This window comes from Caldivirga sp. (assembly GCF_023256255.1).
Lineage (GTDB): Archaea > Thermoproteota > Thermoprotei > Thermoproteales > Thermocladiaceae > Caldivirga.
Window position 1 is genome coordinate 1 of sequence record NZ_JAGDXD010000027.1, and the last position, 57,671, is coordinate 57,671.

55 protein-coding genes (1 of these 55 running past the window's edge) are annotated in these 57,671 nt (G+C 41.6%); 32 read left to right on the forward strand and 23 right to left on the reverse strand.

Annotated elements, in window-relative coordinates:
* Positions 1-7: 7 nt before the first annotated feature.
* Together Q0C29_RS10840 and Q0C29_RS03810 are read left to right on the forward strand one after the other, a co-directional pair.
* Entirely contained in the window at positions 8-172 is a 165-nt protein-coding gene (locus Q0C29_RS10840) for a zinc ribbon domain-containing protein (protein WP_367173623.1), read from the forward strand.
* 87 nt (positions 173-259) lie between these two features.
* Positions 260-1,225 carry a glycosyltransferase family 2 protein gene (locus tag Q0C29_RS03810; RefSeq protein WP_291999331.1) on the forward strand — a complete coding sequence of 322 codons (966 nt, stop codon included), beginning with the start codon at positions 260-262 and terminating at the stop codon, positions 1,223-1,225.
* On the opposite strand, the gene Q0C29_RS03815 is transcribed toward Q0C29_RS03810, so the two are convergent.
* From Q0C29_RS03815 to Q0C29_RS03825, 3 genes are all read right to left on the reverse strand, one after another.
* Positions 1,222-1,785, reverse strand: coding sequence for a DUF996 domain-containing protein (locus tag Q0C29_RS03815; RefSeq protein ID WP_291999332.1), 564 nt, complete (start codon positions 1,783-1,785; stop codon positions 1,222-1,224). The genes Q0C29_RS03810 and Q0C29_RS03815 overlap by 4 nt on opposite strands.
* A gap of 70 nt (positions 1,786-1,855) precedes the next feature.
* Positions 1,856-3,241, reverse strand: a complete 1,386-nt coding sequence (glmM, locus tag Q0C29_RS03820; RefSeq protein ID WP_291999333.1) for a phosphoglucosamine mutase — start codon at positions 3,239-3,241, stop codon at positions 1,856-1,858.
* Between the two features lie 210 nt (positions 3,242-3,451).
* Positions 3,452-4,219 carry a helix-turn-helix domain-containing protein gene (locus Q0C29_RS03825; RefSeq protein ID WP_291999334.1) on the reverse strand — a complete coding sequence of 256 codons (768 nt, stop codon included), beginning with the start codon at positions 4,217-4,219 and terminating at the stop codon, positions 3,452-3,454.
* 321 nt (positions 4,220-4,540) lie between these two features.
* On the opposite strand from Q0C29_RS03825, the gene Q0C29_RS03830 reads away from it, so the two are divergent.
* Together Q0C29_RS03830 and Q0C29_RS03835 are read left to right on the forward strand one after the other, a co-directional pair.
* Positions 4,541-5,929, forward strand: a complete 1,389-nt coding sequence (locus Q0C29_RS03830) for a cytochrome ubiquinol oxidase subunit I (protein WP_291999335.1) — start codon at positions 4,541-4,543, stop codon at positions 5,927-5,929.
* A 9-nt stretch (positions 5,930-5,938) separates the two neighbouring features.
* Positions 5,939-7,192, forward strand: a complete 1,254-nt coding sequence (locus tag Q0C29_RS03835; protein WP_291999336.1) for a cytochrome ubiquinol oxidase subunit I — start codon at positions 5,939-5,941, stop codon at positions 7,190-7,192.
* A 14-nt stretch (positions 7,193-7,206) separates the two neighbouring features.
* Here the strand turns inward: Q0C29_RS03835 and Q0C29_RS03840 are convergent, their stop codons facing one another.
* Both Q0C29_RS03840 and Q0C29_RS03845 read right to left on the reverse strand, forming a co-directional pair.
* Positions 7,207-8,205 (reverse strand): alcohol dehydrogenase catalytic domain-containing protein, encoded by a 999-nt coding sequence (locus tag Q0C29_RS03840; RefSeq protein ID WP_291999337.1) that lies wholly within the window; start codon positions 8,203-8,205, stop codon positions 7,207-7,209.
* Between the two features lie 99 nt (positions 8,206-8,304).
* Positions 8,305-9,477, reverse strand: a complete 1,173-nt coding sequence (locus Q0C29_RS03845; protein WP_291999338.1) for an FAD/NAD(P)-binding oxidoreductase — start codon at positions 9,475-9,477, stop codon at positions 8,305-8,307.
* Positions 9,478-9,664: 187 nt separating this feature from the next.
* Between Q0C29_RS03845 and Q0C29_RS03850 the strand changes: the two genes are divergently transcribed.
* The 5 genes from Q0C29_RS03850 (at position 9,665) to Q0C29_RS03870 (ending at position 14,410) form a co-directional block, all read left to right on the forward strand.
* The gene (locus Q0C29_RS03850; RefSeq protein WP_291999339.1) at positions 9,665-10,732 is read left to right on the forward strand and encodes a MupG family TIM beta-alpha barrel fold protein; all 1,068 of its coding nucleotides are present in this window, start codon (positions 9,665-9,667) and stop codon (positions 10,730-10,732) included.
* A 36-nt stretch (positions 10,733-10,768) separates the two neighbouring features.
* Entirely contained in the window at positions 10,769-11,689 is a 921-nt protein-coding gene (gene pyrB, locus Q0C29_RS03855) for an aspartate carbamoyltransferase (protein ID WP_291999340.1), read from the forward strand.
* A gap of 292 nt (positions 11,690-11,981) precedes the next feature.
* A complete protein-coding gene (locus tag Q0C29_RS03860; protein WP_291999341.1) occupies positions 11,982-12,686 on the forward strand; it encodes a phosphoribosyltransferase in 705 nt (234 codons plus the stop codon).
* A gap of 157 nt (positions 12,687-12,843) precedes the next feature.
* Complete coding sequence (locus tag Q0C29_RS03865) at positions 12,844-13,422, forward strand: hypothetical protein (protein ID WP_291999342.1); 579 nt, start codon at positions 12,844-12,846, stop codon at positions 13,420-13,422.
* A gap of 82 nt (positions 13,423-13,504) precedes the next feature.
* Positions 13,505-14,410 (forward strand): ribonuclease Z, encoded by a 906-nt coding sequence (locus Q0C29_RS03870; protein ID WP_291999343.1) that lies wholly within the window; start codon positions 13,505-13,507, stop codon positions 14,408-14,410.
* A gap of 75 nt (positions 14,411-14,485) precedes the next feature.
* Here the strand turns inward: Q0C29_RS03870 and Q0C29_RS03875 are convergent, their stop codons facing one another.
* The 3 genes from Q0C29_RS03875 to Q0C29_RS03885 all read right to left on the reverse strand — a co-directional run bounded on the left by Q0C29_RS03875 (position 14,486) and on the right by Q0C29_RS03885 (position 17,224).
* Positions 14,486-15,547, reverse strand: a complete 1,062-nt coding sequence (locus Q0C29_RS03875; protein WP_291999344.1) for a M20/M25/M40 family metallo-hydrolase — start codon at positions 15,545-15,547, stop codon at positions 14,486-14,488.
* Between the two features lie 42 nt (positions 15,548-15,589).
* The gene (locus Q0C29_RS03880; RefSeq protein WP_291999345.1) at positions 15,590-16,519 is read right to left on the reverse strand and encodes a malate dehydrogenase; all 930 of its coding nucleotides are present in this window, start codon (positions 16,517-16,519) and stop codon (positions 15,590-15,592) included.
* A gap of 123 nt (positions 16,520-16,642) precedes the next feature.
* Entirely contained in the window at positions 16,643-17,224 is a 582-nt protein-coding gene (locus Q0C29_RS03885) for a hypothetical protein (RefSeq protein ID WP_291999346.1), read from the reverse strand.
* A gap of 162 nt (positions 17,225-17,386) precedes the next feature.
* On the opposite strand from Q0C29_RS03885, the gene Q0C29_RS03890 reads away from it, so the two are divergent.
* Complete coding sequence (locus Q0C29_RS03890; RefSeq protein ID WP_291999347.1) at positions 17,387-18,229, forward strand: cation diffusion facilitator family transporter; 843 nt, start codon at positions 17,387-17,389, stop codon at positions 18,227-18,229.
* Between the two features lie 2 nt (positions 18,230-18,231).
* On the opposite strand, the gene Q0C29_RS03895 is transcribed toward Q0C29_RS03890, so the two are convergent.
* Positions 18,232-19,329: an insulinase family protein gene (locus tag Q0C29_RS03895; protein WP_291999348.1), complete on the reverse strand. Its 1,098-nt coding sequence runs from the start codon at positions 19,327-19,329 to the stop codon at positions 18,232-18,234.
* On the reverse strand, positions 19,322-20,569 hold the full coding sequence (locus tag Q0C29_RS03900) for a pitrilysin family protein (protein ID WP_291999349.1): 1,248 nt from the start codon (positions 20,567-20,569) through the stop codon (positions 19,322-19,324). The genes Q0C29_RS03895 and Q0C29_RS03900 overlap by 8 nt, the downstream gene beginning before the upstream one ends.
* Before the next feature lie 107 nt (positions 20,570-20,676).
* Between Q0C29_RS03900 and Q0C29_RS03905 the strand changes: the two genes are divergently transcribed.
* Positions 20,677-21,372 (forward strand): hypothetical protein, encoded by a 696-nt coding sequence (locus tag Q0C29_RS03905; protein ID WP_291999350.1) that lies wholly within the window; start codon positions 20,677-20,679, stop codon positions 21,370-21,372.
* Here the strand turns inward: Q0C29_RS03905 and moaA are convergent.
* On the reverse strand, positions 21,369-22,334 hold the full coding sequence (gene moaA / locus Q0C29_RS03910) for a GTP 3',8-cyclase MoaA (protein ID WP_291999351.1): 966 nt from the start codon (positions 22,332-22,334) through the stop codon (positions 21,369-21,371). The genes Q0C29_RS03905 and moaA overlap by 4 nt on opposite strands.
* Before the next feature lie 92 nt (positions 22,335-22,426).
* Between moaA and Q0C29_RS03915 the strand changes: the two genes are divergently transcribed.
* The 4 genes from Q0C29_RS03915 (at position 22,427) to Q0C29_RS03930 (ending at position 26,564) form a co-directional block, all read left to right on the forward strand.
* Complete coding sequence (locus tag Q0C29_RS03915) at positions 22,427-23,413, forward strand: LD-carboxypeptidase (RefSeq protein ID WP_291999352.1); 987 nt, start codon at positions 22,427-22,429, stop codon at positions 23,411-23,413.
* 40 nt (positions 23,414-23,453) lie between these two features.
* Positions 23,454-24,443: a BadF/BadG/BcrA/BcrD ATPase family protein gene (locus tag Q0C29_RS03920; protein ID WP_291999353.1), complete on the forward strand. Its 990-nt coding sequence runs from the start codon at positions 23,454-23,456 to the stop codon at positions 24,441-24,443.
* Positions 24,444-24,761: 318 nt separating this feature from the next.
* Positions 24,762-26,081, forward strand: coding sequence for an adenosylhomocysteinase (gene ahcY / locus Q0C29_RS03925; protein WP_291999354.1), 1,320 nt, complete (start codon positions 24,762-24,764; stop codon positions 26,079-26,081).
* Between the two features lie 63 nt (positions 26,082-26,144).
* On the forward strand, positions 26,145-26,564 hold the full coding sequence (locus Q0C29_RS03930; protein ID WP_291999355.1) for a hypothetical protein: 420 nt from the start codon (positions 26,145-26,147) through the stop codon (positions 26,562-26,564).
* A 92-nt stretch (positions 26,565-26,656) separates the two neighbouring features.
* Here the strand turns inward: Q0C29_RS03930 and Q0C29_RS03935 are convergent, their stop codons facing one another.
* Positions 26,657-27,598, reverse strand: coding sequence for a membrane dipeptidase (locus Q0C29_RS03935; protein WP_291999356.1), 942 nt, complete (start codon positions 27,596-27,598; stop codon positions 26,657-26,659).
* Positions 27,599-27,686: 88 nt separating this feature from the next.
* Here Q0C29_RS03935 and Q0C29_RS03940 point away from each other — a divergent pair, with 88 nt between their 5' ends.
* Complete coding sequence (locus tag Q0C29_RS03940) at positions 27,687-28,844, forward strand: MFS transporter (RefSeq protein WP_291999357.1); 1,158 nt, start codon at positions 27,687-27,689, stop codon at positions 28,842-28,844.
* A gap of 12 nt (positions 28,845-28,856) precedes the next feature.
* Here Q0C29_RS03940 and Q0C29_RS03945 read toward each other — a convergent pair whose 3' ends face one another.
* Positions 28,857-29,681 carry a sugar phosphate isomerase/epimerase gene (locus Q0C29_RS03945; protein WP_291999358.1) on the reverse strand — a complete coding sequence of 275 codons (825 nt, stop codon included), beginning with the start codon at positions 29,679-29,681 and terminating at the stop codon, positions 28,857-28,859.
* A gap of 44 nt (positions 29,682-29,725) precedes the next feature.
* Positions 29,726-31,378, reverse strand: coding sequence for a beta-N-acetylhexosaminidase (locus tag Q0C29_RS03950; protein WP_291999359.1), 1,653 nt, complete (start codon positions 31,376-31,378; stop codon positions 29,726-29,728).
* A gap of 186 nt (positions 31,379-31,564) precedes the next feature.
* Between Q0C29_RS03950 and Q0C29_RS03955 the strand changes: the two genes are divergently transcribed.
* From Q0C29_RS03955 to Q0C29_RS03975, 5 genes are all read left to right on the forward strand, one after another.
* Positions 31,565-33,874, forward strand: coding sequence for a TIM-barrel domain-containing protein (locus Q0C29_RS03955; RefSeq protein ID WP_291999360.1), 2,310 nt, complete (start codon positions 31,565-31,567; stop codon positions 33,872-33,874).
* A gap of 132 nt (positions 33,875-34,006) precedes the next feature.
* Complete coding sequence (locus Q0C29_RS03960; protein ID WP_291999361.1) at positions 34,007-34,381, forward strand: Sjogren's syndrome/scleroderma autoantigen 1 family protein; 375 nt, start codon at positions 34,007-34,009, stop codon at positions 34,379-34,381.
* A 51-nt stretch (positions 34,382-34,432) separates the two neighbouring features.
* Complete coding sequence (locus Q0C29_RS03965; RefSeq protein WP_291999362.1) at positions 34,433-35,344, forward strand: ABC transporter ATP-binding protein; 912 nt, start codon at positions 34,433-34,435, stop codon at positions 35,342-35,344.
* On the forward strand, positions 35,341-36,117 hold the full coding sequence (locus Q0C29_RS03970; protein WP_291999363.1) for an ABC transporter permease: 777 nt from the start codon (positions 35,341-35,343) through the stop codon (positions 36,115-36,117). The genes Q0C29_RS03965 and Q0C29_RS03970 overlap by 4 nt, the downstream gene beginning before the upstream one ends.
* Positions 36,074-36,892, forward strand: a complete 819-nt coding sequence (locus Q0C29_RS03975) for a hypothetical protein (protein ID WP_291999364.1) — start codon at positions 36,074-36,076, stop codon at positions 36,890-36,892. Before Q0C29_RS03970 ends, Q0C29_RS03975 begins: the two co-directional genes overlap by 44 nt.
* A 155-nt stretch (positions 36,893-37,047) precedes the next feature.
* Here Q0C29_RS03975 and Q0C29_RS03980 read toward each other — a convergent pair whose 3' ends face one another.
* The 6 genes from Q0C29_RS03980 to Q0C29_RS04005 all read right to left on the reverse strand — a co-directional run bounded on the left by Q0C29_RS03980 (position 37,048) and on the right by Q0C29_RS04005 (position 43,023).
* Entirely contained in the window at positions 37,048-38,709 is a 1,662-nt protein-coding gene (locus Q0C29_RS03980) for a glycosyltransferase family 2 protein (protein ID WP_291999365.1), read from the reverse strand.
* Positions 38,710-38,757: 48 nt separating this feature from the next.
* Positions 38,758-39,282 (reverse strand): class I SAM-dependent methyltransferase, encoded by a 525-nt coding sequence (locus Q0C29_RS03985; protein WP_291999366.1) that lies wholly within the window; start codon positions 39,280-39,282, stop codon positions 38,758-38,760.
* 187 nt (positions 39,283-39,469) lie between these two features.
* Positions 39,470-40,534 carry an inositol-3-phosphate synthase gene (locus tag Q0C29_RS03990; RefSeq protein WP_291999367.1) on the reverse strand — a complete coding sequence of 355 codons (1,065 nt, stop codon included), beginning with the start codon at positions 40,532-40,534 and terminating at the stop codon, positions 39,470-39,472.
* Between the two features lie 44 nt (positions 40,535-40,578).
* Positions 40,579-41,670, reverse strand: coding sequence for a Xaa-Pro peptidase family protein (locus Q0C29_RS03995; protein ID WP_291999368.1), 1,092 nt, complete (start codon positions 41,668-41,670; stop codon positions 40,579-40,581).
* Between the two features lie 49 nt (positions 41,671-41,719).
* Positions 41,720-42,271, reverse strand: a complete 552-nt coding sequence (locus tag Q0C29_RS04000) for a hypothetical protein (protein ID WP_291999369.1) — start codon at positions 42,269-42,271, stop codon at positions 41,720-41,722.
* The gene (locus Q0C29_RS04005) at positions 42,271-43,023 is read right to left on the reverse strand and encodes a hypothetical protein (RefSeq protein WP_291999370.1); all 753 of its coding nucleotides are present in this window, start codon (positions 43,021-43,023) and stop codon (positions 42,271-42,273) included. The genes Q0C29_RS04000 and Q0C29_RS04005 overlap by 1 nt, the downstream gene beginning before the upstream one ends.
* A gap of 251 nt (positions 43,024-43,274) precedes the next feature.
* On the opposite strand from Q0C29_RS04005, the gene udg reads away from it, so the two are divergent.
* Together udg and Q0C29_RS04015 are read left to right on the forward strand one after the other, a co-directional pair.
* A complete protein-coding gene (udg, locus tag Q0C29_RS04010; RefSeq protein WP_291999371.1) occupies positions 43,275-43,913 on the forward strand; it encodes a type-4 uracil-DNA glycosylase in 639 nt (212 codons plus the stop codon).
* A gap of 49 nt (positions 43,914-43,962) precedes the next feature.
* A complete protein-coding gene (locus Q0C29_RS04015; protein WP_291999372.1) occupies positions 43,963-45,735 on the forward strand; it encodes a type II secretion system F family protein in 1,773 nt (590 codons plus the stop codon).
* Here Q0C29_RS04015 and Q0C29_RS04020 read toward each other — a convergent pair whose 3' ends face one another.
* Entirely contained in the window at positions 45,736-46,272 is a 537-nt protein-coding gene (locus tag Q0C29_RS04020) for a nicotinamide-nucleotide adenylyltransferase (RefSeq protein ID WP_291999373.1), read from the reverse strand.
* Positions 46,273-46,329: 57 nt separating this feature from the next.
* The gene (locus Q0C29_RS04025; protein ID WP_291999374.1) at positions 46,330-47,280 is read right to left on the reverse strand and encodes a thiamine-phosphate kinase; all 951 of its coding nucleotides are present in this window, start codon (positions 47,278-47,280) and stop codon (positions 46,330-46,332) included.
* 160 nt (positions 47,281-47,440) lie between these two features.
* On the opposite strand from Q0C29_RS04025, the gene Q0C29_RS04030 reads away from it, so the two are divergent.
* The 8 genes from Q0C29_RS04030 to Q0C29_RS04065 all read left to right on the forward strand — a co-directional run bounded on the left by Q0C29_RS04030 (position 47,441) and on the right by Q0C29_RS04065 (position 55,602).
* A complete protein-coding gene (locus tag Q0C29_RS04030) occupies positions 47,441-47,830 on the forward strand; it encodes a 30S ribosomal protein S11 (RefSeq protein ID WP_291999451.1) in 390 nt (129 codons plus the stop codon).
* Between the two features lie 55 nt (positions 47,831-47,885).
* The gene (locus Q0C29_RS04035; RefSeq protein WP_291999375.1) at positions 47,886-48,176 is read left to right on the forward strand and encodes a hypothetical protein; all 291 of its coding nucleotides are present in this window, start codon (positions 47,886-47,888) and stop codon (positions 48,174-48,176) included.
* A 125-nt stretch (positions 48,177-48,301) separates the two neighbouring features.
* Complete coding sequence (gene nadA, locus Q0C29_RS04040) at positions 48,302-49,234, forward strand: quinolinate synthase NadA (RefSeq protein WP_291999376.1); 933 nt, start codon at positions 48,302-48,304, stop codon at positions 49,232-49,234.
* Positions 49,231-50,679, forward strand: a complete 1,449-nt coding sequence (gene nadB, locus Q0C29_RS04045; protein ID WP_291999377.1) for an L-aspartate oxidase — start codon at positions 49,231-49,233, stop codon at positions 50,677-50,679. Before nadA ends, nadB begins: the two co-directional genes overlap by 4 nt.
* 411 nt (positions 50,680-51,090) lie before the next feature.
* On the forward strand, positions 51,091-51,654 hold the full coding sequence (locus Q0C29_RS04050; protein WP_291999378.1) for a stage II sporulation protein M: 564 nt from the start codon (positions 51,091-51,093) through the stop codon (positions 51,652-51,654).
* Complete coding sequence (locus tag Q0C29_RS04055) at positions 51,647-52,471, forward strand: hypothetical protein (protein WP_291999379.1); 825 nt, start codon at positions 51,647-51,649, stop codon at positions 52,469-52,471. Before Q0C29_RS04050 ends, Q0C29_RS04055 begins: the two co-directional genes overlap by 8 nt.
* Positions 52,447-53,889, forward strand: coding sequence for a hypothetical protein (locus Q0C29_RS04060; RefSeq protein WP_291999380.1), 1,443 nt, complete (start codon positions 52,447-52,449; stop codon positions 53,887-53,889). The genes Q0C29_RS04055 and Q0C29_RS04060 overlap by 25 nt, the downstream gene beginning before the upstream one ends.
* Before the next feature lie 99 nt (positions 53,890-53,988).
* Positions 53,989-55,602 (forward strand): NAD(P)H-hydrate dehydratase, encoded by a 1,614-nt coding sequence (locus Q0C29_RS04065; protein ID WP_291999381.1) that lies wholly within the window; start codon positions 53,989-53,991, stop codon positions 55,600-55,602.
* A gap of 15 nt (positions 55,603-55,617) precedes the next feature.
* On the opposite strand, the gene Q0C29_RS04070 is transcribed toward Q0C29_RS04065, so the two are convergent.
* Positions 55,618-56,130, reverse strand: a complete 513-nt coding sequence (locus Q0C29_RS04070) for a hypothetical protein (protein WP_291999382.1) — start codon at positions 56,128-56,130, stop codon at positions 55,618-55,620.
* Between the two features lie 79 nt (positions 56,131-56,209).
* On the opposite strand from Q0C29_RS04070, the gene Q0C29_RS04075 reads away from it, so the two are divergent.
* Positions 56,210-57,671: the 5' portion of a GH116 family glycosyl hydrolase gene (locus tag Q0C29_RS04075; protein WP_291999383.1), read on the forward strand. The gene runs 536 nt beyond the window's last position; only the first 1,462 of its 1,998 coding nucleotides appear in the window; it begins with the start codon at positions 56,210-56,212; the stop codon falls past the right edge of the window.

Below are 57,671 nucleotides of genomic sequence, written 5' to 3' on the forward strand. Positions count from 1 at the left end.
TACCAAGATGATTAAAGTAGGCTACAGGAGGCTCAAGTGCCCAAGATGCGGATTCAAGGAGGATAGGGACATCATCGCCATAATCAACCTATCCAAAATGGGGGGTGCACTACCCACCCCGACTGCCCGCCCAATGACCAATGACAACACGACCGAGCGGGGGAACCAATGAACCACCCTAGAGGCCTAACCCTTCAGGACGGGGAGGAGGTCAGAATGTGGGAATCTTTTTAACATAATGATACGCTTAAGGAATTTAATGGGAATTAAGGTAACCATAGTAGTAACATGTTATAGAAGATGGACTTACTTACCCCTGGCTATTAAGTCCATTAGGGTTCAGAGTAAGCCACCTGATGAGATTATTATTGTTAAGAGCCCGGAAATAAGGTTACTTGAAGGTTCATTGAAGGTAATTGATGATGATTCGCCTCATGTAGGTAAGAAGATAATCGAGGCTGCTGAGGAGGCTATGGGTGATATCATAATGTTCCTTGATGACGATGATGAATTCACCAACAGTAAGGTAGCCATGGTGAGTGAGTTCTTTGAGAATATTAGTGAATTAACTTACGTTCATAATTCAATCTCATGCATTACCAGTAGTGGCGTAGAGGTGCATAAAGTTAAGAATTACTTCAAAGTACCACCCTATGTTAAACCCTGTGCTAAGGTTAACCGAAGGGTAATGTTTAATCTAAGTAATGAAAAAGCCTTCAGTAGGTGGCTTTGGGCTGGTGCAGCATTTAACGCCAGTTCAATATCTATTAGAAGGGAAGCATTAATGAAGGTTAAGCATTATGTTAAGCAAGTTAGTGTAGTCTCGGATTCAATACTTTACTATAGTGCTGCACTTTATGGCGGTTCGGCATTACTAATACCTGAGAGATTAACTAAGTATAGGATACATGGAGGTAACATTAGTAGGGGTCAATCTACCTCATTTAGTGATTACATTGAATCAATGAGAACATTACTAAGTAGGGTCATTCATGATTATAATATAATATGTGAAATGACTAAGGGAAGCAATTTTGAGAAGCATGCGTGTACGGAGAGGAGTATGTACACTGCTGTTGCTCGGGTCTTTAATGAACATGAGTTAAGTTTAGGGTACTTAAATATGCATACACTGCAATACTACCTAATGGCCCTACTTCCCAAGCGGTTTAAAAACGTGATAGCGAGGAGATGGTATGAGGCAACCTTAAATCCATTTATTTAAGGATTTCTGCTAGGCTCCCTAATGCTTAATAATGCTACGCCTATTATTATCCAGGCTACTAAAATTATGAAAACACCTATTACTATGAATGTTAAAATCGCCCCTATTAAGTATATTAAGCCCCCTGTCTCAAATAATCCTTCACCGGTACGTGAACTCATGTTACTCATTGCCCTACGCAGGTAAACCGCGGATAGTAGGAAGAACACTGCAGTCACTATAATCACTACTACTATTATCAGTAAACTAGCTAACAGTGGGTGGTAAGGATGATAAGGTATCATTGGGTAGTTCATGTGTAACCAACTGAATGACATTGTGAACGGTATTAATGCTAGAAAAACACCAACAGTTAACACTATTAATGCTATTAACCCAAATATGAACCACCCAGTTATATCAGATTTAAGCTTACTATCATTGAAGTAATCCGCCAACTCCACCATACCAACTAGGAACAGTATCAAACCAACTATTGATGGTATAACATAACCAAGTATACCAACCCCAGCAAGTATGGCACCTATACCAGCTAATGTCTTGGCTGAATCAAAGCTCATTGATTAAAAATAGTTCACGAGTTTTTAAACATTCTGACGTAGTCTCTTTACTCCCCTGAGGGGTAAATCATTAAGTACCTAGAGCCTCTTTACTAAGTTTCCTAAGCTCATCCTCTATAATACCCATTACCTCACGCCTAAGGGCATTGAACTTATCACTACTTGATGCTTCAATTACTACTCTAAGTAGATTCTCAGTGCCACTTGGTCTCACTAGGAACCAGGAGTCAATGTAATTAACCCTGAGTCCATCTATTGCTATAACTTCACCACCCCAGTCCCTGCCCTTAAGCTTCTCAACGATCCTTACTGCAAGTTCCCTATTCATTTCTATTCTCTCCCTTGCCGTCAGCATTCTCGGCATCTTTGCATTAAGCTCAGATAACTTAGCCTTCTCCTCGGATAGGACCTTCATCATTAGTAGCGTTGTTGATACACCATCCCGAACTGGATGATGCTTAGGCCATATGAATCCGCCATTATCCTCGAAGCCACATAATGCTCCCTCTTCAATAACCTTATGGCTCACATCAACTGAGCCAACCCTAGTCCAAACAACCTTACCACCAGCGCCCTCTACAGTCCACTTGACCACCACACTTGATGATACTGGGGTGACAACCTTATCACCCTTCTTAATCATGGATAAGGCAAGTATTGTACCTGTCCTATCACCCCATAATACGTTACCCCCCTCATCAATGAAGAGTGACCTATCTCCATCCCCATCGTAAGCAACCCCAAAGTCAGCACCAGCTTCAACAATAGCCCTTGATGCTATGTTAAGGTTCTCAGGCCTTGGTTCAGGATTCCTACCTGGGAATTCACCATCGAGGTGACCATTAATTGAGTAAACCTTAACGTTAAGCCCTCTTAAAACATATGAAAGTGCTATTGAATTAACGCTATTTGCGAAATCACCCACTATCCTAAACCCCCTACGTCTAATCGGCTCATCATTAATTACACTCAGTAAATGATCCCTATAATCCCTTAACCCCTCCTCAACATTAATGAACCTGACCGACCCAATATCCCTATAATCCACGGTCTCCTTATACTTCCCACTGAAGAATATTGATTCCACATCCTCCTCAGCTTTTCTACTGATCTCAACACCATTACTATCCATCAGCTTAATACCGTTGTAGTGTGGTGGATTATGACTGGCAGTTACCATTATTCCAGCCCTATAACCCCAAGCCTTAGTTAAGTATTGGTGTATTGGAGTTGGCAATGGTCCTATCACGTCAACTCCAATACCATGCATTGACAATGCTCCATAAAGCACACCCACTATGGGTAGGCTTGTTACCCTAACGTCAAAGCCTATCAAAACATCGCCAGTATTAATGTATGTTGCTATGGCTTCAGCTAACCTTACTAAGAAACTTGGGTCGTAACTACCCTTAGTGAACTCTAGCCTAACCCCATTAGTACCAAATAGTTTACCCACATTAGCCACTGCATAGTTCTAGTTTAAACGCATAACCGCACTTACTAGGTACTTAAAGTCTTGTTTTTGGGTTTTTATTGGGGATTAGGGTATTATTACTGCTTTTAACCCATCCAAGTAAGGGCGCTACCCACCCATGGCCAATAATACCACAGGCAAAGGAAACCACCCAAATAAAGGGAAGGAGTCAGTCCAACTGGAGTTGCGGATTTACTGTATTCTAATGTAGCGGGCGCCAAGTATGTTTGATACTTCTTCAGCCTCTCTACTGTTCTCACTACCTAAGAGTACATTGCCATTATCAGTCACTGTGGCGTATTTACCGTGAGTATGAACCAGTAGGTATGATTCCTTAACCTTAAGGTGAAGTACATCACCCAACTCAACCCTCCTCTCCATAATCCTCTGTTCAGGATCCTTAACACTTAGACTCCAGCCTTCTACTATTTCATCCCCAAATAATTCAACAAGTAGTTGAGCCTTCTCAGCGCTAACATCAATAGTGCCTCTCTCATACTCATACACTGCCTTCCTGCTAACAGAGAGCAACTCAGCTAGGTCACCGAGGCTTAAACCATACCTCATTCTAAGTTCCCTCAGTAACCAACCCTTTATCCTAACCTTAACTACACCACCCTCATTCTTAAAGAGTAGTGGCTTACCCTTAAGTAAATCCCTGAATGTGTTCGGATTCAATTGAGGTATGCCTGAGTGTTCATAAAGAACACCATCCTGGAGTTCCTCATTTCTCCTACTCTCATCAACCAGTATTGGCTTGGCATTAAAGACCTTATGCATTATCAGTAAATCAACTATGTGACTCCTTGGTATTGTGGATGAATCTGAACTTATCTTAAGGACCATTTTACCTAAATTACCCTTATCCACGTTGGCTACAATAGTGTATGAGTAATCATCCTTATCAATAACTACAGACTTAGCTCCAGCCTTCTCTAATTCCTCCGTTACATCATCCATTAAGCGTTCATCGTTTTTCCTGGACATTCCGCTTATATATTGTATCTGTGGCTCAGATTAATATCCCTTACGGTTCATTAAAATACGATAATTCTTAGGTTCAATAGATAGAGTACGTGAATAATTAGATCCATCTAATTGGATATAAATTAGAATAAAAATGGAATATTAAAAATCTATTAGTAAATTTTCCTATAGCATAGTCTTTTTATATTCATATATAAATATATTAAATTATAGTAAAGCTTATAAATAATGGAGGTTATTACATAAATTCAGGTACCTATGGGTTACAGTCCCTTATTACCAATCACTTGGAATGTGATTTTAGATGAAGCTAGGTGGTTAAGTGCAATTGGTATACTGGCCCATTTAAGCTTAGCATCCTCATTTCTTGGGACAATACTAATAGCTGTGGTGGCAGAATTCCTGTACTTAACTAGGCATGATAAGGATTGGTACGATAAGGCTAGGATGTTTTCAGTAGTATCAACTATATTCTTTGGAGTTGGTGCAGCGTTCGGTACATTGGTTGAGTTTGGTTTAGTGACTATATGGAGCAACTTCATTACAATAATAGGCTCAGCCATAGTTTTACCATTTTACCTAGAATTATTCGCCTTCTTAACAGAAGTGATACTTCTACCACTCTACGTATTCACGTGGGGTAAGGTAAGAAATGGGTGGGTACATTGGGTAATCGGCTTAGCTGCAGCGTTCGGAGGATACTGGAGTGCCTACAATATACTAGCGGTCATGGCTTCATTAAGCATGAGGCCCCCTGGCATGATTGTGCAAAATTTGGCCGCATCCAATCAAACGATAGCTGGCTTAACAAGTTACCTAGTCACTTGGGCTAAGCCTACGGATGCATGGAACATGTTCTGGTGGGGTGCCAACGTATTCATATTCCACGGCATACTGGCTGCGGCAATATTAACATGGTCCGTGGTGAGTGCAATATACCTGTATGGTTACATGCATGAACATAGGCCTGACCAGGCTAAGGTGCTTAAGGTTCTTATACCTGGTGTAGCCATTATGACTGCTATTGAGGGCTTTATACTTGGTCATGATCAAGGTGAGCTAGTTCTTCAATTTGATCCATTAAAGTTAGCTGCAATTGAGGGCATGTTTTGGAAAGGCCTTAAGGTTGATCCACTACTAAGCTTCCTCGCATATGGTACTTTTAACCACACCTTCTGGGGTTATTACTCATGGCCTGCTAATGTAAGGCCACCCCTAGCTCCCTTCGACTTCCTACCGATATTTTACCTAGGCTTCATGGTTACATTAGGTGTATTACTTGGTGTATGGAGTGGTGGGTTGTCCCTCTGGTACCTATTTAATGGCTTCTTCAGTAGATTCCATTGGGCTAAGGTAATAGCATCATTCCTAGAGAGGACTGGCCCATACACCATGCCCCTCTTCGCTGCCCTAGCCTCAATAGGCGGTGCGGTAACATCAGAGAGCGGTAGGGTTCCCTTTATCCTAGTTGAGTCGTCACCCAGCTTAAATGGTGGTCCACCTATGGTAACCGGGGTGCCTATATATGAGGGCGGGTTAATTAATCCTAACTTAAGCTTACCAGGCTGGTTGATTGCACTTATCATAGTAGTTGAGGTAGCTATGCCGGCCCTAGCAGTCTACATGGTTTACCTATACACTAGGCCTAGGAGAGAGAAGCCAACTCAGGTGGTTGAGTACTAGGGTGAGATCATGGTCTCCCCAGTTGTGGTAACGGTGGCCTTAATTGCATGGGCCTTCTCAGTGCACTTGCCCCTAGTGTACACTGTGCTTGGTTTAGGTTGGTTACTGCCTACGCTTGAGCTATTGGGGTATAGGAGTGGTAGGAGGACTTACATTGACATTGCCCATGGCTTATCAAACTACTTAATAGCAGTGTACGCCATAGGTGGGGTCTTTGGAACAATAGTGACGGTGTTCTTAGCAGGTCTACTGCCGGTCTTCACTAACATAGCTGGTGTACTGCTTTGGCCAATTTGGGGTATTGCAATAGTGTTTGGTGTAGCCATAGCTCTACCCCTCATAGGCTTATACTACAGGTCATTCAATAGGCTTAGCCCAATTAAGCATATTACAGTGGGTTACGCCATGGCTATTACTTTAACTGTAATCCCAGCAATGTTTAGACTAGTGTTCGCGTTCATAAACTACCCTGCAGGTGTTTTAATAACCCCAAGCAGTGCATCAAACACAGGCTTTACGCTATCTGTTAATTTAACCGAGACTTTAAGTAACCCAACCTATCCACCACTACTCCTGGCCACCTTATTCGGGGCAATAGCCATGACGGGCATCTTACTGTCATCAATACATGGCTGGAGGTATGCATCAAGTAGGGATGAGTACCATGAGCTGGGACATAGGGTCGGTAATATAGTGGGCTTAACCTTCGGCATCCTATACTCAATCTTCGTCATCTGGTACCTCTACACTGTTTACCAGTATTCACCGACTGTCGCATGGTCTATACTTGGGCATCCACCCTCATACTTACCGTCAACATTCTATGATCTATATAAACCCACCTTTAACCTTAGCTGGATGTTTTACATGAATATTGTCCTTGGAGCCATAATATTAGCCCTACTAGTGGTTTCAATTAAAGTAACCAGTAAACCCATTGAGGCGCTTAAACTCATATTAACACCAATGCTGATGGATTCAGCTGAGGTAATGAATGGGTTAGCTCACGTACCTTACGCCATTGTTCCACCGGTTACCGCAGCTGAGGCGCTGATTAAGGCATACGGCCTAAGCTTCGCCCTTAATGTGGCTAAGTGGTTAACGATTAGTCAACTCTTAACTCCACAAATCAATGCATTACTAAGCCTTGTTTCGGTTCAACCAGGCCTATTATTAGGGAGCCTAGTCTTCTTCGCATTCTTTAATGCACTATTGCTTTACGTAATATACGCTGTATTATCTTGGAGGAGGAGTTCAGCCTAAGTGTGGAATTAAGTTTAAACACTAATCTTAATCATTATTCTTCCATTCCTCTGGGGTGAAAATAACCTGGTAAGCGCCTCCCTGGCTTCACTTAATTCATAATACTTATCAACCTTAACCTTAAGCTTACCCATAATGTTAACTAACTCAAGTAACTCCCTCCTGGTCCCACCAGTTGAACCAATTAACTTAAATTGATTAGAGTACAGTAACGATAATTGAATCTTAACCTCCCCACCAGTCAATTGACCAAAGGTAACCCACCTACCACCCCTCCCAAGCAGTGATACGCTTACACTCCATGTTCTCTCCCCAAGTGGATCAATAACCACGTCAGCCATTCTACCATCAGTAGCCTTCTCAACCATATCCTTAACATTATTAATTGAAGCAACGTAATCTGCACCTAATTCACTAACCCAACTCTTACCGCTTACCGCAATTACCTTAGCCCCCATTAGCTTACCTAATTGAACAGCAAATTGACCAGTGTTACCGGATGCACCAAAGACGACTAGTGTTTCTCCAGCCCTTAAATTAGCCTCCCTGAGGGCGTGGTATGATGTTAATGCGGCAACAGGTAGACTTGCCGCCAAGTCCCAATTAACATCACTAGGTAGTTTAATTAAATTCCTATCAGGCACAACAGCGTACTCAGCCCAACCACCATTAGTTACTATGCCCACTATGCCACCATTCCTGCATAGGTTCTCCATTGAGGCTAAGCATAAGTCACAGGTACCGTCGAAAACCCTACCATAAACCACCACCTTGTCACCAGGCTTAACAGTTGACACATGATCCCCCACCTCCTCAACAATACCAGTGAATTCAGCACCAGGTATATGTGGCATTGGTTTAACCCACCTTGAAGTAACAGTATAGTAATCCACAGGGTTAACACCGGATTCAACAACCCTAATGACTACCTCATGGGGATTAGGCTTAGGCCTACTTAACTCAACCACCCTTAAGTCATTTAAATCACTCTTCTCGAAAACAATCGCCCTCATGAAGACACAGCACTAAGCATATTAAATAAACTTAACACTCACCCTAACCTCTACTGAACAATAAAATAGCTTTAAGCTTATTTAATGAGTAATGTAGTTTCAGGCTTGACCAAATAATTTACCGAGGTATGTTTGCATCCAATGGTCCTTCTGCTCAGTGTACTCACGCTTTGGATCAGGGTCCTTAATAACCTTCGGCGGCTGCTGTGTGTAATCAAACCCAAATTGAAGACTTAAGGTCTCCAACCTACCTTCCACGTTACCTAAGTATGCCCAACCAATGAAGGCATATTGCGTATTAACCCTATCATTAATCCCAAGATCCTCCATTATCTTACTAACCACAAATAGTGCACTTTCAAAAGCTATTTCCTGATTCTTGGGGTACGGCAGCTTTGCGACATCACCAGCAGCTAACACGTCATCATACTTAACATTCCTTAAGTCCACTGGTGACCTAACGTTAAACCATTCATCACCTAAGCCGGATTCCCTAATAAATGATGGGGCTCTATTTGGTTCAAGCATGGCAAGTACATTGAACTTATACCTCTCACCACTCTTGGTGGTAACCTCATGGTCATTTAGCTCCACTATTTCCTGGTTAGTAATTAACTCTATTCCAGCCTTATCATAAATCTCCTTAACCTTATCAGCTATTGCAGGTGGCTGTGTCTTATCATTGGCATCTATGTGAATGACCTGAACCTTATCCCTAACACCCCTATGCTTAAGGATAGTATGAGCCAGTAGGGCGGTTTCAGTGGGTGCTGGGGCACAGCGGTAGGGTGCCTTTGGTGCGTACACCAGTACTGTACCTTGGTTAATTAACCATAATTTATTCTTCAGTTCCATTAACATGCCTGGGTCATAAACATTAGTGTTAATCCACCCCCACTTATCATATCCATTAATCCCACTTCCATCAAACACTACCCCAGGCGCGATTACTAGGTAATCGTAACTTAATGAACCACCCTTAGCCCCATATGGTGGTGATTCATTATACTTAACAATCCTATTCGCTGGATCAATCCCAGTAACTGTGCCATAGATTATTTTAATTCCCTTCAACCCCACATTGTGGTAACCCCTAATTATCCTCTCAAGCTTCTCCTCATTAGTTAACACTAGTGGTCTAGTTGGTCCACCTACATAGTATGGTTCCTTAGTCAATACGGTAACCTCAGCTTTAGTGCCTATTCTTTGAGTCAACGTGGTTGCTACGGTTAATCCAGCTATCCCACCACCCACTATTAATATCCTGGGCATTGTTATTCCCAGGAGTCAGAGGGTTAATAAATCTTTGCTCAATCAAATTTATATTATTTATAATAACGTTAACTTAGCATCATAAATTTCTTAAATATAATTAGCTAAACCTAAAATTAAACTAAAACCCTTAACCCTATGTAAGCTTAATGAGTAATCCTTAAATATCGAATACCGTTCAGTATTCATGGCTAAAAGCATAGGTATATCCTTTGCTGTGGGTAGGAGGGAGACCGTGCCTAGGACTATGGAGATAATGAGGAAAGCCTCAGAGCTGGGTTTCACTGAGGCATGGTCTGGAGTGGGGCTTGATAACTTGGATTTAGTTAAGGATATTGCCAAGTTGGCTAATGAACTAGGCTACTACTATTTCGTGGACATTAATCCCAAGGTGCTCTCAGACCTAGGCGTATCTCCAAGCGACTTAAGCTTCTTCAGGAAGGTAGGCATTAAGGGGGTTAGGGCTGACTGGGGCTTTAACCTGGAGCAATTAGCAACAATGGCTAATAATGACCTTGGAATTAAGGTCGAATTAAATGCAAGTGTTTTCCCACTTGATGAATTAGATAAGCTGCTTAGATTGGTTAAAAAGCCGGAAAACCTAATGGCCAGTCATGACTGGTATCCATGGGAGTACACTGGATTAAGCCTTGAGGATGCATTAGCTAAGTCAAAGGAGTTCCACACTAGGGGTATACCTGTTGGCATATTCATATCCGTTAAAGATGGGGAAAGAACCACGGTGGAGAGCCTTAGGCACATGGATATTGAGAACTCAGCCTCAATACTCCTCAACTCAAGATACATAGATAGGGTACTCATAGGTGACCCACTGCCATCTGATGAAGACCTAAGGAAGGTGGCTAATGCTAAGCGGAGGACTAGAATAAGGGTCATTGTTTACGACGGCTTAACCGAGGAGGAGGCTAAGGTGTTTAATAGAGAGTTCCATGATGTCAGAATTAAGGAGAAGACAATTGGATTAACTGCAGCCGGTGAGAACAACATTAAACCAAGGAACATTGTTAGGAGGTTTAAGGGCGCGGTTACTGTAGTGAATAATAACCCCCAGTACATCCAGGTCTGGATATTTAAGGATGATGCACCACCAAACCCCAGGTTCAACGTTATAGGTGAAGTATACCCAGAGGACATGGTTATTGTAGAGCATCTTGCTGAGAGGACTAAGAGTATACTATCAGTACCCATTGGTGATGAGCCACCGGTAGTTCTTGAACCATACAAATCCGCTTAACTTATAAACACCAACTCAGTAGTAGGCGAGGGTTCCTTGACTTGGTTAAACAGGGACGTCATATCATCCCTGGACTTCAACAGGGAGGATTTAATGCAACTCTTCAATGAGGCTAAGGAAATGGAGAATTACGCTAAATCCAAGTTAAATATACTTGACGGTAAAATCATGGCTACAGCCTTCTTTGAACCAAGCACAAGAACTAGGTTAAGCTTCGAGGCTGCAATGTTAAGACTTGGTGGAAGAGTGTTAGGCTTTGGCTCAGTGGAGGCATCCTCAGTGGCTAAGGGTGAGAGTCTTGGTGACACTATTAGGATGCTTGACTCCTACTCAGACATAATAGTAATACGCCACAGCCTTGAGGGCGCAGCTAAGTATGCCGCTGACATAGCCACCGTACCAGTGGTGAATGCCGGTGATGGTACTCAGAATCACCCAACCCAAGCAATGCTTGATGCATACACCATTTGGAGGGAGTATGGGCGAATAGATGATTTAACAATAGGCATACTGGGTGACTTAAGGTACGCCAGGGTTGTCACCTCCCTAGTTCAATTACTAAGTAACTTTAAGGTTAAGCTACGCTTAATATCCCCTGAGATACTGAGGCCTAGGAGGGAGCTTGTGGACTTCATGAGGATGAGGGGAATGAGTTATAGCCTGCATTTAAACCTTAATGAGGTTTTAAGCGAACTAGATGTACTCTATGTGGTTAGAATACAGAGGGAAAGGTTCCCTGACCCGGTGGAGTATGAGAGGGTTAAGGGAAGCTTCAAGGTTACTCCAGAATCATTAATTGGCGCTAAGGATACATTAATAGTACTCCACCCACTGCCTAGGGTTGATGAGGTTGATCATAGGTTGGACTCGACAAAGTACGCTAAATACTTTAGGCAATCAGCCCTAGGTGTACCCCTTAGAATGGCTCTCCTTAAACTAGTGCTCAAGGGTGATTAGACACATTGCCTAATACTGGGCTGTATCCTTTTTTCGAGTTAATAAATGGCTTTTTGTTTTCATTTGTGTTTATTTTCTTTGTTTATAACCCATTTGGGGAATTCCCATAAGCTTTATAGTCCCTTCCCTGTAAGCCTTGGCCCTGGTACGTGAGGGTGGCCGAACCACCGTAGCCCACCCGAGGGAGACCGCAGTGAACCCAAGGGTGGTAAGGCCATCAACAACCACCCTCAGGTGAGCGGTTAAAGTGGCTTAATACTTATAAATCAGGGGCATCCCTTTAAATCTAATTGTGGTTAAGGTTCCGGTTAAGTTAGTTAGTTGGGATGATATAGTAACGTGGGCTTCAACCCTGGCGAATAGGATAATTGAAAGCAAATGGATCCCAGACGTGGTTGTGGCCATAGCTAGGGGCGGTTACGTCCCAGCTAGGTTACTCTGCGATAACTTAGGAATCAATGACTTAGTTAGCCTACAGGTAGTTCACTGGCCTAGTAGTGCTCAAGTTTCCGAGAAAGCATACATCAAGTATCCGGTTGCTCAAATAGACCTAAATGGTAAAAGAGTTCTAGTGGTTGATGACATTGTTGACACCGGTGACAGTGTAATAATTGCTAAGGATCACGTCATCTCAAGGTGGCCTAATGCCGATGTTAAGACAGGTGCCCTACAGTGGATATCAACCGTAGCCAAATTTAAACCAGACTACTACGCCTATGAGGTTAAGGAGTGGGTGTGGTTCATGTATCCCTGGAACCTTGTCGAGGATTTGTCAAACTTCATCAGGAGGATAATGAGCGAGGAGTATAAGGCAAGTAGCAAGGTAAATTGGAGCTTAATGGAACTAACAGATAAACTAAGCGAATGGTATGGGGATGAGATCCTTAAAGTACCATTATCCTACTTAAGTAGAGCTATAGCAAGCCTTGAGAAGGAAGGATTCATATCCAGACTTAGGGGTAATGACTTTGAGATTATCAAACTAGTTAAATATTAATTTTAATATTTATCAAGTTATTAAAAGTTTAAGCTTACAGTAATCCATAAGCCTACTCGGATTTAACTTTCAACCATTTTTAAACCATATGTGTATGACCGATATATTTAAATAATATTAGCGTAATACTTAAAAAAGGGTTGTAAGGTAAACAAGTGTGAGCCAAGCGCAAAGCGGTCCAATACCAGGGATAGTGATTAACATATTGTATTGGGGAGGTATAATCACAGTACTTGCCATTGCCTATACGATAGATTACTTACTAATACACCTGTGGCTGTATGGTAATGCAGAGTTTAATATTGTGCTTGACACGCTCATACTGGCATCGCTCTTGTCCTTTGATGCATTATCACTGGCCTCAACAATATTCTTCATTAGAAATGCAAGAAACAGAACTAGCTCAGGGCTACTTCTACTTTACGTCATTGGCGCCTTCGCGGTTTTAACATACTACACCTACGTTGTTATGGCCAATCACACCGCAATACTTGTTGAGGTTTACGGCCAGGGTGTAATTGGGGACAAGTACATTGGCTCCGGTATAGTCCTCTATAACATGGGTATAGCATTAATGACCTGGCTAATAGTTCAAGGTAGGGGTAATTTAAATAAGCTTACACACGCAATACCACTACCGTCTATATCACAAACCTTAACTAATAATGGAAGTAAAGGTGAAGATGAGGATGATGCCATTATAATATGTTATGGTGATGAATGCAATATGGATTAAAGTGTTTGCGCTTGATTCCACGTGATCACATAAGGTTAATGCTTGAGGATTTAGTTAAATTACACTGAAAACTAACCGAGTAATGCTTAAGATAGTGTTCCTAGGTTCCGGTGGAGCCATACCTAGGCCCTGCAGGGAATTGCCTGGTGTGTTAATTGAGGTTGATAGGTATAGGATACTTATTGACCCAAGTGAGGGTACTGTTAGGAGATTGGAGGGTATTGGGGTTAGTCCACTTAAGTTAACACATATAATGGTTACCCACCTGCATGCTGATCACGTTAACGGTTTACCAGGTCTATTAGCAACAATGCTAATGCTCAATAGGGTTACCCCAGTAACAGTGATAGGTCCAGTGGGGATAAGTGACTTCGCGCCAACTCCAATTAATTCATCCTTCAGAATTAACATTATTGAACTTAAGCCGGCCAGTGAAATTACCTTAATTGAGTCGGTGGATAACCTGGAGTTAAGATACGTGACCACTTATCATACTGTTCAGAATAATTCATACTCAGTAACATTGAGGAGACCAATCGGTACGTTTAATCCAGATAAGGCTAGGGAGCTAGGCATACCAGTAATCTACTGGAGGAGGATTCAAATGGGTGAAACTGTTGCGTTGCCGGATGGCAGGGTTATTGAACCAACTATGGTTATGAGCAATGTGGGTAATAGGTCATTAACAGTGACGTACACTGGTGATACTTCACCGGGCGATGGCGTGGTTAAGCTAGCTAAAGGCTCATCAGTACTTATTCATGATTCAACATACTTACCTAATGATGCTAAGGAAGCTGAGAGTAGGGGGCATTCAACATGCCTAGACGCTGCATTGGATGCTAAGGAGGCTGGCGTTAAGTTACTGGTACTTACTCACATGAGCTTTAGATACGGTTACGAATACTACTGGGATTTCCTTAAATGCGCCAGTGACGTTTTTCCACACACCTTAACCGCTAAAGACAACATGATTATCGAAATCTAACCCACAGCCTCTAATAAATGTAATATTGATTCTTTTCAGAGTGAACTAAATGAAGCCAATTGAGGTTGAAGCAAGTTATCCTCTTTCTGAATTTTGCACGTTTATGCGTCCGAATTCGTCAATAACATTAGTGAGAATGCTGCTGGCTAACATAATATCATTAATGTTAATATATTCAATTGGTCCATGGCTGAGTGTTGGGTCTCCTGGCCCATAGGCAGCTAGGTTTAATGTTAATTTGGCTAAAATAGCCATGTCACTTGTACCTAATTTCCTCGAGAGGAGTGGCTTAACATTATTCCTTAAGCTTGCCCTCACTAATGACCTAACCACTGGATTATTAACATTGACAGTTATGGGATCGGTACAGTCAATAACCTTAGCGCACTCAATACCCTCAATAATGTTACTAAGTTCCCTACATGATGAATTTAACGGTATCCTAACATTGACAGTCATTATGCATTCAGTTGGTACCTTACTTGGGTGATCACCGCAGTTGATGACTGTGGGTGTTACAGTATATGATTCAGTTGATTGCCCATTACCAAGCTTACCAGCCATGATATTGAAGGTTGAATAGACCTTCAATATTGGGTTATCCTCAACTCCAGGTCCAGCAGTGTGTCCTCCTTGGCCAAGGCACTTAATCTCAACCCTGGCGCTCCCCCTATAGGAGTATGCTATATGCATGTTAGTTGGTTCACCAACAATTATACCATCCGGTTTAGGGACATTACCTCTAATTAGACTTAGTGACCCTAAGCTATCGCTCTCTTCTCTAGTTACTAGAGTCAATACTAGGGTTATCTCAGGTTTAGAATTTAGGAAAGCGGTAATCATTGATGCAAGTGGTCCCTTATCATCAACAGCACCCCTACCATAAACTAAGTCACCCTCTTCCTTAACATCAATGAAGCCTGGCACAGTATCCATATGCGCATGCAGCCATAAAACCCTCCTACCATTACCCCTTACTGCAAGTACATTACCAGCATTATCAATCCAAGCCTCAACGCCACGTTGCCTAAGGAAGCTTGAAATAAAATCAGCAATCCTCCTTTCCTCACCACTTGGACTATATATTCTCAGTAAGTCAATCAACAGTTCCTTAACATCATTCTTACTTAATGTCATTGGTAAGAAGGGGGTTAATTGGGTTTAATTAATTTTAACCCATTACTTAAGGTATTGCGGTGGTACTTGGGTTAAATTCTTCCTAACAGCCTCAATACTCTGCATAAACTTTTGCTTCTGCTCTTGGGTTAGGCTTAATTCAATTATCTTCTCAACACCATTTTTACCCAATACCACAGGTACCTCGGCGAAAACATCCTTCACACCATATTCACCATCAAGGTACACTGAGGCTTCAAAAACCCTCTTCCTATTCTTCTTTATTGAATCAACCATTAAGGCTAAGCCAGCTGCTGGACCCCAGTTGCTACTGAATCCCCTTAAGCTTGTTATATCAGCGCCTGCTTGAATAGTCTTCTTAACAATATCATTATACTGATCCTGAGTTAGGAATTCTGTTAAAGGCTTACCGTATACGAAGGATGCTTCAGGGACAGGGTACATGTTTTCACCATGCTGCCCAAGCACAACCGGGATTATTGACTCTGGCGCTATTCCAATTATCTGGGAAGCGTAGTAAGCCATCCTATTAGAATCGAGGACACCGCTAAAGCCAATAACCCTATTTCTAGGGAACCCAAGTCTCTTATATAGTACATAAACCATTGCATCAAGCGGATTAGTTGTTATAATTACTATTGAATTAGGGGCATACTTCTTTACCTGATCCGCGACTGATGAGACTATTTCAGCGTTCTTGCCGGCTAACTCCTCCCTAGTCATGCCTGGTTTCCTAGCTAGGCCTGCAGTAATTATGACAATATCACTACCCTCCATGTCCTTATAATCGTTACTGCCCTTATATCTGACGGATTTCCCTAATATTGCCGCTGCATGATTAAGATCAAGGGCCTCTCCTTGGGGTAGGCCCTTGATTACATCTATTAGCGTTACTTCATTATCTAGTTCATAGAACATTAGGAATGCCGCCGTTGTTGCACCTACTCTACCTGATCCCACTATTGTTATCATAATTTGCTCTACTTACCCTTATTTTATAAGTTTTTCCGTGGGATTTTCTTGACTTAAGGGTATTTTTCCACATTCTATTAAAGGTATTTCTAATTAAATATAAAGTTGAATTATTGACAAAGTTTAAGCATTTCTAAACAATAGGTCTAGGTAATTAAGTAGGTACTCTAGAGATGTATTGTTAAGTAAATAACTTCTTAAGTCAAGGTACCTACTTATGAATTCCCCACTTAACCCCTTAACAACATCATCGATCTTATCAAACCTATTAGCCATCTTGAAACTAAATGGCACATCTAAACCTAAGGCCTCAAGCGCCCTTAACTTTAAGTCTTGAGGACCATTAATGAGTGTATGCCTTAATTCCTGACTATTAAATGATCTAGAAACATATGTATCATAACCAGATTCTATCAGTATGTAGTCGATTATTCTACTTAAGAGTGCTAAACTACCAACCCTACTGTACTTCCTGTTCGCTAGTTCATCAGTTATAACCCACTTAGTTATTAATACTGGGTCATTATGAGCCTTAGCTACAGCTATTAGCCTTAATATTGAGTATTCATCATCGTTAATGTTTATCTTAATCGATACTAAATCATCAATATCTACTGATGATTGGTCATTAGTGTATGTTATTATTACTTCACCTGGCTTAATCCTATCTAACGCATCATTAATGAATTCCTCACTAATCACCATCTAATTGACTAGCGTCTTCAGGTTAATAAACCGTTCACTATTTTAATATTGAACCTAGTAGGGTTAGGTTTATAAATTCCGAAATCTATACCGTTATCGGAATCGAGTATGCCTGGAAATTTATTTAAGAACCAGCGGGCTAATGGTAATGAGGTAGTACCAATGAGGAGTAATACTAGGTTATATCTAAAGGTGGCAACATTACTTGTTAGCGCTACATCGATTACCGAATTTTTAACTGGATTAATCATGAGTGTACCAGTGTTTATTGCTGATGGCTTGCACACAATGCTTGATGTTGTAATACTGGGTTCACTTTACATTGGGCTTGGGCCAACCTTAAAACCACCTGACATGGATCACCCATATGGGCACTTTAAGTACAGGTACTTATCGATGTACACTGTTGCATTAATAATAATGGGTGCGTCGCTTTGGTTGATGGTTGAAACCATTATTAACATTACTAAGGGTGTTGTTGAGAAGGTACCTTTAGACTCAATGTATGTGGTAATCGCTGTAGCTGGTTTAGTGCTGAGTAGGTTACTTTACTTGAGGATTGGTTACATTAAGACGAATGACTTAATACTTAAGCTTGAGTTTAGGCATGCAATAGCCGACTTACTGGATGCAGTACTAATTGCAGCCGCAATGGTTGCTTCACTAGTAATACCCCTAATCCAGCCTATAGCTGTCCTTGCGATAGCAACATACCTAATATATCTAGGGATTAATTACTTCAAGGAGTCAATTAATGTACTACTTGATCAGGTTAATCCAGGCATAGCAAGCAGGGTATATGGTATTGCAAGGGATCATAATGTAGCTGTTTCTGATGTTAAGGTTAAGAATACTGGCAACGGTTACGCAATTGACCTGGTTATTAAGGTTCCAGGTTGGTATAGTGTTGAAGATGCGCATAGGATTGTGAATGAACTTGAAGGTGACATAATGAGAAGTATACCATCAGTAGTAGCCGTGAACACTCATGTTGAACCAGCCTAATTTTAAGGGCCGGCAACCGCCATGTAATGACGCCCCAACTCACCGGTAATGCTTGCTATATCACTATTCTTAAGGTTTGATAAGAAGTTAACATACCTTGTGTAGTAATCCTCAGGTAAACCATACAGGGGTATTATTGAATACATTTGTGTCAATCCCTCTGGTGACTCAGCCCTAACAGTTAACCTCCCCCTCTGATTACCCTTAACCATTTCAACATCATTATCGTTAACTACGCTCATTGACTCGGTTGTCTTAAGTATGAGTTCCTTAACCTCATTAACGTACTTCTCCCTCGTACCTGCTAACGCAATCAAGAAGCCAACACCACCTAAGGGTACGTAAGTTGAGTAGGCATAGTAAGCTAAACCCCTCTTAACCCTAATCTCAACGTAAAGCCTACTAATCAAACCCATGCCGCCTAGGAGCGTATTGAAGGCCATGTAGTTGAAGACTCTGCCATATATTGAGTCCGCAGGGTAGGCAACGGCGATAGTGCTTTGAACCTTACCGCTTAACTTCACTTTAGCTTCACCATCCCCATACCTCCTTACGCTTGGCCATTTTGCATTAGCCGGGGAGCCGCCTATATCCACATCACCACCTATTGCAGTCACTGAGTAGTAGGCTAAGTTATCAAGGGCTCTCCTAACATCCTCAGGCTTAACCCTACTTAAGTCAACCCCAAGAAGAACCTCTGGGTGATTTCCATAGGGTGAACCAGGTATTAAGCCCTTAAGCGCCTCAGCCATTGCCCTTGCAGCTGTATCCTCCCTAGCTACGTTAACCTGCGTTGATGCTTCATTAATTGCCCTATCCAGTAGGCTTAGGTCAACTTTTGTTAATGCATCCCACAGGCCCTTAAGTAGGCTTAAATTACCCTTATGGGTCTTTATTGATACCGTTAATTGATCCCACGAGTTACTGAAGGATACAGTTACCCCATTCTTCTCCAGCTCCATGATTCCCCTTGACCACTTCCATAAGTTAACTAATACCCTTGATAACCCTGGGACATCCTCATTAACTAAACCTAGGTTTAACTTAACGTCAACAACAAGTGATTCACTCCAATGGCTTAGCTTCATTACCTTAGCCATAGTAAACCACCACCGCTGATTTTATAAGCTCCTCCACATGATTAACGTAATCCTCAGCCCCTAAGCTTTGGGCATTACTCATCAGTTTCACTAGGTGTTCTGGGTCATTGGCGAATAACTCACCCACACCGTACAATTGACCAAGCTTACTGGGGGAGTCAATGGTGCTGTATAGCCTAGCCTTAATTCTGGCAATTGCACTATTAACCTCATCGGCATTAGGCTTTTCTGAAATAACCTCAATCAACTTGTTATAGGCCTTATCAGGGTCCTTAACCCCCCTCAATACTATACCGTAGGGGCCATTCATGTACGTTAATTCATAACTGGCGTAAACACTTGAGGCGGTACCATCCTCAACAAGCCTATATAACCTAGCAAACCTAGGTATTGAGGCTGGTTCACCTGCTGTTAAACCATAGGCTAATCGCCTATCGCCAATCAATATGAAATCTACGAATAACTGCCTTGAGAAGCCTTGGGCGTTATGTAAGCCAGGTGACTTAAATAATGTAAGAAGCCTAGGAACAAGTGTTGAACCCTTCATAGTTATCTTAATAACACCGTTGAATTGCTCATCCCAAGGCTCAACATCCCCCTTAACCCCCTCAGGTTCAATCTTACTGAAGTATAACTCAGCAAGCTTTCCCACATCCTCTTTCGTTAAACCTCCCACGGCAACTAGGACTGCGTTAGATGGATTATAGTACTGCCTATAGTAGTTATATAATTCATCACGCTTAACGGTCTCAAGATCCCTCCTAACGCCAATAACCATATGCCTATATGGATGTGAATCCCACATTTTCCTACCAGCCACAAGCATCATCCTAAATTCCTCATCATTCTCACCCATGTCGAACTCACTCAATACAATGTTCCTTTCAAGCTCAAACTCATTTTCAAGAAATAAAGCATTCCTCATTCTCCTAGACTCAATCATGAAGCCTAATTCAGCCTTATCAATGGGGAGAACCTCAACATAGGCTGTTGTATCGTAGGTGGTGAAACCGTTGAAGTAGCCACCAACCCCCTCCACTAGCTCATCAATACTCTTCTCTAGTCCTTTAATACTCCTGAAGAGTACATGCTCAACAAGGTGGGAACCCCCATATATGCCGTCCTTTTCGTTCTTAGCCCCAACATTGTAGAAAACATATATGGCCTCAACCTCACTATTAGGTATGTGTGATCCAACAACCCTTAATCCATTACTAAGCCTTACACTGAACACGTTCATAGTGAAGTATTTTAATTAAGGATTTAAAGTGTTTAGGCATTGAATTCTTGGTTTTTATTTTAAATTAACCAATAGGGTTATTTAACATTAATGAGGTTATTCAATTAATGCCTTTATCGTTCTTTAATAGGAGAGAGGACAAGGTTAGGAGGAAGATGGAGTCCTACAAGGGATGGAGGGTTATTGATGATAACGGTAGAGAATTAGGTAGGGTGGTTTCTGTGGATTATCAAGTGAACCGTGATGGCAATAACTTGATGGTGAAGGTAATGGGCTTAAACGTGAGTAGGGATGGGCAGGTCATTAAATATAGTACCGCTAATAATGTGCTTAAATTTAATGATGAGGAAAGGGTTATTGTTGTTAAGCCTAAGAATGAGCTGGAGGCAACCATTAATGATGTTAAGGCTAAGCTTGAGGATACTGTTAGTAAGTTGAGGAAGGTTAATGAAATGCTCCTTAAGTTAGGTGACGTAATGCTTAACATGATTAGTAATAATGAGAGAATTCCTCAGGATTTAGTGGATAAGTTTAGGAAGATGTTGGAAAATGAGAGGGAAAGGTATGTTAGGGAGTGTGATGAGAGGATTGAGAAGTTGACTAGGATAATAGGTGAATTAGATGCTAGGATTTCCGAAATGGAGACTGAGTATGGTGAGCTTAAGTTGAAGAGTGAGATAAGTCAACTCCAGGATGAAGATAAGGGTAAGCTCATGGCTCTTAAGGATAACTTAGATAGGTTAAGGAATATTAGGAATGAGATAACCATGTTGGTTTATAAATATAGGGGTGAGTGCATTTAGCCAACCCTTAACCTAACCTTAATGTTACTTAGCTTTAATTGAGTATTGGAATCCTTAAAGTTTGGTTCCCTCAGTTCATTAGCCCTCTGGAAGGCCTTAATTAACCCATCAACATCCCTATTCTTAATGAGATCCCAAACCTTAACTGAGGGAGGCTTATAGAGGCAGGTCTTAAGCCAACCATCGCTTGTTAATCTCATTGTGGTGCAGCCAGCGCAGAAGCTTGGATTCATGTAATTCTTCACAATCTCAACCTTAACCCCATCAACACTAAACAGAGGCCTATTATGTAAGTCAACCCTACTTCCAAGGAACCTTCCCCGCTCCATGAGCTGCTTAACTACTATATTTAAGTCAACGTAGTTTTCATCAAATGAAACCTCCCCATACCCAACCGGCATGAGTTCTATTAACTGCAGTGAGAAGCCATGCTTTGCAGCGAAGCTTATTAAATCATCAACCTCATCAACGTTAACCTTAGTAACAACCATGTTAAGCTTCACATTGCTGAATCCAGCATCCTTAGCCTTAAGTAACCCATCAATAACCTTATTAAACACCTTAGGGCTTGTCCCAGTTATGAATGCGTACCTCTCAGGCTTAAGGCTATGTAGTGACACATTCAGCCTCATTAATCCAGCCTCACGAAGCCTTGAAGCTAGTTCGCCGAGGAGGTAACCATTAGTTGTTAAGGATAGGTCCTTGGGCTTCCTCAGACTTAGCTCCTCAATTATCTTAGTAATATCATTACGTAATAGTGGTTCACCACCAGTTAACTTAAAGTCCATTACGCCAACCCTCATGGCAACCTCAGCGGTGAAACCAATGTCCTCAGGCGTCAATGATGGAACATGCCTATTCTGTCCCTCAAAGTGGCAGAAGAAGCAGTTGAAGTTGCATTCACTGTTAACCACAATCCTAAGCTTCAATAATGGTCTACCATACTTATCAATTAAAACCACGCCGTTGACTTTACTTAACCCATTTTTAAACGTTTTTAAGTCAACAAAATTACACTGCATTCCTTAAAAACAAGCGTATTGGTTTGTGGGAAGTGAGGTACTCGGTTAAGCCACGTAGGTTAAAGGAGGGTTCAACAGTAATGCTCATAGCCCCATCGGCGCCCCCTGGTTACCCAGGGAGTGGTTCAACACTTAACATTGGGATTGATTACCTTAGGAGGAAGGGTTTAAAGGTGATACTTGGTGATACTGTCAAGTTCGCCTTAAACAGGGGATTTCACTCAGCCTCAGATGAGGTTAGGGCTAGGGATATCATGAATGCCTTCACTAGGGATGATGTTGATGCTGTATGGTGCTTAAGAGGCATGAGCGGGGCCTTTAGGGTTATTAGGCTCCTCGATTACGAGGTAATTAAGGAGCACCCTAAGGTGTTGGTGGGGTTCAGTGACATAACGGCCCTACAGACTGCAGTGTATGCTAAGGCTGGAGTACCATCATTGCAGGCTCCAATGCTTGACCTTAACGTAACACCTAGTGAGACTGGCCTAAGTAGATTCAAGAGGGATACGGATATGGCGTTAAGTATACTTAAAGGTGAGGTAATGGAGCTTAAACCCCTTCAGGATGGGCCATTTCCAAGAGTAATAACACCAGGTAAGGCAAGTGGCGTAATGATTGGTGGTAACCTACTGAAGTTCCTCCTCCCTCAATCAATACCAAGCTTCAAAATTAACCCAGAGGGTAAGGTCTTATTCATTGAGGAAATAGCGCTACAGATACATAGGTTTGATGAATACTTAACGGCATTAGGACTATTAGGGATTCTTGGGGGAGTTAACGCCATCGTCTACGGTGAAATACCTGAGTTGAGGGAGTGGCAGGTTGGGGGCAGTATTGTTGAGTCAATTATTGATGCCACCAAGACCTATAATCCTAATGCCCCCTCATTCCTAAATTACCCATGTTGCCACGGGGGAGATCAACAGGGCTTAAACACGTACCCAGTACCCTTAGGCATTAATGTTGAGGTTAACGCCGATGATGCAACCGTAATAATGAAGGAGGCCCTCGTTGAGTAAGTGTAATGAGACTTAAATACTCCCAACTAGCCTACACCCAGTGGTTAAGGTAATATTAGGAATTGATGGAGGTGCAACTAAAACTGAAGCTGCGGTAATATCCTATGATGGCGTATTACTGGCCCTTGGGCAAGCCGGCCCCTCAAACCCAGCAGCATTACCCATTAATGAGGTCTGCGATAATATTTCAACAAGCATAATTAACGCGTTAAGGAAGGTTAGCGGTGACATTAACGTTATTGCACTAAGCCTATCAATGGCCGGTTACCTGGGTGGTGTCTGGGATGGTGAAATAAGGAAATGTATAAAGAGCAAACTGGGTGATTACGTTAAGGACGCTAGAATCTACATTACTGAAGACATTGAGGCTGCCCATGCTTCAGCATTCTTAACGGGTGATGGGGCAGTAGGCATATTGGGTACTGGTAGTAACTTCTACGGAAAGTACGCCGGTAAGAGAGCTAGGGTTGGTGGATGGGGGCACTTGATTGATGATGAAGGTGGTGCTTATCATATTGGGGCCTTAGGTTTATCAACAGTAGTGAGGTCATATGATGGTAGGATTGGGGAAACAATCCTAGTTAAGTATGCATTAAGCCAATACTCAGCTTCAAGTGTTGAGGAGTTGGTCGCTAAGGTTTACTCAGCAAAGGACGTTAAAGGTGCTGTGGCTTCCTTCGCTAGGAGTGTTTTTAATGCCGCTAAGGAAGGTGATAAGGAGGCTTTATTAATATTAAGAAGGGAGACCGAGGAGATTGCCTTGGCACTAACCACAGTGGTTAAGAGGCTTGGTGCTACTGAATTGCCCATAGCGTTAATGGGGGGTACATATATGGCTAATAGGGACTTATGGAGACCAATGATTGAGGAGGAGTTAAGTAAACTAATGAGTAGGCAAGTAACCGTGGGTGAACCATTAATAAGACAGTCCTGTGCAGCATCAGTGATACCCATTAATGCTGGTGAACGTTTCAGTGATAGTTACTTAACCAATATTGTTAACTCCTGTAGTGCTAAGCATGAGCAATAGTAGTGAGGTACTTCAATAGAGTTTGGCCTTCATTGCGGCTATTAGTCACTCAGCTTCATCACTTCTTCTTCCCCGTGCCGTCTATGGGAGTGGGAGGCCACTTCCTTTTCCCTCGAGGAGCTTCACAGTTGGCGCCCTCCAATTAAGCATTGAAGGGAAAAATAGTTACGTGAAAGTATCATAGACATGAGTATTGTGAATTCATGGTTAGGTCTAACGTAATGCGTGGATCATGTGGTTCTTATAGTGAGTGTGAAATCTCAATACGTGGAGATTGTTAGTTAAACACTTTTAAACGTATTAAGCCTAGGTTCAGCAATGGTTGAATCTAAGGTTAAGGATAAGTCATTAGCAGCTAAGGGGAGGCTTCAGATTGAGTGGGCTGAATCACACATGCCGGTGCTGATGGCTATTAGAGAGAGGTTCAGTAGAGAAAAACCCTTTAAGGGTGTTAGAATAGCCGCGAGCCTTCACGTTACTAAGGAGACCGCGGTCTTAGCTAAAACTCTAGCTGCTGGTGGTGCAGATGTTTACCTAGCGCCAAGCAACCCACTCTCCACTCAGGATGATGTTGCGGCAGCATTGGCTGAGGAGGGTATTCATGTGTATGCTTGGAAGGGTATGAGTAATAGGGAGTATTACAATGCAATAGGCTTCGCCATATCCTCAGAGCCCATTATAACTCTTGATGATGGGGGTGATGTAGCTGGTACACTGCATAAGTTGGCTTTAGGTATTACTGATGAATCAGTCAAGTACGCCCTTGAGATAGCAGGTAATAAGGATTACGTTAGCCTGATTAAGAAGATACTTGGTGGCACTGAGGAAACCACTACAGGAGTCATTAGGTTTAGGGCTATGGAGAAGGATGGGAAGTTAATGTACCCTATAATAGCTGTTAACGACTCCTATACTAAGTATCTTTTCGATAATAGGTATGGTACTGGTCAATCAACTTGGGACGGAATAATAAGAGCAACTAACCTACTGGTTGCAGGGAAGGTAATCGTAATAGCAGGATATGGGTGGGTTGGGAGGGGAGTTGCAATGAGGGCTAGGGGGCTTGGGGCTAGGAGGGTTATAGTTACTGAAGTCAACCCTATAAGGGCCCTTGAGGCAGTCTTCGATGGATTCGAGGTTATGCCAATGAATGAAGCAGCTGAAATAGGTGACATATTCATAACAGCCACAGGTGACATAAGGGTCATAAACCTCGACCACATGTTAAGAATGAAGAATGGTGCTGTATTAGCTAATACGGGGCATTTCAACGTTGAGATTGATGTGGAGGCCCTTGAGAAGAATGCTAAATCCAAGAGGGAGATCAGGCCATACGTGGTGGAATATCTCCTGCCTAATGGTAAGAAAGTATACTTAATAGCAGAGGGTAGGTTGGTTAACCTAGCAGCTGCAGAGGGGCATCCAAGTGAAGTAATGGACATGTCCTTTAGTAATCAAGCATTAGCAGCAGAGTATATTTTGAAAAATAAGGGTAAATTAATGCCGAGGGTTTACAGGTTACCTCAGGATATTGATGAGGAGATAGCTAGACTTAAGTTGACCTCAATGGGAATTAGATTTGATTCCTTAACTGAGGAGCAGGCTAAGTATATTTCAAGTTGGGAGACTGGCACATAATAGATCCTTAATGCTAAGGATGAGACAACGTTAGGGTTAAAACTAAAAGCAGTAATACCGATTGTGGGCTCTAGCGATGGTTTAAGCGACCTAGAGAGAATGATATTGGCGCACATCTATAAGTATGGTCCAGATACACCATGGTTACTTGCTAGAAGACTTCTTGGGGCAGCCGGCTGGAGCCCAATAGTACCTGAGGATGAAGTTGAGAAGGCGTGTAAACACCTTGTTCAAATTAATCTACTTCAGGAGTTTAAAGGGAGTCTGAAAGGAAAGGTAACCAGTTCTGTTAAACCATGGCTTAAGGTTAAGCAACATAACCCTGAAAGAAGAGGCAGGGGAGTTTACTATGATTTAACTAAGGAAGGAAGAAGAATAGCAGGGTATATTTGGAAGAATGATATAAGAAATTTAAAACATAAGAATCATTTAAATTACTATATTTTTAAAAATCAAGGCAATAGTAAAAATAAGAAAAGTTAATAAATGATTTAAAACTATATTAATGGGACCATATTGTAGATACTCAAAATGACAAACAATAGATAGTACCTAAGTTTTAATATAATTATCTATTAATATTTAATGTATTTTAGTAAATTGTACGCGTTCTTCCACAATACTGTATCAGCCTTATCACCTAATATACTATTTAATGTACTTAGTTTTTCAATTGATTCAAATCCACTTATTACTTCATCAGGGTACATTCCAAGGAAATCAGTACCTATTGCTACGTGTTCCCAGCCGTAGTTCTCGCCAATATACCTAATATTATCCACCACACCCTCAATGCTTGGTTTAGGTAATAGTGATGGTATTGCGGTTACCCCTATGACACCTCCAGTCTTAACAACAGCCTCTATCATTTCATCATCAAGGTTCCTGCGGGAATCCTTAAGTTTTCTAGCGTTAGCGTGGCTAACTATGATAGGTTTTTTAGATATTGATGCAACATCAAGCACGGTCTGCTTACTTGCATGAGCCAAGTCAATTAATAAGCCAATATCATCAGCTAACCTAACTAATTCCTCACCCTCTCCCGTTAAGCCATAATCCTTCTTCGAGTTGCATGATGCCGCAAACTTAGTATCATAGTTCCAGGTTAATTGAATTACCCTAACCCCCAGATTCTTAAGTATGTATAAGTCATAGATGTCTCTTAATGCATCAGTTCCCTCTAGGGATATGATGATGTTAACTTTGCCTAAGGAGTCATCAGGACCCTTAATTATCTTAACTAACCCCCTCCTCTCTAGGTAATAGTAGAACTTAAGATGATCCAGTATTAGGTCAAATGAAAAGTGTGTCGGGTTAGTTACTCTACCGTAGAGGGTTATTACCTTATCAGCACCCTCATTCCAAGTCCTGACATGGGGATATATTGCTGCAAATACCAGTGCTTGGTCAAATTTAGCTAATTGAGCTATGCTTGATTGAGCTGGGCCATTGATAGTATCATTGAAGTACTGTGATGTTCCCCATGATATATCCTCATGTAGATCAGCGATCTTCATAAATAATTAGAGCTTCATAAGTTTTAAAGCTATAACGTTATTAAATCTAAATCAGTTAAATTTTAATACAGCAACTAATTGTGAAGCAGTGCAGTATAAATTAAGTGCCTCAGTGGAATTAATTCTATTAATTGTGTATGCCTTAATGTGGTCGGTGGTGCCGCTTTATGCATTATTCTCAACTTACATTCTCTATGCTAGTGGCTTAACCTTGATTGAAATAGGTGTATTCAGTACATCCTATAATGTAGCATCCATGATTGGCCAATATTCCTTAGGTTACTTATCAGATATAATGAGGAGTAGGAGAAGGGTAATAATTGTTGATTTACTTGCGGTGAGCCTCCTAACCTTTTTCATAATGTTAAGTATGCGGACAATATACTATATGGTGGTATCAGTGCTTATGGGGTTCTTAGCCGGGGGATTCTCAACACTTATGTTGGCTTCATCATCTGAAATATCAGTGGCGAAGTTAGGTAGGAGCATTAGTATTGTTAGGATTGGAGGAGCCATTGGCTGGATAGGAGGTAGCTTAATAATACCACTTGTAATAATTAAATCATCACTAAGATACGCCTTCTTATTCGCGTTAATTGAGTCGCTAATAGCGCTCACCATAGTGACGTTAATGCTTAAGGAAACCTACTCCACTAAATTTACGACTAAGCTTACTTTAAGCACATGGGCTGCATTATCACTATACTCATTAATAGCGGGATTAACAATATCATCAGCATCCTGGTTCCTACCTGTCTACGTCTTCATTAAGCGTGGTTCAATATTATACTTAGGCGAAGTTATTGCAGCTGGTGCAGCGGCTGAGGTACCAATCATGATTATTACTGGTAGGTTATTTGATAGTAGTTCATTGTTTAGGAAGCACTTATTTATCATTAATGGTGTAGCATTATCCCTAGCCTTCACATTATACTCCATTGTACCATTAAGTGCACTATACTTAGCTCAAGTAATTAGGGGTATTGGTTACGCATTATTCATTATATCAACCCCAGCATTACTTATGAGTTTAGGTGTAGAGAGGGGTAAGGGGTCAGCGGTATTCTTTACAATGTTCTCAATGGGTTCAATACTAGGTGGATTAATTGGAGGCGTTGTTTCAACAATAATCGGCGTGAGGAACTTATTCATTTTACTTTCCTTACTCTTCCTCCTTGTTTCATTAGCAATGAACATTGCGTTAAGAAGTAGAGTTCATGAGGTTCAACAGAGTTTAAAGAACTAACACCAATTAGCTCTATTGTTTAATATACCTTAGGAGTAATTCCTTGCTCTTAGCAACACCAGTATCGTAATCCTCCCTACCCTCATACTCCAGTGAAACCCAACCATTAAAACCATACCTCCTAAGCATGTTGAAAACCTTATCATAATCAATATCCAGAGTATACCACACACCACCGCCGAAGTAGGTCTTGGCATGAACCATTGCGGTGTAGGGTGCTATCATCTCCAGTTGCTCATAGGTATCTTCAATGAAGTTACCAATGTCCATTATAGCCCTAAAGTACTTTGATGATACGTCATTAAACATTTTCACCATGTTAGAGGCCTTACCTGAAATCCCCCAGTGATTCTCGAGACCAAGTATGACTCCTAGATCCTCAGCAGCGGGTAGTAGGCTTCTTATCGACTCCTCAACCCACCTTAAGGCATCCTCCTCACTGTAGCCAGGTAATGGAGGCTCCTTGCCCTTATTCTTCATTAGTTCATCAAAACTCTTAATTGTCCTCCACCTACCTGAATTAATCCTGATTATAGATGCTCCAAGAGAGTAAGCTGCGTTTATCCACTTCTTAACGAGTTCAATTTCCTTATCTCTTGAACCGGTAAGTGGATTAACGAAATCATTGTGTATTGATACTGCGTATATGCTTAACCCAAGTGTGAAAGCAGTCCTCTTAACCTCCCTTAAATCCCCAGTACCCAGCCCCCTTAGGTGATCCTCAAGAATTTCAACTCCACTGAATCCATGCCTAGCCGCCTTCTCTAGGTAATGGTTAATGGGCATTTTCTCACCTTCAAAGTGCCAGAAGGAGTATGTTGAAACTCCCAGGTTCATAATATGTAATATCGTAAGTCCACTATTTAAGTATTAACATATAACTAGCCCCTTAAGTTATATTTGAGAATCAGCATTGATTTACCGAACCTGGATAATACGTTAGCTAACCCCTCAGGTTTCCTTTCACTTAACCATAGTTTAGCGTATGCGTCAATTATACTCCAGTAATCATCAGCCTTAGCCTCACCCCTAATTGCCTTTAACCCAAGTTCCATCATTCTCCTAATCAATTCTAAACTTTCAGGAAGCTTTACGTCCCTTAGCTCAGCAAGTATTCTGCTCCACTCATCCTTAATCATCTCCTTAGCCTCATTACTCATTGTGCTTAACCTATCCAGATATATAACATTCTTTATATTGTAGGACACTATTCCCTTACCAAATAATTTACGGGCTTTCAAAACCCCCTCATCTTCACCACTTAACCTAATCCACTTAGGCTCCCAGTCACCCATACCCTCAGCAATCTCCATTGAAGCTAGTATTAGAGGTGTTAGGTAGGTGAACAAGCATTCTTCCCCATCATCACCCCATGCGGTTATTAGGAATCCGCCCAGTCTCCTCTCCCTAGCGGCTGCTAGGAAATTTTTGACGTTCGTTAATGCTCTCTCGAAGTCTGGGTAGAACCTATTCCAGTTTGATAAGCCAGGGCATGCTAGTTGGTTACCATAGCGTCCAACCTTATCTATCATGTTTCTGAAATCCTCTACGCCTAATGGTTCATAGTTCCAATTAGCTATAATTACTTCATCCCACATCTTGTCATTTATAACCCCCTCCCATATGCTCCTCTCCTCGCTTGGTAAATACATGCCTGTCAGCATATCACCCCAAACAATCGGTACCTTACCATACTTCTTAACCATGTTTAATATAGCCCTATAGTGCATTAAGTATAGTTCAGGACCCTTAAAGACGAAGCCAACCTTATCAAGACTCCTACCCCTACCCAGTGACCAAGTTTCATCACCACCAACGTGTATTAGCCTTGACTTACTTGTCTCAAGAACATCCTGAAGTAGCCTTAATGCAAAGGCCCTCGCATCCTCACTACTTGCATCTAATGTACCATCGCGTGGAATCCACCAAAGTTCCTTAAACCTACTGTACTTCGGTAGCGACAGTATATTCTCCATGTGACCCAGTAGCTCCAGTGATGGTACAACTTCAATACCGTATGATTCACCATAGTTAACTATCGTGTTCCACTCCTCTTCACTTAACCTACCCCTTAAGGTACCTATGTCTGGGTAACTCCTCCATGGGTAAAGGTCCTCCAGGTAGATGAAGAAGTAATTATACTTAAGTAGGAACAGCCACCTGATTATGTCCTTAAGGGTTTCAAGATTCGGTACACCACCCCTAGCAACATCAAGGTGGAAGCCCCTTATCTTAAAGCTAAGTTCCTCGTAAATCTCGACACTAGGCATAAAGCCCCTCCTCTGCATTGTTAATTGAATGATTGTTGCATAGCAAATCTGCCTATTCCCCCTAGCGTTTATTGAACCATTGCTAACGCTAATTGAACAGCGGTCACCCTCCTCCTCACTTAATTTAATTTCCCAAGAACCCTTAGGTATATTGAAGTCTGAGGCTATGTTGCTGGGTAGATTACTGAAGCCGTCGAACGTAAACCATTCACCATTGAACTGCAGTTGCTTAGGCTGTGGTACTATTAGAATTTCCTCACCCATATCCATAGCTACTAATACAAGCGTAGCCTTAATAAACTTAGGAGTCTATTAAGCTTGATTAAGCGTCTTTAAGATTAATTGAATTAACGTAGTTTCACCATCATTATGCTTCACTTAACCGTAGGGTTAACATGAATATTCTCGTAATGGGAATATTTAAAAGTAAATAAGATATTGTGTACACTTATGGATTCCTGCCAAACCATTGGTTTCTCCGCCATTGAGAATGATACGGCACTTAAGGGTTCAAGAGTTATTTTAACAGCGAAAGCTTCAATAAGTGGGTCTACGTATGACTTAACCATAAGGCAATTGCCGCTAAGCGTAATGACACTTAGCGTTGAGTTAAATGAATCCAGTGGGTTCGTTGAACCTAAAAGCGTTAGGACTGATGTTGGTGAATTCTCATTAGTCATTGATACTAGTCCATTATCCCTGACGGTGCTGAGGGCTGGTAAGGTAATATTCACTAATAAGGTTGCGGTAGGTGGAGGTTACTTCCGTAGGGTTAACAATGAATTGCATGTTCCATTCTCAATAGGGCCAGGTGAGGGAATATATGGTGCTGGTGAGTGGTTTGGTAGGCTTAATAAGGTTGGGCAGAGACTTGAGGTGTATGTTGTTGACCCAGGGGGTTTACCTAATGATAAAACCTACGTGGCTTACCCCTTCTTCTGGTCCACAGAGGGTTACGGCCTACTCATAGACACCTACTGTCACGTTACCCTGGACTTTGGTTCAAGGTACCTTGGGGTTGGGGAATTGATAATACCCAGTAATGTTAACATGTACTTAATCCTATCCAATGAACCAAGTAAGATCATTAAGGCATTCTGGGAGCTCACAGGGCACCCTGAGATACCGCCCTTATGGTCCTTCGGCGTCTGGTACAGCTTATGGAGGGATACTGGTTACATGTATTCTGAGTATAGGACACAAGATGATGTTGTTAAGTTTGCTGAGGAGGTTAGGAGACGCGGATTACCTGGTGATGTAATTCACATAGACCCAATATACACCTTTAGACCCATTAGGAGATCACTAGTGAGGTTCCTAGGGGAACTAGGCCTTAGTGAAAGTGAATTAAAGGAACTTGAGGAGTACCATAGGATTAACGGTAGGTGGAGTTTTAGGCCGCTGGTTGATTACATTAAGTCCAAGTGGCCTGATAAGTACATTAAACTAACTTCCGAGTACCCGTGGACTGGACAAGGATGCACCTTTGAATGGCATGATGGGTTCCCAGATCCCGCATCAATGCTTAAGAGACTTCATGAATTAGGCTTCAGAGTTAGCATATGGGTTAATCCATACACTCCAGTTGGTAGTAGGGTGTTTAATGAGTTTAACAATAGGGGGCTTTTAGTTAAGGTTAAGGGTAAACCAATGATTGAGATGCCTGCTTGGAGGGGTGGTGAATTATTCACGTACAGGTACTTGGTGGATGACTTTGGGGCAGTTGACTTCACAAGCAGGGATGCCTGCAGTGCTTATGCTGAGGAAATTAGGAGATTACTCAAGCTTGGTGTTGACACTATTAAAACTGACTATGGTGAGGGAGCCCCTGAGGAGGGTGAGTACTCCATAGGTGTTAACCCATGTGTACATAACCTATACCCAGTTCTCTATAATAAGGCGGTTTACGAAGTAATAAAGGGTGAGAAAGGTGAGGCAATTGTTTGGGGTAGGTCAGGGGGATTAGGGATTCATAAGTATCCAATAAGGTGGACTGGGGACCCGGATTCCACGCCGAGAGGTATGGCCGCATCACTCAGGGGTGTCTTATCAATGGCTACTTCGGGCATAATGTACTCAAGCGTTGACATTGGTGGTTACAGTGGTAAACCCACGGTTGAGCTTTACGTTAGGTGGGCTCAAATGGGCCTATTACTGTCGCACAGTAGATTCCATGGAGTAAGCGAAAGGGAGCCCTGGAGGTATGGTGATGAAGCCTATAATGTAGTTAAGGGTTTCATTAAGCTTAGGTACTCCTTAATACCATACATTTATTCACAGGTCATTGAGGGCTTAAGAACCGGCAAACCATTGGTTCGGCCTCTTGTCATGGATTACCCCAGTGATAACGCCGCTAGGGATATTGAGGATGAGTACATGCTTGGTGAGTACATGCTGATAGCACCAGTGTTCTCAGGGGACACTAGGTCAGTCTACCTACCTGAGGGGAACTGGTACGACTACTGGAGCATGAGCATTATTAAGGGTCCAACCACAATTAATGTTAATTCACCGCTAAGTAAATTACCGATATATGTTAAGGATGGGGCCTTAATAACCTACAGTATGGCTAATTCAATTAACCTAACCAGTGATGCTCTTCACAACCTCCTTGTTGAAGTTTACGGCAATGCCGGTGAATTCAACATAGATCTAGGCAAGTACGGCAGGTTAATGGGTGTACCGATTACCTACGATAAGGTTTACTCAGTGGGTGAATTTAAGGTAACCTTCACTAAGGCATCACCTCACTCACTATAGCTGAAAGCCCTGCTTTTCACTAGGATGAAGCTAGTGTGTTCGTTTAGGCTTAATGTAATAAGCCCTCCTCCTAAAGAGGTCGGTTCCCTAAGTGTAGATTGCTTTTTAAATAACCTAAAGGTTGGATTAAGTATGGCTAAGGAGGATTCAGTGGCCAAGAAGATGGCTCAATTGATTAGGCAGGGGGCAGTGTTAACTCAATATACTTGCCCAGTATGTGGAACACCATTACTTAAACTCAAGAGTGGCAATTACTATTGCGCAAACTGTGATAGGGAGGTTGTTGTTGTTAAGAGTGAGGAGGAGGAGAGGGAGGTTAACATTAAGTATGGATTAATTAACGTAAGGGATGTGGTCTTTTCTAAGATAATGGAGTTATCTAAGGAATTACCTAAGGCTAATGATATTGATGAAGTAAACCACTACGCAGTAACCCTAACTAACCTACTCAATGCCCTCAGCATGATTAATAAACTAATCAACGAGCAGGGTAAGCAGTCTAAGTAAGGTTACATTACGCTTACGTTTAAATGCCTAATAACTAGTAGTATAGAACTAATGAGTGCCGTTGAGGCTGTTGACCTTAGGAAGAGTTTCATAAGCTACGAGAGGATTGGGTTAATTAGGAGAAGGAAAGTTAGGGTTAATGCACTAAACGGTGTATCAATTAACATTAAGTGGGGTGAAGTATACGGCTTATTAGGCCCCAACGGCGCTGGCAAGACCACAACAGTTAAGATTCTTTCAACACTACTAATACCTGATTCAGGGCTAGCTAGGGTTAGTGGCTTCGATATTGTTAAGGAGGCTAGGAAGGTTAGGGGAACTATAGGGCTTGTGCTTTATCCAGATAAGGGGTTCTACTCCAGGCTAAGCGGCTTCGAGAACCTAGTGTACTTCGGTAGATTATATGGGTTAAGTAGAATGAAGGCTGAGGAGAGGGCTAGGGAATTACTTAGGCTAGTTAACCTTGATTGGGCATCAAATAGGCCATATGAGGAGTATAGCTTAGGCATGAGAGCCAGGTTATCAATAGCTAGGGCCCTTATACATGATCCACCCGTGGTTTTCCTTGATGAGCCAACAATAGGCCTAGACCCAGTATCAGCTAGGTCAATCAGGAGCCTTATTAAGAGCCTTAAGAAGGAGGGAAGGGCAATATTGTTAACTAGCCATAACCTATGGGAGGTTGAAGAGGTGTGTGATAGGGTGGGCATAATCAGTGAGGGTAAGGTTTTAGTTGAGGGTTCACCAAGGGACATTAAGGATAAGTTAGGGTTAAGGTATGTTATTGAGGCTGAGGTAAATGGTGATTCAGGAAGCAGTGTAATTAGGGTTGAGACCACTGACCCAGTGGCTGAGCTTAGGAGAATAATGCTTGAGACCGAGGGTAATGGACTTAGGATAATTAGGATTAGAGTTAATGAACCAACCCTTGAGGAGGCTTACATTAAGGTGGTCTCCAAGTGAGGATTACGAATCGAGTTAGTCTATTTTGGGCAATAATGATTAATGAGTTTAAGATTATTTCCAGGGAACCTGGGGGATTACTCATACTCATAATAATGCCTTACCTAGTGGCGGGTGGAATGGCGGCAATGGCATCCTTCTTCACCAGGGTTAATGGGGTGGATTTCATTAGGCAATTCATAGGCTTCGAGATAATAATGGTATCGGTAATAATGGTTCAGACAGGGGCTAGGTTCCTTAATGAAGAGAGGAGTGGGGGGAGGCTGGAGGCACTTATGGCTACTCCGGTAAGCATGTATATGGTGCTCTTCGCCACGTCAATAGTAATGGTGCTTGTTAATGTAGGAGCCTACGTGGTGGCTTCATTACCCATAGTGTATGGTACATTTGGGTTAAGTGGATTAGTTAGGTTAATACCATCTATGATCATTGTCATTGTAGGATTAATGCCGCTTTACGGTATTGGGCTTGCATTAGCAGGCTTAGTGATTAGAATTAGGGATGTTGATGCATTAATGAATGTTGTTACGTCATTAATAACAGTGCTTTCGGGGGCAACATACCCATTATATGTGCTGCCTAAGTGGATTAGTGCGGTTGTAGTGGCAATGCCAATGTACCAGCTTTATCAATCCACGCTAAGCATAATAATGGGCGGTGGCGTCTCAGCGTTAATATACGGTTTGGCAGCATCAACTGTAGCCTACCTAATGCTTGGGGTGTTCACCTATGGTAGGATTGAGAAGAGTGTGCTTAAGGCTGGTATTAGGTAAAATAGTCCTAGAGTTTGAGAGGGGAGTTAGAGTACTATTCTCTAAGCCGGCTGAGAACATAGCCTTCATAATATCCACCCCACTCTGGTTAGCGTTCTTCATACTTACCCTGAGGGGTTATGGAGTGATTAAGTTAAGCAGTGTTGACCTTCAATTATTCCTCTGGGTTGCATACGCCTTCTCACTATACACCACGTGGCTATGGGCCTTTGGCCACGGTATAATGGATGAGGGCTACGATGGGGTTTTAGAATATATTCTAGCAGGAGGAGAGGACTTACTGACCCACTTCATTGGTTGGGGGTTATCACTAGTAACCTACGAGTTAATGGACTTAGTTGTAATAGCGGGAAGTTTCGCAATATTATTTAACACTAGGGTAAGTCTAATTAATCCTCCATTATTGGCATTATCATTAGTACTAGTAACATTGGAGCTATTATTCATTTCAGTGATTTACTCAATGCTGGTAATAAAACTTAGGTCTAATTGGGTCATAACCAATATCATTCAATTCATACTACCAACACTAGGGGGATTAATACCAGGTGAGGTTAACAACTACGTTGAAGCAATCAACAAGTACTCACCAATAGCTTACCCAGTGATCCTAATGAGGGAATCAGCCCTTGGGATTAATGAAATTAACGTATCAATCACTACTCAACTAGCGTATTCACTATTCACAATACTAGCTTTGGGTGCATTAGCATGGGTTATCGTTGACATAACTACTGCAAGACTTAGACGCAGTGGGCAATTAAGTCTTTATTAATGAAGCCTATGCAACCAATTACGCTAAGGCTACTATTTACTTAGGTAATTTCATTAATTAAGATCCAACGAGTTAATACGTAGGGAAACATTCCCAAGATTCTCCCTCAGCAATACATGTCCAAAGCAATAGGTAGTCTAATAATGTTACTTAGCTTAATGAATCGCTATAGTGCTGGATGAGCGGGTTAGACTACTTGGATTAATTGTACCAACCCTGTATCCCATTAATATTAGCATTGAGTTTACGAATACATATAATGATACTATTATGTGCCCCATCATTAGTAATACTGCTCCAACTGCTATTAGGGCAATTATTGATAAGCGTTCAATGAGGAATTTCTGCCTTAGCAATGCCTTTGATGCCTTTGGAGTGTATAACCACGGTAGATCACTTAATAGTGCCTTAGCTAAATATACCATTAGTGGAAACGCTAATGCATACATTGTTAACCCGCCAATGATAAGCGACTTAAATAAGTCCCAGTAACCATAATTCATCCTTCTCCCAACCATGATCATTAGGATCAATAATACTGCTCCAGCTACGTCAGTAAGTATTGAGAGTAACAGTATTGGTAATGGTGGTATTATAATGTTGAATACTTGCATTATAATCATCGTTATTATTGAAATAACACCCAAGTACACTAGCGGGTACTTAAGTAACCATAGGTAAGCGTCCACCTTATCAATAAGGCTCCTATTCCTTGACTTAATAATCTTCATATAGTACTTCTTAAGAGCCCATATATCATTAGATGCCCATCTTATAGTCTGGGATCTGAAGGCATTGTATGTACTCGGTATTTCAGTTAGGACTCTTTCATTCATTATCCCTATCTTACCACCCATTAACCATATTCTTAAGGCTATGTCAATGTCGTCAGACTTACAGTGACATAGTCCATTAATCCTATTAAAGAAATCCCTCCTGATTAAAAGGTTATTACCTATAATCATGTAAAACCCCCTCCTAAGCCTAGAGAATGCCCTACCAACTATCTGAATCTCACTAAGCACGTTAAACAGTATCATTAAGGGCCAACTGAAACCATTAGGTACCTTAGGTGTACCCAGGAATGGTGCTCCAACTGCATCATAACCCTCATTAAGGTAGCTTAAAGCAACCTTTAGGTAATTCCTAGGTAGGGATGTGTCCACATCAAGTATTAGTAAGACATCACCTCTCGCTAACTTGGCGGCATCATTAATGGCACCACCCTTATAACCAATTGGTTTACTCCTCCAGTTAACTATTGTCCGCAGTCCATAAAACCTACCTATTCTTTCAACTAAATCCTTGATCGCGTTAGCGGTGGCTTCATCATCATCAGTGGCTACTATTACTTCAAGCCTATCTCTAGGATAATCAAGACCTGTAATTCTCTTAACAGCATCCTCAATCGCATCAAGTCCTTCTCCCTTAACTGGTATTATTATTGAAACTAAGGGCAACCAATTCATATCTTTAACGGTGGTTGACTTCGCATTACTCATAATTCTTAATCTAGCGTATGCTGAATGTATCATTACCAGTAATTGAGCCAGTACAATAACCATGAATATTGCGTATACTATATATGTGATTAGTATAAATGGTACATAGCCTTTAGGCACAGGTTTAGTAGCCACACCTACTGTTGAATTTGATTGAGTGTAGTATGTGGCATTATTTAATACAACATTTATAGCGCTTACGTACTGGTCAAACCTTAATTCAACATTTTCAATTATTTTGCTGGCATTAAATTCAATAATTCTACTTATATTACTAAGCAGTATTTGGCTTTGTGTAGTAGTATTAGCAATCATTAGTAGGTTTTGCGTTTAAAGGTTTAATAAACATTTCTATATTAGTAACTAGAGCTCAGGCGCCTTAAGAATTATACCATAGTGGTACTGGCTTATTCTACTAACTTGAAGGGGCTTAAACTCCTTAAAGGCGTTAACGTAATCCTCCTCACTTAGTCTAATTTCCAGGGGTGGACCTATAGGTGTCTTCTCCTTAACCCAATCAACAATAATCACTTTACCACTAGGTTTAATCACCCTCTTAATCTCACCAACTACAGATTCCTTATTAGCCATATCGTGGAATGAGAAGGCCAGGAGAACTACATCAACAGAATGATCAGGTATTGACAATGAATCAGCGTTCTCATTTAGGAAAACTACATTACTTAACTTAATGCTTCTTCTAGCCTCATTGATAGCATCCTCACTACTATCCACACAGTAAACTAATGATGCAATAGGAGCTATTATACTGGTGAATCTGCCTGTTCCACATCCAATATCAGCAACAACGCTACTTGCTTCAATATTTCCCTTAATGAAGTCCACTATTGTTGACACCACTGCACCACCATGCATGCCACGTTTCATTAATTGAACGTGCTAATTATGATTTTTAAGCGTTAGCTTACTAGTGATTAACCTGGTTGTAATATTACTTCAAGCCTTATCCCTTCTAAGGGTAGGGGTGGTAACATGAGTTAAGGCTGATTTATTTCCTGCTTTTAACCAGAAATGATTAATACTCATTATCGTCTTATAATGATGGTGTATTAAATTAATTATCCCTCTTACCTTCAATGAACTCTACTAACCAGTTGTACGCTTCATCAGGTGGTGCATGCATTGGTGGATTCTTGAATGCCCAAGCAGCAACGCTGTAAATTGGGCCTGCAACCCCCCTATCTAGGGCTACTTTCATTAACCTTAATACGTCCACCATGACCCCTGCATTGTTCCATGGATCATGTACCTCAAGGCTAACCTCAATCTTAACGGGTACACCAGCAAAACCCTGTGCCTCTATAAACATGTGCGCCCTCTTCCTTCCTCCCAGGAAGCCAACATGAGCCACTGGCGTTATGTACGCATCGAAGTCCTGTTCCTTAACCATCTTTTTAACTGCAGCAGTCTTAGTCTTCTCCTTCTGTCCCTTTCTATAGTTCAGGTTTAGGAAATCTGGTGTACCACCAACGTTAAGTTGATACGTGCCCACTACCTTTAACCCCCTTAATGATAGTAGGTGCATTATTGTTTTATGAAGCACAGTGGCCCCTAATTGATTTTGAATGTCATCCCCAAGCAGTGGTAGGCCAGCCTTAGTGAATTTAGCCTGCCATTGCTCTGCAGTAGCTATTTGAGAGGGCATTGCATTCACGAATCCTACTCCAGCCCTTAATGCAGCTTCAGCATAGGCTTCCGATGCCTTCTGCGCCCCCGTAGGTAAGTAATTGACTAGAATTTCCGAATTGGTGGATTCCAATTCCTTAACAACATCATCAATCTTAGCCTCAACTACCGGTATGTATGATCCAGCAAGCTCGGGGGCTATTCCATCAAGTAATGGCCCTGGTTTAACAATTACTCCCGTCTTGTCTACATCAATGATCTTTAATGCATTGTTGGGTGGAGTGAATATTGCTTCAGCTAAGTCCTTACCAACCTTCCTAGCATCAACATCGAAGGCAGCGGTGAACCTAATGTCACTAATGCTGTACCCGTTAATCTCCTTAAAGGTTACGCCGGTTGTATCATTGCTTAACTTATAGTACTGAACACCTTGAACTAGAGCTGAGGCGCAATTACCCACACCCGCTATTGACACCTTTATATTACTCCTCATTAATATGCTATATTAACAGCCGTTAATAAACTTTGCCTTAATGGTTAAACGTAGGCGTACTCATCCCTAGTTAACACCTCAGCGCCGCTCTCAGTAACCAGAACCATGTTCTCAACCCTAACTCCACCCACATCCTTAATGTAAATACCGGGTTCAATAGTAATTACATTACCCTCCCTTAATGCATCATTACTGTTAGGCCCAATAGATGGTCTTTCATGAACCTCAACACCTACTCCATGGCCAAGACTATGTATGAAACCCCAGGCAAAACCATACTCAGCAATAACCCCCCTAGCTGCAGCGTCAACATCACTTGCCTTAACCCCTGGCTTAACAATGCTTATAGCCTTCCTTGAAGCTTCAACAACGGCATTATAGGCATCCTTTAGCTTACCCTCAAGTGACCCAGTCACCAGAGTCCTTGTTAAGTCGGAGCAGTACAGCCTGTACCGTGCACCTATGTCAATTACCACAGTTTCATTAACACCAATGCGTCTATCACTATGCATATGATGGGGCTTAGCTCCATTTGGACCTGAACCAACTATTGGGTTAAAGGCAACTTCATCCCCACCATGACTTATTAACCCATGATATATGTATGCAGCCAAGTCCCGTTCCCTCATTCCAACAATTCTCATGTTGTATAATTCCTTCAATACCTTAAGGGTTATATTAATGGCGCCTTTGATTAATTCAACCTCATCAGGGGTTTTAACAGCCCTAATTTCAAGAATATCAGTTGAGGCGTCAATTAGCTTAGCGTTAGCCGCATCTAAGGCTTTCCTAATGAATTGCCTACTTGAATCGTCAATTAATACGCTTGTGCCTGGCTTAATCCATGAGGTGATTACCTTGGTTAATTCATCAGAGCCCCAAATTACATTCCCCTCTATGGGTAATTTATAGCCTGAGTAGGCCACTACGTCAGCCTTATCATTAACTAATTCCCTAGCCCTCTCCCAGTCGAGCAGTGGGGCGATAACTTTAATGGTTGAATCATCCACGTAGGCTAATACCCCATCCTCGTAGCCAAGTAGGTAACCCATGTTACTTGGGTTAGTTAAAATTAACGCTGCAGCCCCCTTATTCTTAATGATGGACCTTACCCTACTTAACTTATCTTCAATCATACTTACATGGTTAACTCAGCGTTTTTAATATTTAATCCTTTAACTGCGCTCAGCTCTTTAGCAACAGTGAGTATGCTTGAAGTGCCTTAGTAAGTAGGTTAAGGTCCCTCTTAAGCCTATTGTAGGTTTCCTCGCTTATTTGTCCACTGGCCCTAGCCTCCTCAAGGTTCTTAACCAAGTTCTCCACAGTGTCCTGGGATACTGTTGATACGTCTATTGACCTTATCCAATGGTTCATTAGGCCATTTTCCAATTCATTCAACAATTCCTTGGCTTCATCGTACATTTTACTCAATTCGCTCATGGCATTGTTTAACTCATTAATTAACTTATTGTATGAATCCTCATCAATTAACCCAATCTCCCTCTTAACCTCAGCTTCCTCTATCTGTTTCCGTAAGCCCTCTATCCCATTCCTAAGTTGATTAACCCTTGACTCAATGAGGGGGTATTCACTGTCCCATTCCCTCTTAAGGTCATTAACCGCGTTCCTGTAGCTAACCCAAGCCTCATCAAGCCTCTTAACCCCATCCCTATAGTGATTGAACCTCTCCTCAAGAACTTTAATGAGCTCCCTATAGACGTTTACGTACTCCTCCATTACTGGCCACCTATTACGGCTAATTGAGCCTTAATCTTCTCGTAAACCTCCTTACTTACCTTACCAGTCCTATAGAGTTCCTCAAGCTTAGCCAGTGATAACTTAACCTTAGCAGCCTCAGTGCTCTCTGATAGAACCCTCTTGTAGTGTGTTAGTATTGACTCCTGGATCTTATTAAACATCTCCTTCATTTCACTGAGCTGCTGGGAAACATTACTAAGTCTCTTATCAACATAGTCCCTAGCCTTACTGTACGATTCCTCATCAATAATACCCGCACTTCTCCTATACTCAAGCTCCTTAATGGATTCCTCAAGGTTCGCCTTAATACCCTCAAGGGAGGCTATGTACTGCATTATCAAGTGCTCATTCTTATCCAGCTCACTTTTGGCAGTATTAGCCTTATCCTCATAATCCTTCCAAGTCTCATCAAGCGCCTTAACCCTTCCCTGCATTGAATCAAGTATGCTCCTCAACTTATTGACAGCCTCATCCTCAGGCTCACTAATGGCTGTCCTCACTGGCACTTGCTGGGTAACAGTAACTATTGGCTTAACCTCAGTTGTAACCTGCTGAGTCTGTGCCACTGCCTGGGTTTCCTGCCCCTTCTGCCTTCTTACGTAATTAATGTATAATGGGCATGATGGGAAATCCATGAAACAGTACCAAGCCTCAGGGTTAACGGTACGGTCAACTGCGCCGCAAATATAGCCTCCCTCGGTTTTTTTAAGCAATGGGCAAACGTTCCTCATCAGACTTAAATAGATACCTTATGCTTATAAAAATTATGCTTAAGAATAATTCAATTAAAAGCCATTAAATAGAGCTTGGGCCTGATGAATTAATTCACTGTAGAAATCATAACCTACTTGATTCACCTAAGAGGGGGTACCGTTAGCACCTAGTTAAGTGTACTAGCAGGTCAAAGTACTTAGCATTAGTAGAGATGTCTTTAACCCTTAAATAGGAGGAAGGGAAGTAGGCCTTAGGTTTTGTGGTGGTTATGAGCAGTAGTGATGATTCGCAATGTAAGGGGAGTGATTGTGAGCTTGCCAGGATTAGCGCTGAGGTTAATAACTGTAGGAAGTGTCCATTATACTTAAGTAGGAAGAAGACAGTGCCTGGTGAAGGTAACCCGAAGGCTGAAGTCATGTTAATTGGGGAAGCACCAGGTAGGGTTGAGGATGAGACGGGTAGGCCTTTTGTGGGTGCTGCTGGTAAATTGCTTGATGAGTTACTTCGTGAGATTGGTGTAAATAGGGGTGATTTATACATAACTAATGTTGTTAAGTGTAGGCCGCCTAATAATAGGGATCCAACTGAGGAGGAGATTAACTCCTGTAAGCCTTACTTAATTAGGCAAATTGCTGCAGTGAAGCCTAAGAAGATAATAACATTGGGTAGGCATAGTACAAGAGTAATACTTAACCTTGGGGGCTTAGGCTTCAGTGAGTTAACTAAGGTTAGAGGTAAGGTGTTTAGGGTTAATGTTGCGGGTGTTAATGTTGAAGTTTACCCAACCTATCACCCAGCAGCTGCATTATATAATCCACCAGTGAGGAGCGTAATTAAGGAAGATTTAGCTAGGGCTCTCAGTATTAATAAAGGTGGCTCCAGCATCTTGGATTACCTTAATGGTTAATGAACAGTATGATGCATAAAATATATAAACAAATACTAGAATAATACTGGTGGACTTAGACGAGTTATCATTGGTTGTCACCGGGCCATTAGTCAAGTGGTACGTTAAGAGGCATGGTGGGTATCTTGAGAGAGTGCTAAAGAACGCTAAAGTGTATATGCTGCCTGAAAGGTTCATGGCAAGGGTCTTTTTCGCGTCAATAATTACAGCAGTCTTCTCAGTACCCATTGGATCATACTTAACCTACACCAGCGTTGAGTCAATCATGGGTGCATTGAGCTTCACGGTAAGGTCCATAATTATTCTTAGCATAGGCCTAGTATTGATTGCCCTCCCCTTCATAGTCTATGCCATGATGATGGCCTTACCTAAGATGCAGCTCTCCGACCTGCAGTACAGGGTTGACTCAGAGTTACCGTTCTTCGCAGCCTACTTGGCAATGATTTCCCAATCAGGGTTAAGCGTCACGTCAGCTATAGAAAGGTTAGCTAACATTAGGTTACTTGAGGCTATAGGTAAGATAGCTAGGGAGATTGTTGTGAAGAATAAAGCAATAGGCATGGATCCGTTAACGGCCTTAACAGAAACAGCGTTAAGTACCCCTAGTCACCTGTTTCAAAACTTAATAATGGGTTACGTAACCAATGTTAGGACTGGGGGAGACATACTTCATTACCTTGAAATTAGGCTTAATGAAATAGTTAACGACACTCTTGATAGAATTAGGAGGGGTGCAGAGTTACTATCAACATTAATGGAATCATACATTGGGGCTGGGGTCATACTACTAATAGGCCTTAATGTACTTTACCTAGCCCAGGCAATAACACCAACAGGTAACTCAGTGAGCGCACTCCAACAGGCAGTTAGCAATAATCTACTCTTCGGGCTACTTGTTATTCCGGCAATATCAGTGGCGTTCATATACCTTGGTGAGGTTTCAATATACAGGGTCCCATACACTGACATTAGGCCCTACATAGCGGTTGGTTTATCATCAATAGTAGCCATGATAGCCCTCCTAATGGGTTATGGCACAGTGTTCCATGGTGACTTAGGTTACTCAATAAACGTAGGTCCAGTAAGCCTGGACTTCGCAACCTACATGGCCATAGTCCTAGTGATAGCGTACACCCCTGCTGCACTATACGCCGAGAGGGTTATAGCCGAGAGGCGTAGTCTTGAGAAGGCATTCTCAGACTTTCTAAGGGACTTCACTGAATTGCGTAAAAGTGGGTTTACACCTGAGAAGATTATAAGTACACTGGCTGACACTAGGGATTACGGTGCCTTATCTAAGTACCTTAGGGACATTAGTAAACAGATTAGATATGGTATACCAATTAGGGTTGTCTTATCGGAGTTCATGAATAAGACAAGGTCCTACTACGCTAGGGTTTTCGCATGGCTACTACTGGAGTCTATAGAGTATGGTGGAGCAACCCCTGAGACTTTGGAATCATTAGCCTCATTCTCATCATTAATGATTAGAATTAATGATGACTTAATCGCAAGACTTAAGCCTCTTAGGTTTGTTCCTTACATAGGGGCAATGATACTTACATTAACTTTAGTAATAATGGTGTTCACTGTAGTTAACTTATCTAGTGTCTTACTACACATCCCTCAATACTACGTTAACTATGTAATCGGCAGTTTCGCCTTAACAACAGTAGTTGACTCATTTATAATGGGTCTGGTTGCAGGTAAGCTGGGTGAGGGGGAGTTGTCAGCTGGCTTTAAGCATGCGATAGCCATAACGGCAATAGTCCTTATGATATACTTAGCGTCACCCTTAATATCAAGGATGTTCGTAATATGACTACCACTTATGGGGTTCAGCTTCACCACTAATTATTACTCTAAGTCTCTCAACGCCCTTAACTTCATCTATTATCCTAGCCACTGAGCTTGGTACAAGCTCCCTCCAGGTTGGGTCCCCTTTAATCATCATTTCCCTAATCCTACTTGACACGTACCTTTCCCTATCGAAGATGGGCTGCTGCCTAACCTCAACTCCACCCTCCTTAAGCAGCATGGCTACGAATGGGTTACCCGTATAGGCTACTTGGAAGGGGGGTAGGTAGGATTTAATGTAACTTAACCAAGCCGCATTGTTCTCAATATTAGGTACCGGGACTATCATGACCCTACTAAGGTCAACACCCACCTCCCTTAACCCCTCCCTAAGCATCCATATCCTCTCCCCCACTGTGAAGGGATCCTTATCAATGTAGTTGAATTGGGCCGATCCTAAAACAATTATGACTTCATCAACCTCCTCCAGGATAGCCTTAATGGCCCAAATATGCCCCCAGTGCGGTGGCTGAAATCTACCTATGAATAGGCCCCTCACCATGACTGTATCACTATTCATTACTTATTTAAGCTTTCCTTAACTAAACAATCCCAGGGGTTAGTAGGTTGGCTTACTGAAGTAAACCCACCCCTTGTACTGAAGTTCCCTTGAATTAAAGTAAACCCCATTGCCTTCTTCAACATTCGCGAAATCTACAAAGCCTATTGCCTTGAAGTAATTTAGGCACTCCGGCTTCACTGCAAGTACAGGCAAGTACTCTTCACCACCATTGAAGGTCACCTCCTCTGGGCTTAGGCCGTATTTGCGGCAGGTTAATTCAACATCGTTATTAATCGGCAGTGAGTAAACCTTTATCTTAACCCCCTTACCCATCTCATACAGTACTCTCCCTAATCCATCACTTGAATCCATTGACGCATTAATGCAGTTAATCCTATTAATTAATTCGTCACTGGGTATCCAGGGTTTCGGCCTCCTGGTTAATTCGATTCCTTTAGCTACAACTGGATCATTAATGTAGCTACCCAATAAGCCACTATACCAGAGCTTGAAGATTAACCCTGTGAAGCCGAATTCAGGTATGGTGACTAATACGTCACCCAACTGAGGTACCCTACCTATGGGTTTGTTTGCAATTCCAAGTAGTGCTACGTCTAATACGTCGTCATCGCCCTCATTTAAGTCACCACCAATGTAGGCGGCTCCAATAGTCTTAGCCGCATCCTTAATGCCCTTTACTAATTCCCTCAACTCGAACTCACTATGATTTCCCCTAAGGGTTAATGATGAAACAAGGGCTATTGGCTTAGCGAACTTAACAAAGATGTCTGAGGCGGCTCCAATGGTCATTCTCCAGCCTACATCATAGTAAGTCATGAAGTCGGTCTTTGTTCTAGATAATGAACCACCATCAATCTTAAGTGCAAGTAAGCCTACATTAGGTAACTCAACGTAGGAAACATCATTATCAACATTAGGGTACTTTAACCCAATCAGAGACTGCATTATACTAATCAACTTATCTTCACCAAGCTCCTTAAGCATCATGGTTGCTTGTGGAAAATATCTTTATAAATACTTAGGGGATGCGGTTATTGTGTCCACTGAAGCATCATCCAATGAACAAGAGGTTACACAACCACCCCAGGGAGAGGGACAGGAGCAGCCTCAGCAAGCCGCATCTCAAACTCAACAAGTAGTACCGCAGTTGAGGAAGCTTAGGTGGGGTATTGCGTATATTTACGCAAGCTCCAACAACACTATGATAATTATAACGGATTTAACCGGAGGTGAGACTGTGGCTAGGGTTAGTGGTGGGCAGGTTGTTAAGGCTGATAGGGATAAACCAAGCCCATACGCGGCAATGATGGCTGCCTATAAGGCTGCCCAAATAGCAATGGCTAGGGGTATTAATGCTGTCCACGTTAAGGTTAGGGGACCTGGAGGATATGGGCTTAAGGTTCCAGGGCCAGGTGCCGTTGCGGCTATTAGGGCATTGGCTAGGGCAGGTATGATAATTGGTAGAATTGAGGATGTTACACCAATACCCCATGATACCATTAGGCCACCTGGAGGCAGGAGGGGTAGGAGAGTTTAATTTAGTTTTAGGGTTGAAAAATCTTTATATATTAACCCTAACCGCTTCCTACTATATGACTGTAAACGACTTATTGTGGATGATTAATATAATACTGGTAGTGATTCAAACAATCCTAGTGGCCTTCATTCTAAGGGAATACTTAGATGCAGGCTTTACACCAATTGGTAAACTACTTATTTCAGCAGCTTTCCTATTCCTTGTCCAAAGCATGATACTCCTATCATCATACTACTACTGGTGGGTAATGAGGAATACTGATTACCACGTGGCATTTCCACTCCTCATATCAACCCTGCTAAGCCTAATTGGATTATTCATGCTTTATAGGATAAGCAGGCTATGAGACCTTTCCAACATTAAGTGAATATGTGTTGAATCTGCACGCCTGCGTTAATCGCGAATCATTAGTTTACCATGCGGCTTTGCATATTAAGGGATATATTAGATGTAGCATGTAAGTTAAAATTAATGAGCAATGATTTAATGACTGAGATACGTAGGCTTAAGCATGAAAGAAACGCAATCATACTTGGTCACAATTACATGGATTACGATGTACAGTTAATGGCGGACTTCACAGGTGATTCATATGACCTAGCTTTAAAGGCCATGGAGACTAAGGCAGATATCATAGTGTTTGCTGGTGTTAGGTTCATGGCAGAACAAGCAAAGGCGTTGAATTACGATAAGGTAGTCCTATCACCAGACCCAACTGCCGGATGCTCAATAGCAGACTCATTAGATGCGAAAACTCTAAAGGCATATAAGGAATCTTACCCTGAAGCCCCCGTAGTGCTTTATGTAAATACTAACGTAGAGGTTAAGGCTCTTGCGGATTACATAGTTACATCATCTACCGCTGTTAAGGTTATTAAGAAATTAAAGGAAAGTACAGTGCTCTTTGGACCAGACTCCAACCTAGCTGATTATGTAGCATCCTTAACAGGGAAAAGAATCATCAAGGTACCACTAAACGGTAAGTGTATTGTGCATGGAAACTACACTACAAAGCTCATGGATGATGCCAGGGTTAAGTATCCAAGGGCTAAGGTAATGGTTCACCCTGAGGCTCCATTAAATGTGCTTAAACTTGCTGATTTCGTAGGATCCACAAACCAGATGATTGAGTATGCTAAGAATAGTAATTATGATGAGTTTGTTGTTGGTACAGAGATAGGTATGATAAATGCATTGAAGTTGAAGGTTCCAGGGAAGACCTTTCACCCAATAACCACAGAGCCGTACGCCAGATGTCCATTCATGTCCATGATAACGCTGGATAAGGTATACAGATCCCTGAGAGACCTTGTCCATAGAGTCGAGATACCTAAATCCACGGCAAACGCCGTTAAGGATGCTTTCGAAAGAACTAGGAGGCTCATTGAAGGTGGTGTAGCTTGATATACATAATTGGTGATGGAATAGCAGGACTTACTGCAGCAATATCGCTAAAGCTACATGGTTACGACACTGTGGTAATAACGAAGGATGTTTATGGAGGCTCAAGCTACGTATCCAAGGGTGGTATTGCAGCTGCATTGTCCAGTGATGATTCACCTGAGCTACATGCTGAAGATACTGTGCGTGTTGGTGATGGTCTTTGCGATGTTAATGCCGTTAATTACTTCGTTAAGGAGGCGTCCTACGCCATTGACACGTTAGTTAAGTGGGGCTTCAGGTTTGATGAGGATCTTAGGCTTGAGGGTGGTCATTCAAGAAGGAGGATCCACCATAAGACTGATGAGACAGGCAGAGAATTAACGAGCTTCCTACTTAAGAAGGCTGTAGATCTGGGAATAAGTATCGTTAAGGATAGGGTTTTATCACTGATTGTTAAGGATGGTAAATTAAGGAGCTTCATAACTGAGAGTAGAGGCTTAGTAGGCGACACCGATGCATTAGTACTAGCCACTGGTGGTTACGCTTACCTATGGCAATATTCATCAAACCCACCTACAAACATGGGTGATGGCATAGCCATGGCTTTTAGGGCTGGTGCCTTAGTTTCTGACTTAGAGTTCGTGCAGTTTCATCCAACGGTAACCATGATTAATGGCGAAACCATGCTTCTCTCAGAAACATTAAGGGGTGAGGGTGCAATACTCATTGATAATAATGGTGTTAGATTCACGTTTAATTACCATAAGGATGGAGAATTAGCACCACGTGATGTGTTGGCGAGAGCCGTATACACAGAGATCATGAAGGGACGTAAGGTGTATATGGTGTTTAGTAATATCAAGGACTTCGAGAGAAAGTTCCCTGGCGTTAATAAATTCCTCAGGAGACATGGCTTGAACATTAATAGTAAAATCCCAGTCTTCCCAGGCGCCCATTTCACAATTGGTGGTATTAGGACTAACGTGAAGGGTGAGACAAACATAGTGAATCTTTACGCCATTGGTGAGGTTTCAGACACAGGATTTCATGGTGCTAATAGGCTAGCCAGTAATTCATTACTTGAGGCACTAGTAATGGGGATTAACCTGCCGAATTACGTGAATGAACCCTGGGAAGGACCTTCAACATCTGATGGTAAGTTAATTAATTTAAAGATTCCCGATGGATCCTCATCATTAAGCATTGATGAGATTAGGAGGATTAATTGGGAATTAATTGGTATAGTTAGGCATGGGGAAGGTTTACAAAGAGCAATGAGAATGTACGCATATCATGATATGCATTCAGGCACTGAAGAGAGTAATGCCATTCTTTTATCATACCTAACAGCATTATCTGCATTAATCAGGGAGGAATCCCGTGGAGTGCATTATAGGGATGATTATCCTAGTAGGGATAGTAGATGGGAAAATAAGAGAATATACCTTAGTCTAGCTCCTCACTAATCCTAAGGGTGAATCCTTTTTCATAATGATAGAAATTCTTTTATGTTTAGTTACGTTTAATATCCCTAGTTGAATCTATGAGTTTCATCCCCTATAAACACACTGATATCTTATCTACATGATTTCCAAGATCCACTCTTATAGGGTTATGAGGGGTCAGTGGAGACCATAATGAAGCCGAGGACAGCAACCAATAATTAAAAACTACTCCTAGCTGAATGGTAAATACAGCTTCATCATTAAGCATGTTACCATTTATCTTCAAGGGAATGATTAAGGTAAATACTGATGCCTTGAGGGATTACATAACAGTGGGGTGTAAAGGGTAATGAATGTGTTAACCTATTATCATAATTGGGAGCCTTCTATATGTGAAAAAGAAACAAAAACCCTGAATTAAGGGGTTATCTAGTGGTAGCTGTTAAGGCAAGAATCTTAACTAGGAGGATCTTAGTATATTACTTAGTAACCTTTCTTCTATTGGCTATGGGTGAAGTTATTGGTTACCTACTATCATTGGGGGGTATTCAAGTATTGAGTAAGAGTGAGCTGCAGGAACTTGAGAGCATAGCGCAGCATCCATCATACATGGTAATATTCATTCATAATCTCAGCCTTAATTTAATAATGAACATACCATTCATAGGCCCATTAATGTATGTTATTTTAATTGGATTCACAGGTGTTGCGCTTGGTTATATAGTAGTCAGTAGTATTGGCGTCAGCGTACTATATTTAATCTTAGCCTATGTTTCATCAGCCATACTACCGCATGGGCTATTGGAATTATTCTCATACTCATTATCAGTTTACAACTCTGTCAACATTTCAATAGATGTAGTTAAGCGGAGACCCTTAGGTACAGCCTTTATTTACTGGGTACTTAGGTTACTTCTATCAGTTTTAATACTCTTCATAGCGGCTTACGTAGAGTACGTGGAATTAACTACTGTAGGTGCAGTTATTCATGCGTAATACTAGGCTTAAGCTTAAGGCTATTCATGTAGTTTTAAGGGCGTTTACACTAAGGTACTTACTGTTCTCAATAGCTTCATCGCTAGCTTTAATATCAATAATAATAGCCCACTATGCGGTTGCCTATAATCAGCAATATAATGGTAGCATAGTTAAAGTATCGGTAGATTATGGTGTACTTACGGTGAGCAACGTTAAAGTATCATTTTATATTATAAACACAGCCTACGCCAGCATTTATGGGTTCAATGCTAAGGATAATGACTGTGTAACACTTAGCGAGCTACCGGGGAATTTAAGTACCCAGTTGATGCGTATGTTAAACTGCACCTTGATTAAAGAATATTCATATGGTTACCCCATCGCAATTAAATTCACTAATTCAAGTGGTATTAGTAATGGAACCTTAATAATACCTCAGGATCCTGTAGCTTACTTCACGGCTAGACTATTCAGTGAGTTATCTAGCTACACGCTGCTCATTTACATAATATTCACTGCAATTACAGCATTATCATCAATTTACATCTCATTAAATTACCTCGACTACTTAACAGACGCCTTCAAGCGGCTTAGGTTAATGATTGGTAATGATGCTGTTGCCGCAATAGTGTATTCACTATTACTCATCACAGTATCATATATAATCATCGCCATCATTGAGTATACCTTAGTTAGGCTTCTTTTAAGCACTGAGAGAGTTATTAATGTTAATCTCAGTGATCCAATGATAGCGTTCACTGAGCCATTAATAACCATCCTACTACCAATGTTAACAGTGTTGGTGATTTCATGGAGAAGAAGCTCATGGTCCTAATGCTTAGGAGGGTAATGGGCCATGTAGTCTCAGCAGCGTTCCTCATCGGGTTATTAACATATGGCCTAGCACTATTAGCGTCATTAACCTACACTGGATTAACGTTAATAGGTATTCCATTCAACATGCATGCAATAACAAGCAGAGGCTCATTAATGCCGTTCACCGGTATAGTACCCTTAAGTATCTCATACGCATTGAATCAAGTAGGAGTTAGGAATATTCCAATAGTGGTTGCCTTAGCCCTACTTGATTATAAGCACGTTGTCATGGTCTTAGGCTTCAGTAACATAACTGGGTCAGCCTGTTATGCAGGTTCAATAGTGGGTGTTAGGCCTGGGCTTCATTTGTTAACAAGCTACATCAGGAAAGTTACAGTACCAGTATTAGTAATTGTTAAGGGTAATGAACCATACTTAGTATGCAGTATGAATCTCACTGAGGCATTATCAAACGCCGGTTATGGTTCAGTAACAATGATACTCATACCTAGTAAATACTGGGGGAGGGCTTTATGGTTCATTAGGCATGGTATTAACGTAACCATAGTGAATAAGCTTAATCAAAGCGTTGACATTCAGTACAGTTACCTAGGGTTAAGTTACTTAGTTAATTACGGTTTGTTAAAACCAGGGGTTAGTGAAATTAACTTACCATTGAATTATTACATAGTATACGCCATAATTAATGAGACCCCAGTGCCAGTGGGTGAAGTACCTAAGGACCTTAACATTACTGTGAAGCCGCTGCTAAAGCCAATAACACTATTGAAGTCCACTACATGCATGCTCACCATAAATGCCCCTCAGGGTTCGAATGTAGTTGTATCGAATAATCGAGGTATGTCAATTATCCTTAATGCTGAGGAGCAATTAAACCTAACCTTACCCTGTGGTTCATACTTGTTAACCGCTTATAAGGGGGGAGAGTACTCAACCATTACCATTAACTTAACTAAACCAGTGGTGGTTAACTTAACCTTAACATCATTTTCAGGTGAAGTAACCGGCATTGAGAGTAATTATGCGGAGTACGCTAGGGCGTATTTCAGGGGGATTACTGCAGTTTATGTTAGCTTCATAGTTATTGCCATAGTGGCGGTGGGGCTTACTTTAGCGGGTTTACTGGGGTTAGCGTCTATGGTTAGGATGATTGCTTGGGCTACATCACCTATCCTTACATCATTATCATACTTAGCGAGTATTGGTTACATGAGGCGCGTTGAGCTCATTTTCATGGCTTTAATGCTCCTAATAATGAGTACAATAGCATCCTTTACATTCATAATCATAAATAATGTCCATGTAATATTAATAGTAAGGCAGCCTCTAGCAATTAATCCAGGCATCATAATTGTTGTCGCAGGTGTAGTAATAATGGGTGTGTGGTTAATGCTTCGTGAAGCGATAGAAGCATAGGCCCTAATGATATGGATTAACCTGCGTATTAATTCCTTCAAATTATTGACCACTATCAGTGCGATACTGTAATATACCTAAGCTGTGGGCTTAATTAACATGAGTAGTGAGGCAATATCAGTTCTAGAGATGCGGGTTCTGGATGCTAACACCACGTATCTAGGTATTGATAGTAGGATACTAATGGAGAACGCCGGTAGGGGGGTTGCGCAGGTTGTTTCATCAAGGTGGCCGAATGCAACTAAGATACTTGTTGTCGCTGGGTTAGGTAATAATGGTGGGGATGGTATTGTGTCCGCCAGGTACCTTTACAATTGGGGTAAGGACGTGGTAATTGTATTACTGGGTAGGGTAAGTGACATGAAGGAGGAGCCTGCTGCAACTAACTTGAAGATATGCCTAAACTTATTAGGATGCAGAATAATGGAGGCTAGGGATGAATTAGAGTTACTGGCCTACCAGGATTACTTCATTAAGTGGGCTGATGTTATTATTGATGCCATCCTAGGCATTGGTGTTAAGGGTAGGATTAGGCAACCTGCCTCAGCGGCGATAGACCTAATAAACATGTCGAAGGCGCCTAAGGTTGCTGTTGACATACCTTCAGGTCTGGATCCTGACACAGGTGATGTTACTGATAAGGCTGTTAAGGCTGACTTAACGGTAACAATGCATAAGGCTAAGCGTGGGCTCATAGTTGATAAGGCTAAGCCATACGTTGGTGAATTAGTGGTAGTGGACATAGGGATCCCGAGGGAAGCAGAGTTAATAGTGGGGCCTGGGGACTTGAATTATCTAACGTACGCTAGGAGGCTTGACTCTAAGAAGGGGGACTTTGGTAGAATAGCCATAATAGGAGGTTCAAGGGATTACACTGGCGCAATAGCGCTAACGGCACTGGCCTCATTAGTCACAGGAGCTGACTTACCAATAGTCTACGCACCTCATGATGTTGCGCATGATATTAGGTCACAAACACCAAACCTAATAGCTGTGCCACTTGAGGGTGATTTTTTAAGTAAGGATAATGTTGGACCTGTACTTAGGGGGATTGAGAGGGCTAACGTAGTTGCCATAGGTCCTGGTTTAGGCCTTGAAAGGGTGACAATGGAGGCGGTCTACATGATACTTGATACAGCTGTTAAGTTAGGGAAGAGGATTGTTATTGATGCTGATGCAATAAAGGCTATTGGAATTGGGAAAAGGCTTAACCTACTTAAGTCAGGTGTAGTATTGACCCCACACGCTGGAGAGTTAAAGGAATTACTGGGTATTGATGTACCTAAACTTAACCCAGTTGAAACTGGGCAGTGGCTTAAGGAACAGGTCTCCAAATGCTGCCCAGGCAGTGTAATTCTCCTTAAGGGTAATACAGACATTATAAGTGATGGTTCTAGGTTTAAATTAAACATGACTGGTAATCCAGGTATGACCGTTGGTGGAACAGGTGATGTGCTAACAGGTGTTTTAGCAACAATACTTCATAGGGTTAATGACCCCCTTGAAGCTGCTGCCATAGCCGCATTCATAACTGGTGTTGCAGGTGACTTAGCAGCATTAGAGCTAGGTTACCACCTAACTCCAATGGATGTGGTTACTAGGATACCTAAGGCATTTTCCATCTTCATAAACACTAAGGGAGTAGTGGAGGAGGCTTTACATAAACCACTGAGGGAATTCCTGGTTAAGCATCAGTTAATTAAGCAGGAGTAGATAATAATGCGGCTATTAACTCCCTGATAAGAGCCCTATTAACGCCTTCCTTAAGCTCTCATTGTTAATATACGTATTGGTTAAAGCTTCATCGTATTTACCATCGATAAAAACCATGTTGTTTTCCAACGCCACATTAAACCAACCAACACCTAAGGGTTCCTTAGGCATTACCTTAAGTAGATTCTCATATATCCTCCTGGTAACCCGTAGGGTTACTATGTCCATTAAGTTTAGGTTAACCTTAGCCATGTATTGGCCTGGATTATATATGGGAATCAGTATGTAATCCTTAAAACCGAACTTTAAACCATTTTCAAGATCACTTATAGCATCATTAATCCACTTAATATCATTATTTATTATGTCCCTAATGTCCTGGTAAGGTATAGGCTTCAATTCACCATTACCTACACCGTTTGTCTTAAATGACTTAATTAAACCAACCTTAGCCAACGCATCCACTCTACCTATCAAGTAAGCTTCAATCCAAAGATCCTTCCTAATCCTGTAGAATGGCAGCAGCATTACTTAAATGAATTAGTAGCCGGCTTAAATGCGTTATTCAAATGTTACGCATAAAATCCAGTATCCAGAAGGGTATTTTATGATAATAAGCGGTAGAAACCTCAATAGTGGACTACCCTTAGGTGGAATCGGTGCTGGCGCTATTGAATTCTTCCCAGACCTTACAATAGGTAATGTAACCATAATGAACAATTGGTTAAACCCCATTAAGGTAATTAGAGGATTCCACATAGTCTTACTGGGTGAGGAGCCGCTCTTCCTTCAATCTAACCCAGGTAAGAATGTTGAGGTTAAGCCGCAGTATAGGCATGTTGATAATATTGAGGTTGAGGCACAGTACCCAAGAATTAAGTATAAGTTCGCTAATTTACCCATAAGTGAAATAGAATTTTATACACCCATAATTAAGGGTGATGTTAAGAACTCATCATTACCATTAATAATAGTTAGGGTTAAGGGCAATGGTACTATTGCATTCTCATTCCCAAACATAGTAGGTAGTAGGAGGTGGGGTCGTGCAAATTACTCAATAACAGGTAAGGTTAATGGCGTTTTATTTAGGAATCTAAAATCACTACAGAGTGATCCAGCCTATGGTGAAGTCTTCATTGGCTGTGAAGGGTGCTTCACGTACTCAGGGTACTCCTACTGGGTGCCCACTAGGGGCGGTATGACAGAGGATATTTCAATATTCAGTAAACTAGGCAAATTAAATGATGAAGGTAGGTACTTTATAAGGCCATATGCCAGGGAGGAGATTGCTGGGGTAGTGTGGAAGAGGGTTGAGGATGAGGCCTTATTTTTCATTACTTGGTTCTTTAATTCAAGGCCATACCATTACCCATACGGCCACTACTATGAGAATTTCTTTAATTCAGCTATTGAGGTGGCTGAGTACGCCTTAGAGAATAATAGTTCATTGAAGCCTCTTAGCGTGAATACTGATGATTGGTTAAGGGATGCCGTCCTAAATAGCCTATACGTATTGACTTCATCAACCTGGTTAACTAAGGATGGTAGGTTAGCGGTTTACGAGTCACTATCCATAGCACCATTAATGAGCACTATAGGATCAATGACATGGGATGGGTTATCCTTTGCGTTACTTGACCTCTACCCGGACTTAACGGTTAAAATGGATGAACTACTAGGGTTCTACACGCGTAATGGTGAAGTTCCCCATGACTTTGGGGAAGAGAGCCTCGAGGATCCAATATACGGTGCCTCATACTTGTACCCGTGGAATGACTTAGGCAGCACATGGGTGCTCATGATTTATAGGGATTACTTAATTACAGGTAATGTTGAGGTTTTGAAGAGGAATTTCAATAGAATGCGGGAGGTTATTGATTGGCTTATAAGTAGGGATTATGATGGTGACTGCATACCTGATTCAAGAGGTGGATTTGATAATTCCTACGATGGTACAAACATGTATGGTGCATCATCATACATTGCTTCCCTATTCCTATGCTCACTCCAGGCATTAATTAAATCAGCTGAGGTACTTGGAGTAAGACTCAGTGATAAGTATGAGTTAT

What these genes read in the sequence shown, in the direction of transcription:
- Q0C29_RS03985 (WP_291999366.1), bottom strand. Translation starts at nt 39,282, where the DNA reads ATGAAACGTGGCATGCATGGTGGTGCAGTGGTGTCAACAATAGTGGAC.
- Q0C29_RS04000 (WP_291999369.1), bottom strand. Translation starts at nt 42,271, where the DNA reads ATGGAGGAGTACGTAAACGTCTATAGGGAGCTCATTAAAGTTCTTGAG.
- Q0C29_RS04060 (WP_291999380.1), top strand. Translation starts at nt 52,447, where the DNA reads ATGGAGAAGAAGCTCATGGTCCTAATGCTTAGGAGGGTAATGGGCCAT.
- Q0C29_RS04070 (WP_291999382.1), bottom strand. Translation starts at nt 56,130, where the DNA reads ATGCTGCTGCCATTCTACAGGATTAGGAAGGATCTTTGGATTGAAGCT.
- Q0C29_RS04020 (WP_291999373.1), bottom strand. Translation starts at nt 46,272, where the DNA reads ATGGTGAGGGGCCTATTCATAGGTAGATTTCAGCCACCGCACTGGGGG.
- Q0C29_RS10840 (WP_367173623.1), top strand. Translation starts at nt 8, where the DNA reads ATGATTAAAGTAGGCTACAGGAGGCTCAAGTGCCCAAGATGCGGATTC.
- Q0C29_RS03935 (WP_291999356.1), bottom strand. Translation starts at nt 27,598, where the DNA reads ATGAAGATCGCTGATCTACATGAGGATATATCATGGGGAACATCACAG.
- Q0C29_RS03965 (WP_291999362.1), top strand. Translation starts at nt 34,433, where the DNA reads ATGAGTGCCGTTGAGGCTGTTGACCTTAGGAAGAGTTTCATAAGCTAC.
- Q0C29_RS04055 (WP_291999379.1), top strand. Translation starts at nt 51,647, where the DNA reads ATGCGTAATACTAGGCTTAAGCTTAAGGCTATTCATGTAGTTTTAAGG.
- Q0C29_RS03845 (WP_291999338.1), bottom strand. Translation starts at nt 9,477, where the DNA reads ATGCCCAGGATATTAATAGTGGGTGGTGGGATAGCTGGATTAACCGTA.
- Q0C29_RS03850 (WP_291999339.1), top strand. Translation starts at nt 9,665, where the DNA reads ATGGCTAAAAGCATAGGTATATCCTTTGCTGTGGGTAGGAGGGAGACC.
- Q0C29_RS03875 (WP_291999344.1), bottom strand. Translation starts at nt 15,547, where the DNA reads ATGACATTAAGTAAGAATGATGTTAAGGAACTGTTGATTGACTTACTG.
- Q0C29_RS03905 (WP_291999350.1), top strand. Translation starts at nt 20,677, where the DNA reads ATGCCTTTATCGTTCTTTAATAGGAGAGAGGACAAGGTTAGGAGGAAG.
- Q0C29_RS03895 (WP_291999348.1), bottom strand. Translation starts at nt 19,329, where the DNA reads ATGGCTAAGGTAATGAAGCTAAGCCATTGGAGTGAATCACTTGTTGTT.
- Q0C29_RS03890 (WP_291999347.1), top strand. Translation starts at nt 17,387, where the DNA reads ATGAGGAGTAATACTAGGTTATATCTAAAGGTGGCAACATTACTTGTT.
- ahcY (WP_291999354.1), top strand. Translation starts at nt 24,762, where the DNA reads ATGGTTGAATCTAAGGTTAAGGATAAGTCATTAGCAGCTAAGGGGAGG.
- Q0C29_RS04035 (WP_291999375.1), top strand. Translation starts at nt 47,886, where the DNA reads ATGACTGTAAACGACTTATTGTGGATGATTAATATAATACTGGTAGTG.
- Q0C29_RS03815 (WP_291999332.1), bottom strand. Translation starts at nt 1,785, where the DNA reads ATGAGCTTTGATTCAGCCAAGACATTAGCTGGTATAGGTGCCATACTT.
- Q0C29_RS03980 (WP_291999365.1), bottom strand. Translation starts at nt 38,709, where the DNA reads ATGATTGCTAATACTACTACACAAAGCCAAATACTGCTTAGTAATATA.
- udg (WP_291999371.1), top strand. Translation starts at nt 43,275, where the DNA reads ATGAGCAGTAGTGATGATTCGCAATGTAAGGGGAGTGATTGTGAGCTT.
- Q0C29_RS03975 (WP_291999364.1), top strand. Translation starts at nt 36,074, where the DNA reads ATGGTAGGATTGAGAAGAGTGTGCTTAAGGCTGGTATTAGGTAAAATA.
- Q0C29_RS04005 (WP_291999370.1), bottom strand. Translation starts at nt 43,023, where the DNA reads ATGAGGAACGTTTGCCCATTGCTTAAAAAAACCGAGGGAGGCTATATT.
- Q0C29_RS04025 (WP_291999374.1), bottom strand. Translation starts at nt 47,280, where the DNA reads ATGATGCTTAAGGAGCTTGGTGAAGATAAGTTGATTAGTATAATGCAG.
- Q0C29_RS03885 (WP_291999346.1), bottom strand. Translation starts at nt 17,224, where the DNA reads ATGGTGATTAGTGAGGAATTCATTAATGATGCGTTAGATAGGATTAAG.
- Q0C29_RS03960 (WP_291999361.1), top strand. Translation starts at nt 34,007, where the DNA reads ATGGCTAAGGAGGATTCAGTGGCCAAGAAGATGGCTCAATTGATTAGG.
- Q0C29_RS03955 (WP_291999360.1), top strand. Translation starts at nt 31,565, where the DNA reads ATGGATTCCTGCCAAACCATTGGTTTCTCCGCCATTGAGAATGATACG.
- Q0C29_RS03880 (WP_291999345.1), bottom strand. Translation starts at nt 16,519, where the DNA reads ATGATAACAATAGTGGGATCAGGTAGAGTAGGTGCAACAACGGCGGCA.
- Q0C29_RS04065 (WP_291999381.1), top strand. Translation starts at nt 53,989, where the DNA reads ATGAGTAGTGAGGCAATATCAGTTCTAGAGATGCGGGTTCTGGATGCT.
- Q0C29_RS03945 (WP_291999358.1), bottom strand. Translation starts at nt 29,681, where the DNA reads ATGAACCTGGGAGTTTCAACATACTCCTTCTGGCACTTTGAAGGTGAG.
- Q0C29_RS03810 (WP_291999331.1), top strand. Translation starts at nt 260, where the DNA reads ATGGGAATTAAGGTAACCATAGTAGTAACATGTTATAGAAGATGGACT.
- Q0C29_RS03950 (WP_291999359.1), bottom strand. Translation starts at nt 31,378, where the DNA reads ATGGGTGAGGAAATTCTAATAGTACCACAGCCTAAGCAACTGCAGTTC.
- Q0C29_RS03990 (WP_291999367.1), bottom strand. Translation starts at nt 40,534, where the DNA reads ATGAGGAGTAATATAAAGGTGTCAATAGCGGGTGTGGGTAATTGCGCC.
- nadA (WP_291999376.1), top strand. Translation starts at nt 48,302, where the DNA reads ATGAGCAATGATTTAATGACTGAGATACGTAGGCTTAAGCATGAAAGA.
- Q0C29_RS03900 (WP_291999349.1), bottom strand. Translation starts at nt 20,569, where the DNA reads ATGAACGTGTTCAGTGTAAGGCTTAGTAATGGATTAAGGGTTGTTGGA.
- Q0C29_RS03870 (WP_291999343.1), top strand. Translation starts at nt 13,505, where the DNA reads ATGCTTAAGATAGTGTTCCTAGGTTCCGGTGGAGCCATACCTAGGCCC.
- Q0C29_RS03835 (WP_291999336.1), top strand. Translation starts at nt 5,939, where the DNA reads ATGGTCTCCCCAGTTGTGGTAACGGTGGCCTTAATTGCATGGGCCTTC.
- Q0C29_RS03825 (WP_291999334.1), bottom strand. Translation starts at nt 4,219, where the DNA reads ATGGATGATGTAACGGAGGAATTAGAGAAGGCTGGAGCTAAGTCTGTA.
- Q0C29_RS03995 (WP_291999368.1), bottom strand. Translation starts at nt 41,670, where the DNA reads ATGATTGAAGATAAGTTAAGTAGGGTAAGGTCCATCATTAAGAATAAG.
- Q0C29_RS03840 (WP_291999337.1), bottom strand. Translation starts at nt 8,205, where the DNA reads ATGAGGGCGATTGTTTTCGAGAAGAGTGATTTAAATGACTTAAGGGTG.